This is a genomic window from Flavihumibacter profundi (assembly GCF_020076305.1).
GTDB lineage: Bacteria > Bacteroidota > Bacteroidia > Chitinophagales > Chitinophagaceae > Flavihumibacter > Flavihumibacter profundi.
In genome coordinates, this window is record NZ_JAIQXE010000001.1 from 1844419 (window position 1) to 1902089 (window position 57671).

At 43.9% G+C, this 57671-nt stretch carries 55 protein-coding genes and 1 tRNA gene (2 of these 56 only partly in view); 34 read left to right on the forward strand and 22 right to left on the reverse strand.

Annotated features, from left to right (window positions below; all coding sequences use genetic code 11):
• The 4 genes from LAQ65_RS07945 to LAQ65_RS07960 form a co-directional block, all read left to right on the forward strand.
• Nucleotides 1–192 carry the 3' end of a response regulator transcription factor gene (locus LAQ65_RS07945; protein ID WP_224116414.1) on the forward strand. Its footprint begins 480 nt before the window's first position, so 192 of the gene's 672 nt are visible here — the last part of the coding sequence; the start codon falls outside the window, past its left edge; the stop codon is at nucleotides 190–192.
• 46 nt (nucleotides 193–238) lie between these two features.
• A complete protein-coding gene (locus LAQ65_RS07950) occupies nucleotides 239–1498 on the forward strand; it encodes an NRAMP family divalent metal transporter (protein ID WP_224116415.1) in 1260 nt (419 codons plus the stop codon).
• 167 nt (nucleotides 1499–1665) lie between these two features.
• Nucleotides 1666–2463: a DUF4382 domain-containing protein gene (locus tag LAQ65_RS07955; protein ID WP_224116416.1), complete on the forward strand. Its 798-nt coding sequence runs from the start codon at nucleotides 1666–1668 to the stop codon at nucleotides 2461–2463.
• An 88-nt stretch (nucleotides 2464–2551) separates the two neighbouring features.
• Nucleotides 2552–3163 carry a hypothetical protein gene (locus tag LAQ65_RS07960; RefSeq protein WP_224116417.1) on the forward strand — a complete coding sequence of 204 codons (612 nt, stop codon included), beginning with the start codon at nucleotides 2552–2554 and terminating at the stop codon, nucleotides 3161–3163.
• A gap of 2 nt (nucleotides 3164–3165) precedes the next feature.
• On the opposite strand, the gene LAQ65_RS07965 is transcribed toward LAQ65_RS07960, so the two are convergent.
• The 8 genes from LAQ65_RS07965 to LAQ65_RS08000 all read right to left on the reverse strand — a co-directional run bounded on the left by LAQ65_RS07965 (nucleotide 3166) and on the right by LAQ65_RS08000 (nucleotide 10777).
• Nucleotides 3166–4128 carry a LysM peptidoglycan-binding domain-containing protein gene (locus LAQ65_RS07965; protein WP_224116418.1) on the reverse strand — a complete coding sequence of 321 codons (963 nt, stop codon included), beginning with the start codon at nucleotides 4126–4128 and terminating at the stop codon, nucleotides 3166–3168.
• 66 nt (nucleotides 4129–4194) lie between these two features.
• Entirely contained in the window at nucleotides 4195–5562 is a 1368-nt protein-coding gene (locus tag LAQ65_RS07970) for a methyltransferase RsmF C-terminal domain-like protein (protein WP_224116419.1), read from the reverse strand.
• 30 nt (nucleotides 5563–5592) lie between these two features.
• Entirely contained in the window at nucleotides 5593–7047 is a 1455-nt protein-coding gene (locus LAQ65_RS07975) for an NAD(P)(+) transhydrogenase (Re/Si-specific) subunit beta (RefSeq protein ID WP_224116420.1), read from the reverse strand.
• Nucleotides 7048–7101: 54 nt separating this feature from the next.
• A complete protein-coding gene (locus LAQ65_RS07980) occupies nucleotides 7102–7419 on the reverse strand; it encodes an NAD(P) transhydrogenase subunit alpha (RefSeq protein WP_224116421.1) in 318 nt (105 codons plus the stop codon).
• Nucleotides 7420–7440: 21 nt separating this feature from the next.
• Nucleotides 7441–8559, reverse strand: a complete 1119-nt coding sequence (locus tag LAQ65_RS07985) for a Re/Si-specific NAD(P)(+) transhydrogenase subunit alpha (RefSeq protein ID WP_224116422.1) — start codon at nucleotides 8557–8559, stop codon at nucleotides 7441–7443.
• Nucleotides 8560–8629: 70 nt separating this feature from the next.
• Entirely contained in the window at nucleotides 8630–9439 is an 810-nt protein-coding gene (locus tag LAQ65_RS07990) for an O-methyltransferase (RefSeq protein ID WP_224116423.1), read from the reverse strand.
• Between the two features lie 4 nt (nucleotides 9440–9443).
• Nucleotides 9444–9941: a dihydrofolate reductase gene (locus LAQ65_RS07995; protein WP_224116424.1), complete on the reverse strand. Its 498-nt coding sequence runs from the start codon at nucleotides 9939–9941 to the stop codon at nucleotides 9444–9446.
• 41 nt (nucleotides 9942–9982) lie between these two features.
• Entirely contained in the window at nucleotides 9983–10777 is a 795-nt protein-coding gene (locus LAQ65_RS08000; protein ID WP_224116425.1) for a thymidylate synthase, read from the reverse strand.
• A gap of 216 nt (nucleotides 10778–10993) precedes the next feature.
• On the opposite strand from LAQ65_RS08000, the gene LAQ65_RS08005 reads away from it, so the two are divergent.
• Nucleotides 10994–11464: a GAF domain-containing protein gene (locus LAQ65_RS08005; protein ID WP_224116426.1), complete on the forward strand. Its 471-nt coding sequence runs from the start codon at nucleotides 10994–10996 to the stop codon at nucleotides 11462–11464.
• A gap of 37 nt (nucleotides 11465–11501) precedes the next feature.
• On the opposite strand, the gene LAQ65_RS08010 is transcribed toward LAQ65_RS08005, so the two are convergent.
• Nucleotides 11502–12725, reverse strand: coding sequence for a proline dehydrogenase family protein (locus LAQ65_RS08010; RefSeq protein WP_224116427.1), 1224 nt, complete (start codon nucleotides 12723–12725; stop codon nucleotides 11502–11504).
• A 336-nt stretch (nucleotides 12726–13061) separates the two neighbouring features.
• On the opposite strand from LAQ65_RS08010, the gene LAQ65_RS08015 reads away from it, so the two are divergent.
• Together LAQ65_RS08015 and LAQ65_RS08020 are read left to right on the forward strand one after the other, a co-directional pair.
• A complete protein-coding gene (locus LAQ65_RS08015; RefSeq protein ID WP_224116428.1) occupies nucleotides 13062–14162 on the forward strand; it encodes a mandelate racemase/muconate lactonizing enzyme family protein in 1101 nt (366 codons plus the stop codon).
• 83 nt (nucleotides 14163–14245) lie between these two features.
• A complete protein-coding gene (locus LAQ65_RS08020; RefSeq protein WP_224116429.1) occupies nucleotides 14246–14761 on the forward strand; it encodes an acyl-CoA thioesterase in 516 nt (171 codons plus the stop codon).
• A 13-nt stretch (nucleotides 14762–14774) separates the two neighbouring features.
• On the opposite strand, the gene LAQ65_RS08025 is transcribed toward LAQ65_RS08020, so the two are convergent.
• Nucleotides 14775–15563, reverse strand: coding sequence for a lysophospholipid acyltransferase family protein (locus tag LAQ65_RS08025; RefSeq protein ID WP_224116430.1), 789 nt, complete (start codon nucleotides 15561–15563; stop codon nucleotides 14775–14777).
• Between the two features lie 98 nt (nucleotides 15564–15661).
• Here LAQ65_RS08025 and hxpB point away from each other — a divergent pair, with 98 nt between their 5' ends.
• Nucleotides 15662–16324 carry a hexitol phosphatase HxpB gene (gene hxpB / locus LAQ65_RS08030; RefSeq protein WP_224116431.1) on the forward strand — a complete coding sequence of 221 codons (663 nt, stop codon included), beginning with the start codon at nucleotides 15662–15664 and terminating at the stop codon, nucleotides 16322–16324.
• A 52-nt stretch (nucleotides 16325–16376) separates the two neighbouring features.
• Here hxpB and accC read toward each other — a convergent pair whose 3' ends face one another.
• The 5 genes from accC to LAQ65_RS08055 form a co-directional block, all read right to left on the reverse strand.
• Nucleotides 16377–17714 carry an acetyl-CoA carboxylase biotin carboxylase subunit gene (accC, locus tag LAQ65_RS08035; protein ID WP_224116432.1) on the reverse strand — a complete coding sequence of 446 codons (1338 nt, stop codon included), beginning with the start codon at nucleotides 17712–17714 and terminating at the stop codon, nucleotides 16377–16379.
• A gap of 31 nt (nucleotides 17715–17745) precedes the next feature.
• A complete protein-coding gene (accB, locus tag LAQ65_RS08040) occupies nucleotides 17746–18231 on the reverse strand; it encodes an acetyl-CoA carboxylase biotin carboxyl carrier protein (protein WP_224116433.1) in 486 nt (161 codons plus the stop codon).
• A 143-nt stretch (nucleotides 18232–18374) separates the two neighbouring features.
• Nucleotides 18375–18944 (reverse strand): elongation factor P, encoded by a 570-nt coding sequence (efp, locus tag LAQ65_RS08045; RefSeq protein ID WP_224116434.1) that lies wholly within the window; start codon nucleotides 18942–18944, stop codon nucleotides 18375–18377.
• A 93-nt stretch (nucleotides 18945–19037) separates the two neighbouring features.
• A complete protein-coding gene (locus LAQ65_RS08050; RefSeq protein ID WP_224116435.1) occupies nucleotides 19038–20801 on the reverse strand; it encodes a M56 family metallopeptidase in 1764 nt (587 codons plus the stop codon).
• An 11-nt stretch (nucleotides 20802–20812) separates the two neighbouring features.
• The gene (locus tag LAQ65_RS08055) at nucleotides 20813–21184 is read right to left on the reverse strand and encodes a BlaI/MecI/CopY family transcriptional regulator (protein WP_224116436.1); all 372 of its coding nucleotides are present in this window, start codon (nucleotides 21182–21184) and stop codon (nucleotides 20813–20815) included.
• 108 nt (nucleotides 21185–21292) lie between these two features.
• On the opposite strand from LAQ65_RS08055, the gene LAQ65_RS08060 reads away from it, so the two are divergent.
• From LAQ65_RS08060 to LAQ65_RS08070, 3 genes are all read left to right on the forward strand, one after another.
• Nucleotides 21293–21820: a TlpA family protein disulfide reductase gene (locus tag LAQ65_RS08060; protein WP_224116437.1), complete on the forward strand. Its 528-nt coding sequence runs from the start codon at nucleotides 21293–21295 to the stop codon at nucleotides 21818–21820.
• Nucleotides 21821–21878: 58 nt separating this feature from the next.
• A complete protein-coding gene (gene mdh / locus LAQ65_RS08065; protein WP_224116438.1) occupies nucleotides 21879–22808 on the forward strand; it encodes a malate dehydrogenase in 930 nt (309 codons plus the stop codon).
• A 222-nt stretch (nucleotides 22809–23030) separates the two neighbouring features.
• Nucleotides 23031–23603, forward strand: a complete 573-nt coding sequence (locus LAQ65_RS08070; RefSeq protein WP_224116439.1) for a hypothetical protein — start codon at nucleotides 23031–23033, stop codon at nucleotides 23601–23603.
• Here LAQ65_RS08070 and LAQ65_RS08075 read toward each other — a convergent pair whose 3' ends face one another.
• The 4 genes from LAQ65_RS08075 to LAQ65_RS08090 are packed head-to-tail and all read right to left on the reverse strand — an operon-like array spanning nucleotide 23604 to nucleotide 28085.
• Nucleotides 23604–24611, reverse strand: a complete 1008-nt coding sequence (locus LAQ65_RS08075; protein WP_224116440.1) for a glycosyltransferase family 9 protein — start codon at nucleotides 24609–24611, stop codon at nucleotides 23604–23606.
• Nucleotides 24608–25837, reverse strand: coding sequence for an MFS transporter (locus tag LAQ65_RS08080; protein ID WP_224116441.1), 1230 nt, complete (start codon nucleotides 25835–25837; stop codon nucleotides 24608–24610). The genes LAQ65_RS08075 and LAQ65_RS08080 overlap by 4 nt, the downstream gene beginning before the upstream one ends.
• A 14-nt stretch (nucleotides 25838–25851) precedes the next feature.
• Nucleotides 25852–26835, reverse strand: a complete 984-nt coding sequence (locus LAQ65_RS08085; RefSeq protein WP_224116442.1) for a DedA family protein — start codon at nucleotides 26833–26835, stop codon at nucleotides 25852–25854.
• 14 nt (nucleotides 26836–26849) lie between these two features.
• Nucleotides 26850–28085 (reverse strand): dicarboxylate/amino acid:cation symporter, encoded by a 1236-nt coding sequence (locus LAQ65_RS08090; protein ID WP_224116443.1) that lies wholly within the window; start codon nucleotides 28083–28085, stop codon nucleotides 26850–26852.
• Between the two features lie 168 nt (nucleotides 28086–28253).
• Between LAQ65_RS08090 and LAQ65_RS08095 the strand changes: the two genes are divergently transcribed.
• The 3 genes from LAQ65_RS08095 to LAQ65_RS08105 all read left to right on the forward strand — a co-directional run bounded on the left by LAQ65_RS08095 (nucleotide 28254) and on the right by LAQ65_RS08105 (nucleotide 31726).
• Nucleotides 28254–29795, forward strand: coding sequence for an amino acid permease (locus tag LAQ65_RS08095; RefSeq protein ID WP_224116444.1), 1542 nt, complete (start codon nucleotides 28254–28256; stop codon nucleotides 29793–29795).
• A gap of 158 nt (nucleotides 29796–29953) precedes the next feature.
• Nucleotides 29954–30676: a YebC/PmpR family DNA-binding transcriptional regulator gene (locus tag LAQ65_RS08100; protein ID WP_224116445.1), complete on the forward strand. Its 723-nt coding sequence runs from the start codon at nucleotides 29954–29956 to the stop codon at nucleotides 30674–30676.
• A gap of 183 nt (nucleotides 30677–30859) precedes the next feature.
• Nucleotides 30860–31726 (forward strand): hypothetical protein, encoded by an 867-nt coding sequence (locus tag LAQ65_RS08105; RefSeq protein WP_224116446.1) that lies wholly within the window; start codon nucleotides 30860–30862, stop codon nucleotides 31724–31726.
• Between the two features lie 76 nt (nucleotides 31727–31802).
• Here LAQ65_RS08105 and LAQ65_RS08110 read toward each other — a convergent pair whose 3' ends face one another.
• Nucleotides 31803–34196, reverse strand: coding sequence for a thiamine pyrophosphate-dependent enzyme (locus LAQ65_RS08110; RefSeq protein WP_224116447.1), 2394 nt, complete (start codon nucleotides 34194–34196; stop codon nucleotides 31803–31805).
• 184 nt (nucleotides 34197–34380) lie between these two features.
• On the opposite strand from LAQ65_RS08110, the gene LAQ65_RS08115 reads away from it, so the two are divergent.
• From LAQ65_RS08115 to LAQ65_RS08125, 3 genes are all read left to right on the forward strand, one after another.
• Nucleotides 34381–34818 carry a DUF1573 domain-containing protein gene (locus LAQ65_RS08115; RefSeq protein WP_224116448.1) on the forward strand — a complete coding sequence of 146 codons (438 nt, stop codon included), beginning with the start codon at nucleotides 34381–34383 and terminating at the stop codon, nucleotides 34816–34818.
• A 20-nt stretch (nucleotides 34819–34838) separates the two neighbouring features.
• Nucleotides 34839–35270 (forward strand): DUF1573 domain-containing protein, encoded by a 432-nt coding sequence (locus LAQ65_RS08120; protein ID WP_224116449.1) that lies wholly within the window; start codon nucleotides 34839–34841, stop codon nucleotides 35268–35270.
• An 81-nt stretch (nucleotides 35271–35351) separates the two neighbouring features.
• Nucleotides 35352–36260 carry a polyphosphate kinase 2 family protein gene (locus LAQ65_RS08125; protein ID WP_224116450.1) on the forward strand — a complete coding sequence of 303 codons (909 nt, stop codon included), beginning with the start codon at nucleotides 35352–35354 and terminating at the stop codon, nucleotides 36258–36260.
• Here the strand turns inward: LAQ65_RS08125 and LAQ65_RS08130 are convergent.
• The gene (locus LAQ65_RS08130) at nucleotides 36255–37640 is read right to left on the reverse strand and encodes an anaerobic C4-dicarboxylate transporter family protein (RefSeq protein WP_224116451.1); all 1386 of its coding nucleotides are present in this window, start codon (nucleotides 37638–37640) and stop codon (nucleotides 36255–36257) included. The two genes, LAQ65_RS08125 and LAQ65_RS08130, sit on opposite strands and share 6 nt — an antisense overlap.
• A gap of 22 nt (nucleotides 37641–37662) precedes the next feature.
• On the opposite strand from LAQ65_RS08130, the gene LAQ65_RS08135 reads away from it, so the two are divergent.
• Both LAQ65_RS08135 and LAQ65_RS08140 read left to right on the forward strand, forming a co-directional pair.
• Nucleotides 37663–38853 carry a pyridoxal phosphate-dependent aminotransferase gene (locus LAQ65_RS08135; protein ID WP_224116452.1) on the forward strand — a complete coding sequence of 397 codons (1191 nt, stop codon included), beginning with the start codon at nucleotides 37663–37665 and terminating at the stop codon, nucleotides 38851–38853.
• Between the two features lie 77 nt (nucleotides 38854–38930).
• Nucleotides 38931–39004: transfer RNA gene (locus tag LAQ65_RS08140), tRNA-Met, on the forward strand.
• Nucleotides 39005–39057: 53 nt separating this feature from the next.
• Here LAQ65_RS08140 and LAQ65_RS08145 read toward each other — a convergent pair.
• Nucleotides 39058–39309 carry a hypothetical protein gene (locus LAQ65_RS08145; protein WP_224116453.1) on the reverse strand — a complete coding sequence of 84 codons (252 nt, stop codon included), beginning with the start codon at nucleotides 39307–39309 and terminating at the stop codon, nucleotides 39058–39060.
• Between the two features lie 427 nt (nucleotides 39310–39736).
• Between LAQ65_RS08145 and LAQ65_RS08150 the strand changes: the two genes are divergently transcribed.
• From LAQ65_RS08150 to LAQ65_RS08220, 15 genes are all read left to right on the forward strand, one after another.
• On the forward strand, nucleotides 39737–42109 hold the full coding sequence (locus LAQ65_RS08150) for an ABC transporter permease (protein ID WP_224116454.1): 2373 nt from the start codon (nucleotides 39737–39739) through the stop codon (nucleotides 42107–42109).
• A gap of 82 nt (nucleotides 42110–42191) precedes the next feature.
• Complete coding sequence (locus tag LAQ65_RS08155; protein WP_224116455.1) at nucleotides 42192–44663, forward strand: glycoside hydrolase family 95 protein; 2472 nt, start codon at nucleotides 42192–42194, stop codon at nucleotides 44661–44663.
• Between the two features lie 35 nt (nucleotides 44664–44698).
• Complete coding sequence (locus LAQ65_RS08160; RefSeq protein WP_224116456.1) at nucleotides 44699–46276, forward strand: L-serine ammonia-lyase, iron-sulfur-dependent, subunit alpha; 1578 nt, start codon at nucleotides 44699–44701, stop codon at nucleotides 46274–46276.
• Between the two features lie 157 nt (nucleotides 46277–46433).
• On the forward strand, nucleotides 46434–46946 hold the full coding sequence (locus tag LAQ65_RS08165) for a hypothetical protein (RefSeq protein WP_224116457.1): 513 nt from the start codon (nucleotides 46434–46436) through the stop codon (nucleotides 46944–46946).
• Between the two features lie 102 nt (nucleotides 46947–47048).
• On the forward strand, nucleotides 47049–49472 hold the full coding sequence (locus LAQ65_RS08170; RefSeq protein ID WP_224116458.1) for a TonB-dependent receptor: 2424 nt from the start codon (nucleotides 47049–47051) through the stop codon (nucleotides 49470–49472).
• Nucleotides 49473–49482: 10 nt separating this feature from the next.
• Complete coding sequence (locus tag LAQ65_RS08175; RefSeq protein ID WP_224116459.1) at nucleotides 49483–50376, forward strand: heme/hemin ABC transporter substrate-binding protein; 894 nt, start codon at nucleotides 49483–49485, stop codon at nucleotides 50374–50376.
• Nucleotides 50363–51412, forward strand: coding sequence for a FecCD family ABC transporter permease (locus LAQ65_RS08180; RefSeq protein ID WP_224116460.1), 1050 nt, complete (start codon nucleotides 50363–50365; stop codon nucleotides 51410–51412). The genes LAQ65_RS08175 and LAQ65_RS08180 overlap by 14 nt, the downstream gene beginning before the upstream one ends.
• Nucleotides 51405–52190, forward strand: coding sequence for a heme ABC transporter ATP-binding protein (locus LAQ65_RS08185; protein ID WP_224116461.1), 786 nt, complete (start codon nucleotides 51405–51407; stop codon nucleotides 52188–52190). Before LAQ65_RS08180 ends, LAQ65_RS08185 begins: the two co-directional genes overlap by 8 nt.
• Nucleotides 52191–52287: 97 nt before the next feature.
• Nucleotides 52288–52887 carry a hypothetical protein gene (locus LAQ65_RS08190; RefSeq protein ID WP_224116462.1) on the forward strand — a complete coding sequence of 200 codons (600 nt, stop codon included), beginning with the start codon at nucleotides 52288–52290 and terminating at the stop codon, nucleotides 52885–52887.
• Nucleotides 52888–52894: 7 nt separating this feature from the next.
• A complete protein-coding gene (locus LAQ65_RS08195; RefSeq protein WP_224116463.1) occupies nucleotides 52895–54088 on the forward strand; it encodes a serine hydrolase domain-containing protein in 1194 nt (397 codons plus the stop codon).
• Nucleotides 54089–54092: 4 nt separating this feature from the next.
• Complete coding sequence (locus LAQ65_RS08200) at nucleotides 54093–54857, forward strand: oxygenase MpaB family protein (RefSeq protein WP_224116464.1); 765 nt, start codon at nucleotides 54093–54095, stop codon at nucleotides 54855–54857.
• Between the two features lie 335 nt (nucleotides 54858–55192).
• Nucleotides 55193–55732 carry a hypothetical protein gene (locus LAQ65_RS08205; protein WP_224116465.1) on the forward strand — a complete coding sequence of 180 codons (540 nt, stop codon included), beginning with the start codon at nucleotides 55193–55195 and terminating at the stop codon, nucleotides 55730–55732.
• Between the two features lie 197 nt (nucleotides 55733–55929).
• Nucleotides 55930–56538 carry a methyltransferase domain-containing protein gene (locus tag LAQ65_RS08210; protein ID WP_224116466.1) on the forward strand — a complete coding sequence of 203 codons (609 nt, stop codon included), beginning with the start codon at nucleotides 55930–55932 and terminating at the stop codon, nucleotides 56536–56538.
• A gap of 27 nt (nucleotides 56539–56565) precedes the next feature.
• The gene (locus LAQ65_RS08215) at nucleotides 56566–57330 is read left to right on the forward strand and encodes a YoaK family protein (RefSeq protein ID WP_224116467.1); all 765 of its coding nucleotides are present in this window, start codon (nucleotides 56566–56568) and stop codon (nucleotides 57328–57330) included.
• Between the two features lie 64 nt (nucleotides 57331–57394).
• Nucleotides 57395–57671: the 5' end (the start) of a proton-conducting transporter transmembrane domain-containing protein gene (locus LAQ65_RS08220; RefSeq protein ID WP_224116468.1), read on the forward strand. Its footprint extends 1727 nt past the window's final position; 277 of the gene's 2004 nt are visible here — the first part of the coding sequence; the start codon lies at nucleotides 57395–57397; its stop codon lies beyond the right edge, outside the window.

Here is a 57671-nt window from a genome sequence, read left to right on the forward strand (position 1 = left end):
TCTGAACGGGAAATGGAATTTCTGAAACATGCTGCATCCGAACTGACCTATAAAGAAATCGCCAACACGATGAAACTTAGCGAAAGGACCATAGACGGTTACCGCGAAGCCCTTTTTGAAAAACTTCAGGTAAAAAGCAGGGTTGGACTGGTTCTTTTTGCCATCCGGCTTGGCTGGGTCAGTGCCGGATGATATTTGGGAGACCTTTCGGAAGCCAATCTTTCTTAATTTACAGCACATGAAGAAAGCTGGCAAAAAACGTTCGAAATTCCATAAATTTTTAAAACTATTAGGTCCCGGACTAATTACAGGCGCCAGTGATGATGACCCTTCGGGTATCGCAACATACACCCAGGCAGGTGCTAAATTCGGACATTCACTACTTTGGACCGCAATCCTCTCCTACCCGCTGATGGTAGGCATCCAGGAAATGTGCGCGAGGATCGGACTGGTGACAAAAATGGGACTAACAGGAATTATTAAACGCCATTACCCTAAGGCTCTACTTTATATGGTCATCCTGATCAGCTTTCCCTCAATCATTCTCAATATCGGGGCTGATATTGCAGGCATGGGTGCAGTTGCCAACTTACTGGTTCCAGTCATCCCTCCCTGGACTTTTTCCATATTTTTTACCATGCTGTTGTTGTACAGTATAATCGTGTGGAGCTATAGGAAAATTGCCACTGTTTTAAAATGGCTCTGCATTTCCTTATTTGCCTACCTGTTTATTCCATTCATAACTAAAACAGACTGGTTAGGTGCGCTGAAAAGCTCCTTTATCCCGAAATTCGAAAATGACATTGATTATTTCCTCGCTTTGGTGGGTATCCTGGGAACAACCATCTCGCCTTACTTGTTTTTTTGGCAAACTTCTATGGAAGTGGAAGAGATCACCCAAAAGAATGTTGTAGTAGATAAACGGATGATTTCCGCCATGGAATCTGATGTCCAGGGCGGTATGTTTCTGACCAATATAGTATTCTATTTTATTATCCTTGCAGCAGCCAATGTGCTCTTCAGCGCAGGAATATATAATATCAATTCAGTAGAAGAAGCCGCCATGGCGCTTGAACCACTAGCCGGTAAAAGCGCCTATGCACTTTTTGCCCTTGGCGTTATCGGCACCGGCCTGCTGGCTATACCTGTGCTTGCCGGATCCATAAGCTATATGATTTCAGAAGCATTTGACTGGGAAGAAGGCCTCGATAAAAAATTTCACGAAGCCAAAGGATTCTATGGGACAGTAACCGTTTCTCTTATTCTTGGTTTACTGATCCAGTTCCTGGAGATAAGCCCGGTCAAAGCCCTGCTATACACAGCAGTACTTTATGGAATGATAGCCCCCATCCTGATCGGCATTATCCTCCATATCTGCAATAATAAAAACATCATGGGTATTTATACAAATAGCAGGAAAGCTAATTGGATAGGATGGATAACTTTAATTGTTATGGCAGGCGCTTCCCTTTTCCTGGCTTACCAGGCCTTGCTATAAAGCACAAAACTGATTGATTATAAATCATAAACACTAAAAACATTTCTCTCCCCCATTCACTGATTATAATTTTATAATATATAACTGGAATGAATAAACGTTAAGTTACTAACAATTAGCTGATTTGGTATAGATTTTGACCCTCATTATATACCACAATTATACCAATGAAAACTATTCACCCCAGGCTAACGGCTGTTGCCATTTTTCTTGTTAGTTTACTGACAGCCTGCCAGCGAAACAATGACTCAAAACCCCAAAATGCAAGAATCGAAATCCGGATGACCGATGCCCCAAATACTGCAGTACGGGAAGTTTGGGTAGACATCAAAGATATCCAAATCAACATCGGTGATACTTCTAATTGGATTTCGTTGCCAAACGTTCACCAGGGTATTTATAACCTGATGGAACTGACTGACGGCAGAGATACTTTATTGGTAGATGCCGAAATCCCTGCAGGCCACATGAACCAGATGCGACTTATACTGGGCAATAATAATTATATTATAACTGAAGACGGCCTAAAAGAACCACTAGCCACACCCAGCGCCCAGGAATCCGGATTAAAGCTGATGGTTCACTCAGATATTACTGGTGGCATGCTCTACCGCTTAACACTCGACTTTGATGCCGGAAAATCTATTGTAAAAGCAGGGAATAGTGGCAGGTACAATTTAAAACCTGTAATCAGGGTTTTGTCCCTGGTTCCCTCTGGTGGCATTGTTAAAGGATTTGTAACTCCCGACTCTGTACTGACATCTGTTTTTGCTATCATCGGATCAGATACGATTTATTCGACTTCAACTTTTGATGGAAATTACCAGTTCCGCGACATTCAATCGGGTAATTACCTGCTATCATTTGTACCAGCTTCAGATTCATTTAATGTCGCATCGGCAACAATAGGGGTTCAATTGGGACAAACAACTATTGTTGACACCATTCACCTTCAGCACAAATAAAATATTCAGGCAGTAAATATGGAAAATAGCTTTAATTAGATGCATCTAATTAAAGCTATTTTTTTTATATTGGTTGAAATCCAGGGGCATGGACAATAAACTTAAAATAACAGGCCTGCTATTTTTTTCCCTGGCCTCTTTGTTTGTCTATGCGCAGAATAACAACCCGGCTGATGAAAACAAGTCCGATATCAGTCCATTTATAGGCTCATATCTTAATGAAGTTTCCGGTTCCCCATTTCTGATAGACAAATATTCCAGTGTTACTACAGGGTCTGCTTATTACAAAGATGAATTTTTACCAGCCACCCTATTTTTTGAAGACCAAAAAGCTGCCAGGTCAGATAAGGTTCGCCTGGATCTGCTGGATAATAGCATTCATTTCCTGAATAGCAGGAAAGAGGAATTGATCGTAACTGATAATGTTAGTAAAATCATTTTTGATACACCCGGCAATACGAAAGAAATTTTTATAAAGGGTACAACACTACCAACGGATCACGCAGCCTACAAAAAGAGTTGGTTCCAGGTTCTTCAACATGGTGATATAACAGTTTATATCTTATATACTAAAACAATTTTCGAGTATAAGCCATTCAATTCCGGAGTTCTTGAAAAAAACATTGAAACCAACAGCAAATACTTTATAATTAATAATGGCGTATTGACCGAATCAAAAAAAGCTAAACAAAAAAAATAAACTCAATACCGGATTTCAGCAATAAACTTCCCTTCACCAACACCCAATTCCGCGGCTGCAGAATTACTGATCCGAACCGTTAATCCCGCATTTTCTTTAATATCTGAAAGGTTCCCCAATACTTTTGCATATATAGCCTTATTGGTAAAGGTATTGCTGATAAGCACTATGGTTCCGACAGGAACATTATCCATCAGCGCATAATATTTCCCGTCATTCCAACCACTCGTACTCCGGAAAATAGTTGCTGTACCCCTGGTTGATTTTCCGGCAGATTCATATTGTGCCTTAAAATAACCACCCTTAAAATCGATTGACTTCGGATTAACTGCAGGGGGTGCAGAAGGTAATTCTTCTTTTTTCAGCACCGGTGCCGGTTCAGGTTTTCCAGCAGGTTGTTTTGGATCAACAGGCGACGTAATTGGTTTCACCTCCTTTGGTGGTTCAATTGGTGCTTTAGGGGATAGCGCAACATCTGCAACTGCAGTGCCTGCTAATGCCGACTGGTCTTTTTTAACTTTCAGATAACCTACAACCAGGTTCATCCCTGGCTTAACCTGGTTCCTGTTGATATTATTCCATTTCTCCAATTGTTCAAGGGGAACTTTATTGTGGTTGGTGCTAACCCTGAACATCCATTCCCCTTCCAGAACCTTATAGTAAACCGGAACCAGAACTTCATCACCTGCTTTATTGCCATCCTGGGAAAAATTAATGGCCGTTAAAGGTATTTTCACAGATTGGCCGATAACCAGGCCTTTAGACATATCCGTATTATTAAATGGAGGAATATCCTTCGGATTCAGGTTATACATCCTGCCTACGCTGTACCAGGTTTCTTTCGCCTGCACAGTATGCATAAGGTAAAGAGTTGGCGTAGAACCCAACACCTGTAAATTATTTTGGGCTGTCGACGAAAAAGAGGTCACCATTAAAAGAATCCACAATAACGGTTTTTGTAGCATAAGGAAATGAATTTTTACACCTTGCAAATATGCAGGATTATCGGCAAAATTGAAGCCAAAATGCAGTTAAGCAGGTTTCAGTATACGCCATTCCTTAGGATAATAGTTGTTGGCCCGGTTTCCCAACTGTTTGATCCATCCCAATGAATGTCCCATAAATTGCACCAGGGCCCAACCTTTTGGCATATCCCCAGCATCAATTTCTTCTTTCCGGAGATAATTTAATGCGGTTTCCCGGTCAAGGGACAGCACCGGTATTTCTGATGAAGTCAGGTGGCTCAGGGCAAATGCATGGCCAGGCACCAAATCTTTTCCAGCCCATTTTCCCAGGTTAATACCCGCATTGCGGATATACATGGATGATAGTTGTAAAAGACATTTTTCTGTCGCCGCAGTCAGCGCCAGCAGGTTTTCATTACTGTTGATGACAGTTAAGTTTTCCGTATTCACCCAGGGCCGTAAGGCTTCTTTTATATTCTTTGGAACCGTTTCCCATTTAGGTTTTGATTTGTTTTTCCGGGGCATATCAGCATTAACGTTTTTCCTGAATGCTGCAAGGAAAAATCCTTCTCCTTTAACTTTATCGGGATAAAAACGATAACCTGCGGATTTGTGTACCGGACCGGAGGAACTAACTAAATTCCAGCCTTCATCGATATTTAAAGGAATTGTAGTGGCATCCAGCTGCCCGGCAATCCAATCTGCAATCAGCTCATCTTCTTCCACTGAATACGAACAGGTGGAATAAATGAGTACGCCACCTTCTTTCAGCGCGGGCCAGGCATCGGCCAGTATCCTTTGCTGGCGCTGGCTGCAGAGGTTCACAAGGTCAACACTCCATCCGTGAACAGACTCCGGATCTCTCCTGAACATACCACTTCCACTGCAGGGTGCATCGATTACAATTACATCAAACATACCGCCAAGTGCAGCAAAATCACGCGGATCATTATTGGTCACAATTGAATTCGTATTGCCCCATTTTACCAGGTTTTCCTCCAGGATTGCCGCCCTGGAACGTATAACTTCATTGCTAACCAAAACACTTTCTGCTGAAATCAGGGAAAGCAGATGGGTTGACTTTCCCCCTGGTGCAGCACAAAGGTCAAGGACCGTTAATCCCTTACTCAAATCACAACACTGCCTGATTGCCTGCTCCAGGAACATGCTGCTGGCCTCCTGGACATAAAAGGCGCCTGCATGTAACAATGGTTCAAAAGTAAAAATTGGCCGCTCTGCCAGGTAATAACCCTGCAAAGCCCATGGCACCGATGCACCAAGATTAAAAGATAATGCTGCCACATCATTAAACTTCGTGGGATTCAATCGTATCGAAACCACCTGCCCCCCTTCTTCATGCACACGACAAAAAGCAGTTTGGTCAAAACCTGGTGCATTGATAAAAGCCTGGAGTATATGTTCGGGAAGGGTCAATAGGTATTATTCAGCTGCAAATTTACTGCTTTACAGGTTTTTTATTTCTGCCGCCAGGTCCTGCAATACTTTTTTTGCATCACCAAACAGCATGGATGTTTTTGGCCTGAAGAACAACTCATTTTCAATACCTGCATACCCTGGTTTCATACTGCGTTTGTTCACAATACAGGTACGCGCAAGCTCAACATCCAGGATCGGCATACCATAAATCGGGGAAGCGGTATCTGATTTCGCGGCCGGGTTTACCACATCATTGGCACCCAATACAAGTACAACATCGGTATGGGGGAATTCTTCATTTGCCTGTTCCATCTCGAGCAACAATTCATAATCTACATCTGCTTCTGCGAGCAATACATTCATATGCCCGGGCATCCTTCCGGCTACCGGATGGATGGCATATTTTACCTCAACACCTCTGGCAGTCAGCAATTTCTCCAGTTCATGGCAGGCATGCTGGGCCTGTGCAACCGCCAACCCATAACCGGGAACAATCATCACCTTATTAGCATAACTTAATACAACAGCCGCATCCGATAAACTGATCTCCTTGTAGTTCCCCTGTTCCTGCTTCGTTGCTGCCTGTTCAGCAGATACACCAAATGACCCGATCAATACATTTATTAACGACCGGTTCATGGCGCGGCACATTAAAATGGTTAACAAAGTTCCAGCCGCACCGACCAAAATTCCACCTGTAAGCATCGCTTTATTATTGTAGAGGAAACCTCCGCAAGCTGCTGCTACCCCGGTAAAGGAATTCAATAAGGATATCACTACCGGCATATCAGCGCCACCTATGGGCAACACAAAAAATACACCGTATAATAAACTCATGAAAAAAATCGTGTAGAAGACCAGTGAATTCGCATTTTCAAAAACGCCGATCATCCAGCCGGCCATTACTACAATAATCAGCAGTAATACGAAATTAAAAAGATGGTGGCCCCTGAATGCCAGGTCATGGATTTTTCCATTTAGTTTACCCCAGGCAATAATGCTACCGGCAAATGAAACCGCACCTATTATTAATCCCGCTAAAATGATCAGCATTTCGCCTGTCCAGTTACCATATGCTGTACTGGATGGAAAAATATCCTGCAGGCTGATTGTTTTACTGGCATGCACCTTATTGGCCAGGTGGTTGAATTCAACAATTGAAATCAATGCAGCACAGGCCCCACCCATACCATTAAACAGACTCACCATTTCTGGCATGGCAGTCATTTTAACCCGCTTTGCTGCAAGTGTTCCAATGGTTGCCCCTATCAGCAACCCCCCGAAAATCCAGCCATAGTTGCCCAGTGCCTTTCCTTCATCATCGCGATACAGGAAAATTGTTGCAGCGATAGCTAAAACCATTCCTGTGGCTGCTATTGCATTCCCCTTCCTGGCTGAAGCGGGATTGGATAACATTTTTAATCCAAGGATAAATGTTACTGAAGCGATCAGGTAAATGATGGTTAAAAAGGAAAACGACATGCGTGAAATTGAAAAGTTTGTTGGCTAAATAAGTTTATCTCAAAAGAATGGTTATCATTCCGGCGTTTTTTTATGCCTGAACATTTCCAGCATCCGGTCGGTCACTACAAATCCGCCCACCACATTAACAGTACCTAATATCACAGCCAGGAATCCAAGGGCCAGTGCCAGATAATTTCCCTCACCTGCTTTGCCCATAACGATGATAGCGCCAATGATAACAACCCCATGAATTGCATTTGCACCACTCATCAGCGGGGTATGCAATACACTGGGGACCCTTCCAATGACTTCAATGCCGAGGAAAACCATCAGTACAACGATATAAATATAGTCCTGGTGTGCTGCGATCTTTTCCAATATACTTTCCATATAACACTATTTAAAGGGGAATTATGAAATCATTGCCTTCACCCTTTCATGAATAATTTTTTTATCAGTGAGTATACAACATCCTTTTACCAGGTCATCATCCCAGTTCAGGAACAGCTGTGCTTCTTTCCCGGTAAGCAATTGCAGGAAGCTGACCAGGTTTTTTCCATAGAGTTTGCTGGCATCAGACGGCATAGTGGCGGGAAGATTGGAATTGCCAACAATAGTTACTCCCTGGTGCAAGACGGTCGCATCATTTTTGGTAAGTGTGGTATTGCCGCCTGTAGCTGCTGCCAGGTCAATAATTACTGATCCTGTCCGCATCGACTCTATCATGGCCGCACTTACTAAAACCGGTGCTGGTAAACCCGGGATCTGGGCGGTTGTGATGACGATATCGGCTTTTGCGATACTGTCGGCTATGCGTTGCTGTTGCCTTTGTTTAAACACATCGTCCTGCTCAACAGCATATCCTCCAGCCTTACTGGCATCTGCTGCGCCTTCCACTTCCACAAATTTGGCCCCAAGGCTCATAACCTCTTCTTTAACAGCAGGCCTGGTGTCAAACACTTCCACTACAGCCCCCAGCCTTCTGGCAGTAGCTATAGCCTGTAAACCTGCCACCCCTGCGCCCAATATGAGCACCCTGGCAGGAGCGATACTACCAGCTGCAGTCATAAACATGGGGAAATAACGGGAATAAGTAAACGCTGCAAGCAATACTGCTTTATACCCCGAAATATTAGCCTGCGAACTCAGCACATCCATACTTTGTGCACGTGTAGTGCGTGGAAGCATATCTAAACTGAAACAGGTTATCCCTGCATTGGCCCATTCCTGCATCATGACTGAACGGTACAGGGGCTGAAAAACACCAATCAGTATTGAGCCTGGTCTCATGGCTTCTATAGCATCCGTAGGTGGATGAATGGAGAGTATTGCATCCGCTGCGAAAACCTCTTCACGGGAAACGACTCCTGCACCAGCGGTGCGATAATGCTCATCTGTAGCGAAAGCTGCTTCTCCTGCACCTTTCTCCACCAGCAATTGATGGCCTTTTTTTATCAGAACGGTAACCGCTTCCGGCAACAGGGAAACCCTTGTTTCAAACGGGGGTTCTTTCAACACACCAATAATCATGCTGTACGGTATTGATTACTATCCAATTTAAGTGTTATTGCGCACAGTAGGAAGTATGAAAAAAGAATTATCAGTAGCGGATGGTGAAATGCCGGGGCACTTTGAATTCGGGGCGTAAAAAAACATATCCCAGGAAAAAAAGGTCAATGGTACAGGTTACCGCGGGATGTGACTGGATGGACTTCCATGCTGCTTCCATTTCCTCACTCCAATGGATATCGTCGAATATGATAACTGTATCCGGATGGGCAAACAACAGCAATTGCTCAAAATACCGCAGGGTGGGCCCGAAGCGGTGGTTACCGTCAATGAATACCAGGTCGGGCCTACCTATGTTTTCCAATAAAGGCAACAAGGCATCGTCAAAATTACCAGTATACACAACCGCATTGGTGAACTTGTTTCCTGCCAGGTTCTTTCGGGCCAGTTCAGCCAATTGGACATCGCCTTCCAGGCTGTATACCATCCCATTTGCATTTCCGGCTGCCAGGTAGGCTGTAGTTATGCCTAGTGATGTGCCCAGTTCAAGAATTGTTGCAGGTTGAAAATATTTCACAGTGCGAAATAGCAATTGACCCAACCGGGCAGGTTTAGCTGCTGTCCGGGCAATTTGGGCAACCGTTTTCTGCCGCTGATTTCCGGCGCCGGACCCTGCACCAAAATCCGTGATTTGCACTTTCGTCAGGTCGTTTAAAAGCCTTTTGCGCATTGCTTCTGTTTCACCATAGGAAAAATATTCCTTACGGTCCATCAACAGGTTGCGTATAAATGAAAATACAAATGGAGAATGAATGCCATGGCCCTTTCCGCTTTGTGCAAGGAAATAATACTTTAGGTACCGCAACCCTAATTGAATAATGGTATAAGGACGGGATTGCATGTATCTACGGGGCTTTTTTATCCCAAACTTCAAAACTATAGGGGTATGCATGCTTTTCGTCGGCCGGAAAATCAAGCCTGGAATGAAGGGCCCATTCATCGGTGGATAAGACTGGAAAAAATGTATCGCCATCAATGACCTTATGCACCCTGGTCAGATACACGCGATGGCAAATCGGCAAAGACTGCCGGTATATTTCGCCCCCACCAATAATGTATGCTTCAAGTGCATCTGTTGCCTCTGCGGCTTTCAACGCGGCCTGCAGGCTATTCACTACAATAACCCCTGGAGCATGCCAATCAGCATTTGCTGTCACAACAATATTGGTCCTTCCGGTTAAGGCTTTGCCCAAACTCTCAAAAGTCTTGCGCCCCATTATTACAGGCATTCCCCAGGTAGTGTTCTTGAAAAATTTCATATCATTGGGCAGGTGCCACAACAGTTGGTTATCTTTTCCGATAACCTGGTTTTCGCTAACGGCTACAACAATATTGATAGTCAAAACTTTTTCATTAGTGGTGAGGAACTATAACCGCTACCTGCTCAAACAGCCACAGGTGCTTTAATTGCCGGATGCGACTCATATTGCAGCAATTCAAAGTCTTCATACCTGAAACCAAAAATATCTTTCACCTCAGGGTTCAGTTTCATAACAGGCAATGCATATGGGCTTCTGGTTAATTGCAGCTTTACCTGTTCAAGGTGGTTACTGTAAATATGCACATCGCCAAATGTATGGATGAACTCACCCGGTTGCAACCCGCAAACCTGCGCCATCATAAGGGTAAGCAGGGCGTAAGAGGCAATATTAAATGGAACACCCAGGAAAACATCAGCTGAACGCTGGTACAACTGACAACTGAGGCGGCCATTAGCTACATAAAACTGGAACAACGAATGACAGGGCATCAGGTGCATTTCTTTTAGTTCAGCAACATTCCATGCACTAACAATCATCCTGCGGCTATCGGGATTTGTTTTCAGCTGGTTGATAACATCAGCAATCTGGTCTATCACAATCCCGTCTTTCCCCTCCCAACTTCGCCATTGTTTTCCGTAAACCGGACCAAGGTCACCATTTTCATCAGCCCATTCATCCCAAATCTTAACCCCATGTTCTTTCAGGTAGGCGATATTGGTAGAACCTTGCAGGAACCAAAGCAATTCATAAATAATACTTTTCAGGTGTACTTTTTTAGTAGTCACCAATGGAAAGCCCCTGGCCAGGTCAAACCTCATCTGGTATCCAAAACAACTGATCGTGCCAGTACCGGTACGGTCAGATTTCTCTACCCCATTGTCGAGGATATGTTGCAATAACTGCAGGTATTGTTGCATAGGCGCAAGTTAAGCAATAGGCGGGAAACGTGAATAGAGAATGGTAAGCGGTGAGCGGTTGTACCCGGCAGGTGAAGCATTATGCTATCCCATGATTTAAAAGTAATGTGGCCTAAATGACCCATAAATAAATATTTTCAAAATTCAGGTACCCCCCGATTCACCATTCACGAATTACCGCTCACCGCTTATCCCTCACCTCCCTATCTTTGTGCCATGGCTGAAGACCTTATAATCAAATCAGGAACCCGGGAAGAACAATACCTTTCCCTCTTACCCCAAATTAAAGGGCTACTGGAAGGCGAAACCAACCTGGTGGCTAACCTGGCCAATATAGCTGCTGCTATAAAAGAGCAATTTGGCTGGTTGTGGGTGGGTTTCTACCTTGTTAATGAGGGAGAACTGGTATTGGGACCTTTCCAGGGACCAGTTGCCTGTACCCGTATCCGCAAGGGACGCGGTGTTTGCGGTACCAGCTGGGCGCAGGAAAAAACGCTTATCGTTCCTGATGTAGAAAAATTTCCCGGTCATATTTCCTGCAGCAGCCTCTCCCGCTCCGAAATAGTTGTCCCACTGGTAAAAGCCGGGCAGATTTATGGTGTACTGGATATCGATAGTGAACTACCCGACCAATTTTCTGAAACAGACAAGGCATACCTCGAGCAAATTGTTTCCATAATCCCATAGGGATAATACTTTAAGCAGGAGGCTTTAATTTTTCCCATCAGGTGTTTTTCCTTCGCTCCAGTTCTTTTTTAATTAACCCTAGTTCCCGTCCGGTTTGTCCTGATACTGAACTATTCTCCTGCGCCCTGCGCATAAGGTAGGGAACTACATCATTAATTGGGCCGAATGGAAGGTACTTGCTAACAGGGCAGCCGGCCTTAGCCAGGTTAAATGTGATGTTATCACTCATACCAAACAACTGCGAAAAATGTATATGGTCGTGGTGTAATGGAAGGTTTTTTTGCTGCAGTAATTTTGTTGCCAGCAAATTACTGTTTTCATTATGGGATGCAACAATCGTGGCAATTCTTTCAATATGTTCTATGCAGAACGCAACAGCATGATTATAATCCCTGTCCGTGGCCTCTTTATTGGGCTGGATGGGTGAGCGGTAATTCATTTCTTCCGCCCTTTTCCGCTCCTTCTCCATATATGCACCCCGTACTAGTTTTGCACCCAGTACAAACCCCTTGTTCTCTGCTGCCTGGTAACTGTCTTTAAGGAATTGCAGGCGGTCGTGCCGGTATAATTGAAGCGTATTATACACAACTGCTTTCTCTGTATTATAACAGGCCATCATTTCCATGCATAGCGCATCAACAGGGTCCTGAATCCAGGTCTCTTCCGCATCTATCAAAACACCTACTTTTTTATCGGCAGCAATTGAACAGATTTTGTGCATCCTGCCAATCACACGATCCCATTCTATAATTTCTGAAGCCGTCAGGACTTCAGTATGTACCCTTCCTTCAAAACCACTTTTTGCCATGGCAGCTGCATCCAGTTTTTCAAGTAACCCGGTTCTTGCAAGTCCGGTTACCTTAACGCTCATGAAAGGAATATTTGGTTGTGTAGCAGCATATTCTATTACCCTTATGAATTCATCACAGGCATGATCCAATCCTTCTTCCCCATAATCGCCGCCTTCAACACCATAATCAAGAATCACCTGTACATGGAACTTGCCCAGGACTTTAGCAACTGAAGCCGTTTCTTCCAGTGTTTCACCTCCCACGAATTGTTCAAAAATGGTATTCCTAATTAACCCCTTAATGGGTAAACCTGATTTAATTGCCCAGGGGGTAATTCGCGTTCCCAACTTCACCAGGATACCATAACCCATACTGGAAAACAAGAACCGCGCTTTCCGTAATGATTTATCAGTTTTGTAGGCAAAGGCATTTTCAGTATTGTCGAATGAAATAACGGGTTGGGGATTCATGCAAGAAATTTATGCAGGTAAAATTACGGAGAATTGTTTGGGAGCAACCTAAGTAAAGTTGGCTTTTTACTTTATCGCCTGGTGATTAACCGGAAGATTTTTTATTGAAGGCTTGCCATGTCGGCCGGATTACTGATATCGGCAACCATTACCTGCTGTGCCAGGATTTTACAGGATGCGGCTCCGGCTACTTAAACAGTTTTTCCTTTTAAGGATTCCATACTTAATATTAAATTGTAACAATGACCTTCAGTATTTACTGGATAACCCATCAAATCCATTAAAATCATTCTTCTAAAAGGCCTTTGTTTTAATTTCGGCAATCATTTTACCAGCATGCTCATTACCCATATTGATATTTATAGTTTCAGCATTCCAATGCACCCATTTACGATTGCCACCGGAACTATGCACTACGCACAGAATATTTTCATACGTGTGCAAACTGATGAAGGGTTTTACGGGGTTGGTGAATGTTCCGCTTTCCCAATGATCGTAGGCGAATCGCAATCTACCTGTTATGTAATGGCCCGGGATTTTGCGGCTCTCTGGAAGGGAAAGGATCCTTTGGAAATTGATGCCCGCATGCAGGAACTGCATTTGTTTACTGCCGGTAACAGTACTATCAAAAGTGCTTTTGATATGGCCCTGTATGATATAGCCGCAAAAGCCGCCGGCATGCCCTTATTCCAATTCCTTGGGGGGAAAAACCAAAAAAAGCTGGAAACGGATTTAACCATTGGTATTGGCTCGCCTGCAGACATGGCTGATAAAGCCATTGAGTTTGTGAAAAACGGGGTTCGTATCATAAAGATAAAACTGGGCCGGTCTCCTGAAGAAGACATTGAAAGGGTTCGCCTGATCAGGGAGGCAGCCGGCAAGGAAATTATTTTGCGCATTGATGCCAACCAGGGCTGGGATCGCCCAGGTGCTGAAAAAGCCCTTGTAGCCATGGGTGATTTAAATATCCAGTTTTGTGAACAGCCGATGCGAACCTTTAACGACCATTTGCTGCCCGGGCTAAAGAAAATTTCACCAGTTCCTGTCATGGCTGACGAATCGGTTTATAACCACCATGATGCAGAAAGGTTAATAAGGACAGATAGCTGTAGTTATGTAAATATCAAACTGGCAAAAACCGGGGGCATCCTGGAAGCGATTTCAGTGAATCGAGTATGCGAAAAAGCCGGCATTCCCTGTATGATGGGCGGCATGCTCGAAAGCAGGGTAGCATTAACCGCATTTGCACACTTTGCAACAGCTTTCGGCAATGTACTGTTTTATGATATGGACACCTGCCTCCTTGGCCATAAAGAAGATCCGGTAACCGGGGGTGTGCGCTATAATGGGTATTTCGTTGAATTACCGGATAGCATTGGTATTGGTGCCGATGTTAATGAAGACTACCTTTCCAGCCTTGACCAAATCCGGGTCTAAATACTCCCGATTCCCGCTTCCTGATTCACGATTAATGATTCACCTTCCCAAATTCCTTAGCTTGCAACTTCAAAACTGAACAAATGCAACCACGCAAGGCTTCTGAAAGTTCAATAATTATGACCGAACTGGTGTTGCCCAATGATACCAATTTGTACGGTAACCTTATGGGAGGCCGGCTGATGTACTGGATGGATATCGCCGCGGCCCTTGCTGCCAGCAAACATTGCAATGCGCCGGTCGTTACAGCTTCCGTGGATAATATTTCCTTTGAGGCACCAATTAAGCTGGGCAATGTGGTACATATCGAAGCAAAAGTTACCCGATCTTTCAATACTTCTATGGAGATCCACATGAATGTATGGGGAGAAGATTTCACACACCAGTATAAGTACAAGAGCAATGAAGCCTATTATACTTTTGTTGCCCTTGATCCCAACCACAAACCACGTGCTGTTCCGGCTGTTATCGCCGAATCGGAAGATGAAAAAAAATTATTTGAATCCGCTTTGAGAAGAAGGCAATTGCGCCTTATTCTTGGTGGAAAAATGAAGCCTCATGATGCAACAGAACTAAAAGCACTGTTCCAGGCTACCTGAGTTTATAACCAGGCTATGATTTATTTGAGGCAGACTTTTCCTTGAATGTTTCTGCAAGGTGGGGCACTTTCATCATGTATTTCCTGCTCTGTTCTATGGAATCCATGATCTGTTCAAGAATCATCTCGTTAGGTGCATCAAAATCTATTACCAGCGGCTCTTTAAACTTTACGGTTAACAGGGAACCCTTTTTCTTAAAGGTCAATCCCTTCTTCCCGAAAGCACGCCAGAAACCATTAATGACAACCGGTATAACAATGGGCCTGTTTTTTTTGATGATCAGGGCTGTGCCTTTCCTGCCCGGGGCAAATGGCTTTGTCGTACCCTGGGGAAAAGTAATAACCCAGCTATTGCTTAATGCGCGTTCAATTTTTCTGGTATCTGACACTTCAAGTCCTTTCCTTACTTCAGTGGCCCCGGTCCGCCAGGTACGTTTCACTGTTAATCCACCCGCAAGCATAAAAAACTTGCTGATCCAACTGCCTTTCATGGTTTCTTCTGCGGCAACATAGTAAACATTGGTAAACGGATTCAACAAATAATAAGGCAGGCCAAGTTTGTTTTTCTTGCCCCATTTCACTGCACAGAAAATATGCAGGAATGTTATTACATCAGCAAAATAGGTTTGGTGGTTACTGACAAACAATACATTTTTCCGGGGAAGGTTTTCAATATTTTCAGTGCCGGAAATTTTTATCCTATTCACTATGGCAAGTCCGGGGTAGGATATAACTCCCACCACCGCATAAACCAGTTTCCTTACCAGTCGGATTTGCTTCAATCGATCAATCAGTTCACTCATGAAGGGGTCGTTGTTGGAACAAATAATCAGAGCCGCAATATACTGATTTGCGCATATATAGGGGTGTTTAATGAAAGGGCTGATTTGTATATTTGCGCATGATACAAAAAGCCGTCATTTTCGATATGGATGGCCTGCTGATTGATTCCGAGCCTTACTGGCAGGAAGCAGGCGTTGAAACCCTTTCCCTTTTTGGTGTACAGCTTACCCCGGAACAATACCACTCCAGCACCGGGTTAAGAACCATAGAATGGATAGACCATTGGTTCAGGTATTTTGGTATCGACCTGTCTAAAGCCCCGGATGCAATTCGGCAAATTGAAGAATCTGCCGTTGAAAAAATCAGGCTTTCCGCAACTCCGATGGACGGGGTTGAGCATATTATCAATTTTTTCCTGAAAAAGAATTACAAAATCGGATTGGCCTCTTCCTCGCCCATGAAGATGATTGATGTGGTTGTGAATAAGTTAGGCATAGGGCCTTTTCTAAACAGTATCAGTTCAGCAGGTGAACTGGATTATGGCAAACCCCATCCGCAGGTTTTTATAAATTGTGCTGAAGCACTGGAAACCTCACCCTTCCATTGCGTTTGCTTTGAAGATTCTTTTAATGGCATGATCGCGGCAAAAGCAGCAAAAATGAAATGCGTGGTTGTGCCTGCACCAGATCAATATTCACATAACAAATGGGGGTCTGCCGACCTGAAACTGAGATCCCTGGCTAATTTCAATGAATTATTACTGGAAGCCGTCTGGAACTGAGGAATTTCAAAATGAAAGAAGCCAGCGAACAATTCACTGGCTTCTTCTCAGATTATTTCATCGTAAATGATTCCAAAAACTTCGTGGTAAAATTACCGCTCCTGAAATCATCATTCTGCATCAGCTGCAAATGAAAAGGTATCGTTGTCTTCACACCTTCTATAACGTACTCACTTAATGCTCGGTACATCGTATCGATGGCTTCGTCACGGGTACGTGCAATCGTAATCAGTTTCCCGATCATGGAGTCGTAGTAGGGTGGAATCGTATAGCCTGCATAAACATGGCTGTCTACCCGAACGCCATGCCCTCCGGGCGTATGTAATACGGTGATCTTACCCGGACTGGGCCTGAAATCATTATATGGGTCTTCAGCATTGATCCGGCATTCGATGGCATGCATTTGTGGTTCATAATCGCGGCCGCTGATCGGTTCGCCCATGGCGATTTTGATTTGCTCCTTTATCAGGTCGAAATTGATTACTTCCTCGGTAACGCAGTGTTCCACCTGGATCCGCGTATTCATTTCCATGAAATAAAAATTGCGGTGCTTATCTACCAGGAATTCAATGGTTCCCACCCCTTCATATTGAATAGCCCCTGCAGCTTTTTTAGCCGCTTCGCCCATGGCATACCTTAACTCAGGGGTCATGAATGGAGACGGTGATTCCTCAACCAGTTTCTGGTGACGGCGCTGGATGGAACAATCGCGCTCACTCAGGTGGCAAACTTTTCCATACCGGTCACCGGCAATCTGGATTTCTATATGCCGGGGCTCTTCCACGAATTTCTCCATGTAGATGCCGTCATTTTTAAATGAGGCCTGGGCTTCTGCTTTTGCCTGGTCATAGGCCTTTTCCATTTCGGTATCCGACCAAACAACGCGCATTCCCTTTCCACCCCCACCGGCGGTGGCTTTGATGATAACAGGGTAACCCATTTCATGGGCTACGGTATACGCCTGGTCAAGACTGGCGAGTAATCCATCACTTCCCGGAATCACCGGCACACCGGCACGGATCATCGTTTCCTTGGCAGTGATCTTATCGCCCATCGCCCTGATCTGGTCGGGAGTTGGTCCTATAAATTTGATATTGTGCTCGCCACATATTTCCGCGAAACGGGCGTTCTCCGCCAGGAATCCATATCCCGGGTGGATTGCATCGGCATTGGTAATTTCAGCCGCTGCCATAAGGTGCGGAATATTCAGGTAAGAATCTGCACTTTGCGGACGGCCTATACAAACCGCCTCATCGGCAAATTTCACATGCAGGCTATCTTTATCGGCGGTAGAATAAACAGCAATCGTTTTGATGCCCATCTCGCGACAGGTCCTGATTATACGCAACGCAATCTCACCGCGGTTGGCGATCAATACTTTTTTAAACATCTTCCTTAAAGGTTTTAAAGTTCAGGGCCTGCTACGCAGGTTCAACCAGGAATAATGGTTGGTCGTATTCAACAGGGGAAGCATCTTCAACCAGGACTTTTACAATTTTCCCTTTTACTTCACTTTCAATTTCATTGAAGAGTTTCATGGCTTCAATAATGCAAACTACTTTTCCCGGGGTAACTTCTTCACCTACCTCAATGAAAAGTGGTTTATCGGGTGAGGAACGACGGTAGAAAGTACCGATCATCGGGCTCTTTATGGTAACCAGATTAGCATTTGCAGATTCAGTTGCTTTCGCCTTTTCGGCTGCCGGGGCTGCGGGTGCCTGTGAAGGCGCTGGCGCAGCCATTGGCGCTGCTGGAGCATGCGCATAAACAGGAGCTGCCATTACTTGCTGAATGTTGTCTTGCTTTTGCTTAATCGTAACCTTAAACCCTTTCTCCTCAATCGTCAGTTCACCGATGTTCGATTTGTTGATCAGTCGGATCAACTCCTGAATTTGTTTAAAATCCATTGTACTGAATTTACAGTTGGTGATCAATTTAGGCGGCTAAGATAGGAAAGATTGCCAATTTAAGATTTTAGATTTGAGAATCGATCCCCGGTAATAAAATTGCCCCTCGCCAGGAGGGGCAATATATTCATTTGCCAAAATAATTATTGTTCCTTCACACGCTCAACATAATCGCCCGTTTTCGTATTTATACGAATCAATTCACCTTCATTTACAAAAAGCGGAACCATAACTGTAGCGCCGGTTTCAACTTTTGCAGGCTTCAGGGTGCGGGTTGCCGTATCGCCTTTCATGCCGGGCTCACTATAGGTAACCTGTAATACAATTTTATCGGGCAACTCAATACTCATTGGCGTATCTGTATCGGTATTGATCAAAACCGATACTTCCTGGCCGTCTTTCAGGAACTGTGGCGCATCTACCAAAGTTTCCGCCGCAACAATCTGTTCAAATGTTTCATTGTCCATGAAATTATAGCCACTGTCATCCTTATAAAGGAATTGGTAGTTCTTTCTTTCTACACGTATCGGGTAAATAGTATCGCCACTGTTCCAGGTTTGTTCAATAGAACGGTTATTGTCCACACCTTTCAGCTTTGCCCATACTTTGGCGGCTGCACGGGCAGTTTTGTTTTCTCCGAATTCCACGATTTTGTACAAGCTGCCTTCTAACTTAATAATGAGGCCACGGCTGATGTCCGATGTATTTGCCATAACGAATTACAATTTTTTCAATTCAAATTTTTCTCGAGGGTGCAAAGCTACTGTAATTCGGTTACAAGGCAAGTGGGCGGTCTTAAATGCCCCTTAACATTTGTCTTTCCCAACTGATAAAATGGCTAAGGGATTGAAAAGAGTGACTTTTTTTGATTTTTTGAGGGAAATGTTAATAACGCCGTTCTTCCCTTTTTCACCATATTTCTCAATGGCCATTTTCCCCTTATAAATGGTCATTTCGGCTATATCCTCCGGAGCTAATGCTTTGATATCCTTTTTGGTGGCTTCTTTCCCTTCTATGAAGTAAAGTGGTTGATTTTCAGGGTCTATTTCGGTCTCATCATTTTTTTCTACTATGGTAATGCTTGTGGCTTTGATCGAAATAGATTCTTCTTCAGGTTTAACGGCTGGGGTTGGTGTGGCTTTTGGGCCAACAGCCGGAACAGGGGTTATATGAACAGATGGTGCCCGACTTACCACTGGTGCCGGAACTTCCGGCAATTCGCCGTATTTTTTCTCAAAGGCTGCCTTTTCTGTTGGATCAGCAAGGTTATAGGTCTCGGTCTTACCATTTTTCAGCCTGACCTTTGCCGCTTTATTATCGACTTGTATGCTACGAACATTTTCTGGCAATTTGGGTGCTGGCGGAGGTGGTGGTGGCGCCAATGCTGGCGGAGGCGGCGGGGGAGCCAGGCTAACTTCCACTAATCCAGGCATAGCAGGAGCTGCAGGTGCAGCAGGCGGCCGCGGAGCGATTAGTTTACCGTATAACGCCTCAAACCTATCCTTGTCCTTATTCCAATCGGTCAGTAATATGGCTTTTACCAGTGCCTGGGATTTGTCTTTCACAATCACAATACATTCCCCTGAATTATCTGCTACTGTAAGGTAATACCCCTTCTCGTTGATGGCAACCTTTCCCCCTGCCGGTGCAAGCTGCGGCAAGGTATCCATGGCCGTTACAGCCTTATCCGGCGTTGTTCTTTGCGGCTCCTGGTCCTGCCTGAAGGCCAGCAATAAAACTGCAATTATAGGAAGTGCAAAAAGAAACTTAATAAGGTGCACCTTCGCTGATTTGATCTTGTTCATCATGGTGATTCTTGTTTTAAGTGCTGAAAAATTTAAATGACTGGCAATGCTGAATTGCTGTTGCCCGATTACTTTTAATAATAAATGCTGGTACTGCCGCCGGTCCAATCCATGTTCCAATACCTGCCTGTCTGCAATAAATTCCAGGTTTTGCCTTATGGCCTGCCTTAACAACCAGGCAAATGGATTAAACCAGTTTAGCGCGACCAAAATCTCAGAAAAAATGATATCTGCCGTATGGTGCTCCCGCACGTGCACCATTTCATGCCGGATGATATCTTTCAATTCTGCCTCACTGTGCTGTGCAGGATGGATAAAGACCGACATCCCGAATGAAAATGGAATAATGGGATGGCTTACTTCATACAATTTAATGCCTTCATCCGTCAGCAAACGGGCCCGTTTGTGCATCCGGTAAAGTGAAAAAAATTGTACCGCAATCCTGGCCAGCATTACTACAACCCCTGCCGCAAATACCAGCAAAAATGCATCAAATACTGTCCAGCGATTTTCCTGAAACAACGCTGCATTGGCCGTCCGGCTATGCATCGCCGGAACTAACCGAAACAATTGTCCGGTGGGATGGCTTTCCATCCAACTATAAATATTCATCAGGGGCAAAAAGAAACAAACGAAAGCATAACCTGAAAGATACCAGCGGTTCCACTGGTAAAATGTTAGCCTGCCAAGCAATAGTTTGTAAAACAAATACACAGCCGCTAAACTGATCGAAACTTTCAATACATACCATAAAATATCTGGCATAACCCCGGTTTTTACTGATCTTTTTGTTGTTTACCTTCTATCATGCCCAGTATTTCTTCCAGTTCTTTTTTACTGAGCTGCTTTTGCTCCACAAAAAAATTAACCATGGCTTTGTAGGAGTTATCAAAATAATCCCTGATAAAATTCCCCATGAACCCCTTCTTATATTCCGCTTCGGTTATTGTTGGACGGTAGATGTATGTATTCCCGATTAACCGGCTCTGGAGGTAGCCTTTCTTCTCCAGGTTTTTCACAGTAGACGCAAGGGTAGTATAAGGTGGCACCGGAGGCTCCATACTCTCCAGGATAGCTTTTACATTTCCCTCCCCCGTTTTCCAGGCAGCCTGCATGGCCTGCTCTTCCTGTGTCGTTAACTTTTCCATTTCTACGATGTTTTCGTAAACCTACGACATAATCGTAGCAATTCGGCATAAAATTGTTAAAATATTTGTTAAGCTCTTTAAGTGCGGTTTTGCGCCTAATTTTATTGCATGAAAACATTACGCCGAACTTTTTATACGGTGTTACTGGCTATTCTGGCATTTTCTGCCAAACCAGTTTCTGCCCAGAACACAGATCCATCCGTCGTTGCCCCATTTCTGCGCTACCCCACCATTCCACCATTCGAAATAAAAACCCTCGACGGCAAAACCATTCATCGCGAGGACCTGGCAAAAAGACAAGGCACCCTGATTATGTTTTTCAGTCCCGATTGCCACCATTGCACCGAACAGGTAGAGTCAATAAAAGCCATTATCAATGATTTCCAGAAGTATAACCTGGTATTAGCCACCTACCAGCCAATGAACGACCTCCAGCTTTTCTATGACAGGTATAAGTTGTCGGAATGGAAGAACCTGTATTTAGGCAGGGATGAAAAGTTTTTTTTCCCCCCCTACTATAAAATTGCCAACCTGCCGTTCATAGCTTTATACGACCGTAAAGGCAACCTGCTAACATCATTCCAGGGAACAACCCCGGCAGATAAAGTTTTAAATGGATTTGCGAAAAAGAATTGATCGCCCTTCCATTATCTTTGCCCCGCAAATCAATCTCTCACGCATTAAATATTCATACATGAAAGTAACTGTAGTTGGTGCCGGCGCCGTAGGTGCTACATGCGCTGACAATATTGCCCGTAAAGAACTTTGCCAGGAACTGGTGTTGCTGGATATCAAGGAAGGCCTTGCAGAAGGTAAAGCCCAGGACATGATGCAAACAGCAGCCCTGCTTGGTTTTGATACCAAAATTACCGGGTCTACCAATGATTACAGCAAAACTGCCGGCAGTAGCGTGGTGGTAATTACTTCTGGAATTCCCCGTAAACCGGGAATGACCCGTGAAGAACTGATCGGCACAAACGCAGGTATCGTAAAAAATGTCTGTGAAAATATCCTGAAATATTCTCCTGATGCAATCATCATTGTCATTAGTAACCCAATGGATACCATGACCCAATTGGCGCTGACTGCAACCGGTCTGCCTAAAAACCGGATCATCGGCATGGGTGGCACATTGGATAGCGCCAGGTTCAAGTACCAGCTGAGCCAACGCCTGAACTGCTCTCCTTCCGACCTGAATGCCCTGGTAATCGGCGGTCACGGAGACACCACAATGATTCCCCTGATCCGGTTTGCTACCTGGAATTCCATCCCTGTAACAAAGTACCTCAGTGCGGCTGAACAAGAGCAAATCGTTGCTGATACAATGGTTGGCGGTGCAACACTCACCAAACTTATCGGCACTTCTGCCTGGTATGCACCAGGAGCAGCAGGAGCAGCAATGGTGGAAACTATTGTACGTGATGAAAAGAAATTATTTAGCTGCTGCGTTCAACTGAACGGGGAATACGGCCAGACCGATATTTGCCTTGGTGTTCCAGTGGTAATCGGAAAGAATGGCTGGGAAAAAATCGTTGATTTTGACCTTAATGACGAAGAAAAAGCACTTTTCAAAAAAAGTGCAGATGCTGTCAGGACAATGAATGACGTACTTAAAACACTGTAATTCAGTATATTGAATAATTTAAAAACCGGCAAGCGCCGGTTTTTTTTATGCATCTTAAAAAAATATTTCCCCAACTATTTTGAAGCCGATACTATTCTATTAGTTTTGTATTACGTTTACATTCTCTCCAACACCTATCTAAAGCTTTCTGGGTGAATAAACCCGCTTTAATCCTTGCTGTAAAAAGCAAGTTATTCTGAAACCTATTCAAACAAAAAGTGTATGATCAAGCCTTTACTCACCGTAGTATTGTCTTTGCTGGGGTTGTTGTCAAACGCACAAGATGCTGAACTTCCTGCTCAAAGAAACCCGCTCCTCAATTCGGTTATCAGCCCGTATTCCAACCCGCGAATCAATCCGGGGAAGAACATGCGTATTAACCCGAAACAAAACTGGAATATCAATCCATCTATGAATGATGGGATTAATCCGGACAAGAACAAGCTTATCAATCCTAAATTCAACAAGGATTTTAGTCCGCAAAGCAACCACAGTATCAATCCCATGTATACATTCAGCCTGCACCCGCTGAGTAATGATACCTGGAAAGGATATTATGTGTTCGATAAGGACAGCAAAATGGCGGGCTATATGGTAATTGCCAACCAGTTTGTAGTGCTGGATTTTGACGAAAAAGGAACCTGGAAAGGATACCTCGTTAAAACCAGTTCAAACACGTACAATTATTTTAACCTGCAGGATGAATGGACCAGGACTTTTTTCTGTGAGGATTCAATGGTTGGCTTCAACCAGTTTGATGGTACTGGCGAATGGACAGGTATTTACGCCAAATAATCAGCGCACTGCCAGTATTTGCCGGGCCAGTTCCCTGATCTGCTGCAAAGGAATTTCCTGCATACATTTGAAATGTCCTTTAGGGCATTTTTCATAACCTATTTTGGTGCAGGGTCTGCAGTGCAGGCCCTGCACTTCCACTATTTCATACGACTTATTTGCCGAATAGGGATTTTGGTTGCCATAATAAGGATACATTCCAAATGCAGGCACCGTATTTCCCCAAACAGAGATTATTGGCTTCCTGAAAGCAGCAGCAATATGCATTAAGCCGGTATCATGTGTTATGACTAATTTGGCCTGCCTTACCAGGTCGGCGGATTCATTCAGGCTAAACTTACCACAGGCGTTATAAATTTTTACAGGGTCAATCGCTGCCAGCGCTTCACCATTAACCTTGTCTTCCGGACCCCCTAAAACAATGATAGGATGGTCTATACTGGCAACCAGTTCCTTAAGTCGCTCCAGGGGCAATCGCTTGGTGGCATGTGCTGCTCCAATTACCAGACCAATATAACCCAACTGGTGTGGGGCAGGGATATCTGATTGTTGTATGCTATCCTCTGCAGGTATAAAATAATCAAGTCCCTTCCCGTCATTTACAACCCCCAGTCCCTCTGCCGTTTTCAGGTATCGGTCCACGATATGTATGTTGGGCATCAGGTTTATTTTCAGGTTCGTGTACAACCATTTTTGGATATTGAGTTTATGGAAACTCTTCGCCTTACACTGCAAGGCATTCTTAATGCGCAAAGACCTGAGATTATTATGCAGGTCAACCACAAAATCAAAATGCTCTCCCTGAAGTTCTTCTATCGTCTCATTGATATCGTCCTCCAGGAAATGCATCCGGTCGATATACGGGTTAGATTTTAATACGGCCGAGAATGATTTCTTGGTAAGGTAATGCAATTCAATGCCGTCAACCTGCTTTTTCAAACAGCGTATAACCGGTGTTGTTAGTACAATATCGCCGATAGAAGAAAACCTTATGATGAGTACTTTCATACTTCCACAAAATTCAGGTCTTTCCCAAATGTTTCCTGTGTAAATATTGCCGCAATGGTAGAGATAACCATGATTACTACAGCTGTAATTATGCCGCTGTGTATAAAACCATAGCTGGCCTGGAGCCCGGTAAATAACAAGGTGATCAGGTTCAGCGAGCCCCTCACCATATTTGGCACCGTGGTGGCTGCGGTAGCACGCAGGTTAGTTCCAAACTGCTCTGCTGCCATTGTAACGAAAATAGCCCAGAACCCAGTTCCAAAACCCAACAATGCACAAGCCCAGTAGAGATCCTGAGCAGTTGCCCCTTCCAGGTTAAAAAACCAGGCCATACCAATAATGGTTATGCCATAGAAAAGGAACAAGGCTTTTTTACGGCTCTTTAACAGCTGGCTTACCAGCCCGATGATGATATCACCAAGGGAAATTGCCGCATAGGCATACATGACAGATTTCCCCGGGTCAATTTCGCCACTCACATTCATTTGCTTGCCAAACTCTTTGGAAAAACTTACCAAAATACCAATCACATACCATGTAGGAAAACCAATCAGGATACTTAGCATATATCGCCTGAAACGGTTGGCATTGGTAAAAAACATCAGGAAATTCCCTTTGCTCACCTGGCTTTGCTTTACCTGGTGGAACATGCCCGATTCAGCCACTTTAATCCGGAGGAAAAGCAATATAAACCCTAGCGTCCCGCCAATAAAATAGCAGGTCCGCCATTCAAAATGCTGCTTCATGAAATAGGCCAGCACAGCACCGGATAACCCGATACCGGCCACCAATGAAGTCCCCACCCCACGGCGGTCTTTTGGCAACAATTCACTGACCAGCGTAATGCCCGCGCCTAATTCACCTGCAAGGCCTATCCCTGAAATAAAGCGTACCAATGCATATTGGTTTACAGTCTGCACAAACCCGTTGGCAATATTTCCAAGTGAATACAAAATAATAGAAGCAAATAAAACACTAAGGCGTCCCTTTTTGTCTGCCAGCACACCCCACAAAATGCCGCCTACCAAAAGGCCAAGCATTTGTATATTAATAATAAACAATCCGTCATTCTTGATTTGTTCATCACTTAATCCGAACGATTGTAAGCTGGGTATCCTGATGATACTGAATAATAAGAGGTCGTAGATATCAACGAAATAACCAAGTGCGGCTACAATAACAGCAATATTAAAAACGGAAGCCCTGGGTGAAATGGTTTGGTTCATAGTTTCGGAAGTTATTATCCCTGCGGATATGATCTGGATTTTGCTTTTCCTGTAATTAGTTTGAAAATGACCGGGGCGGTAGTAACCAGTATAATTCCTATTACAATTATCTCCAGGTGTTCTTTCAGTTCAAAGCCGAATTGGTTTTTCACCCATTTCTGCAAAAAATGACCGGCAAATATCATACTGATTACCCATGAGATACAGCCCACAATATTAAAAAATGCAAACTTCTTTTTATCCATCCCCACAATGCCTGCAATGATTGGCGCAAAGGTCCTTACGATTGGCAGGAAGCGGGCGAATACAACTGCACCGCCGCCATGTTTGTCATAAAAATCATGTGCTTCATCGAGGTACCTTTTCTTGAAAAAGAAATTGTCTTTCCATCGGAACATAGTCGGACCAATTTTACGCCCAAACCAGAAACCCATTGTATTCCCTATTATACCTGCAAACGAAACCAACCCTACAAGGATAAACAGGTCAATCCATTCATTTTCCAATCCGCCTAAAGCAAATATTTTCAGGAATTCATGCGCCAGGTTGGTGCTGTATATGCCTGCCACAAACAGCAAACTGTCACCCGGTAAAAAGAACCCGGCAAATAGCCCGGTTTCTGCAAAGACAATCAATAACAACAACCACAATCCGCCATAAGCAATATAAAACATAGGGTTCAGCATGTCTTTCCAGTGGAAAAACTTGTGCACTACCACTACTTTTTCCGGGGTCAGTTGCTGGTAAACAAATTCAATTGTGTCGTGGGCTTCTGCCAGCAGCCGGACTTTTTCATCAGGCACCAGCTGCACCGTTGCATAGCCTTCCTTATTTGCTGAATAAGATTGTTCCCCTGTTTTTGTCTGGAGGCTGAATGAAGCCACAGGAGACTCATACTGGTCTATTACCCTAAGCTTAACTTCCTGCTGGGCATTAGCCTGCAAAACGAATAGAATCGTTACAATCAGTATCCAGGTGCTTTTACATTTTTTTTTCATAACTATTTCAGGGTTTAGCCCTCCAGTTCTCCTTCCCATTTACTTACAACAGTTGTTGCGAGAGCATTCCCCAGTACATTAGTCATACTCCGGAACATGTCGCAGAAATGATCGATCGGCAAAATTAAGGCAATACCCTCAGGTGGAATTTTAAACATGCCACAAGTGGCTGCCACTACAACCAGCGAGGCCCGCGGAACACCTGCAATCCCTTTGCTGGTAAGCATCAGTACTATTAACATCGTGAGCTGCGTTCCCAGGTCAAGGTGTATACCATAAGCCTGGGCAATGGCCAGGCTTGCAAATGTCATGTACATCATACTGCCATCGAGGTTAAAACTATAACCCAGCGGCAAGATAAAGGATACAATTTTATCGCGGCAACCAAATCGTTCAAGCTCTTCCGTTAGTTTTGGAAAAACAGCTTCGCTGGATGTTGTACTGAATGCAATCAGGAGCGGTTGCGCAATGGATTTCAACAATTTGGGAAGCCTTTTACCCAGCAGTAAAAAACCAACCAGCAATAAAATCGACCATAATACCAAAATGCCAATCAGGAAATACAAAAGGTATAACCCGTAAAACTTAAACACTTCAAGCCCCTTTACAGCAATAACAGCGGAGATGGCGCCAAATACACCCAGGGGAGCAAAAGCCATCACATAATTCACCATTTTCAAAATAATATGGGATATACCCTCCAGTGCTTTAATGACGGGTTTTGCATATGCGCCGATTGATGTTGCGGCGATACCAAAAAAGATACTGAACACCACCAGCTGCAGTATTTCATTGGTGGCCATGGCTTCTATTACGCTTTTCGGAAATACGTGTTCCACGAAATTGGTCAGGGTGAAGGCTTTTGTTTTCCCGACCAGGTCCTGCGCTCCGGTGCTGTCTGCATTACTCAGGTCAATAGCGGTTCCCGGCTGGAAAAAATTTACCAGTACCATGCCGATCAATAAACTAACCAGGGATGCAGTGATGAACCAAAGCATAGCTTTCCCTCCTACCCTGCCAACAGCAGTGAGGTCTCCCAACTTGGCAATACCTACCACAAGCGTGGAAAATACCAGGGGTGCTATAATCATTTGCACCATCCGCAAAAAGATGGTGGTCAGCAGTTTAATGTTTGCAGCGAAACCGGAAATCCACTCTGGTGTTGCAGCCTGGTGAACTACATACCCGACCAGGACACCCAATACCATTGCTATTAATATATATACCGTTAACCTGTTTTTTTTAACCATTGTGAGGTGTTGTACTTGACGTTAGGAAGGCCGAAAATTCAAAAAAATCCTGATGCTACCAAAATAATCGGCTGAAATCAGCGACCAATCAAAGTTTACTGGCCACTAATGGAATTATTATTTATTTTACGGGCTTCAAAACTGCATCAAAAAACAATTAACGCTTATATGAGTTTATTCAGAAAAAAATCACTTTCTCAATTACTGGCCACGGCTGCTGATTCTGAAAAGGGATTGAAAAGAACCCTCGGCGCCGTTAACCTCGTTGCACTGGGTATTGGCGCCATTATCGGTGCCGGATTATTTGTACGTACTGCTGCAGCTGCCGGCCAGGCTGCCGGACCTGCAGTAACAATATCCTTTATCGTTGCTGCTGTAGGGTGTGCATTTGCCGGACTTTGCTATGCTGAGTTTGCATCTATGATTCCAATTGCAGGCAGCGCATACGCCTATTCTTATGTAACCATGGGTGAACTGATAGCCTGGATCATAGGCTGGGCCCTCATAATGGAATATGCCCTGGGGGCAGCTACTGTTTCTATAGCCTGGAGTGAATACCTGAATAAGCTACTGGGGGGCAGCATTCCTTATGAATGGTGCCATTCACCCTTTGAAAGTTTCACAGACTCTGCCGGGATAGCCCACAAGGGATTAATCAACGCACCCGCCCTGCTGATTTTGTTATTATTAACCCTCTTACTGATCAAAGGCACCCAGGAAAGTGCTTTTGTAAACGCTATTATCGTTTTTATTAAAGTGGCGATCGTGCTGATCTTCATTTTCGTAGGCTGGAAATTCATCAAACCCGAAAACTATGTCCCCTACTTGATTCCCGAACATACGCCGCCAGTGCTTGATTCTGCCGGTAAGGAAATCGTGAACTATAGTGGCGTTTTCAAACATGGCTGGGGTGGTGTTTTAGGCGGCGCAGCAATAGTTTTCTTTGCCTTTATTGGTTTCGATGCCGTATCTACTGCCGCCCAGGAAGCCAAAAACCCCAAACGTGATATGCCTATTGGTATTTTAGGCTCACTGGTGGTTTGTACCATATTGTATATCTTATTCGGGCATGTATTGACCGGTGTTGCCCACTGGCAGGATTTTGTTGACCCGGAAAAGGGTCGTGAAGCCTCAGTTGCCTATGCCATTACGGCCTATATGCCCGGGTATGGCTGGCTTGCAACGGCTGTAACCGTAGCCATCCTCGCTGGTTTCTCCTCTGTTATCCTGGTCATGTTAATGGGCCAAAGCCGTATTTTCTATACTATGAGTAATGATGGGTTAATCCCGAAAGCTTTTGGTGTATTGCACCCAAAATTCAAGACACCTTATAAAGCAAATATTATTTTATTTGTTTTTGTAGGCCTCTTTGCTGCATTTGTTCCCGGCCATGTTGCCGGCGACCTCACCAGCTTCGGAACCCTGTTTGCTTTTGTTTTGGTAAGCATTGGTGTTTGGATCATGCGGATAAAAAACCCGGAAATCCCGCGGTCTTTTAAAACCCCACTGGTTCCCCTGGTGCCAATCCTGGGTGCACTCATCTGTACAGGCATGATTGCTGCCATTGACCTTACCACACTTAAAGTGGCAATTGGCTGGATGGCCGTAGGTCTTATAGTGTATTTTACCTATAGCCGAAAAAACAGTATGTTGAACGAACCCGGTCACTCGCCCGCAGAAATCCTGCCGAACGCAAAGGATTTTAATTAAACCCATTTTGATATATTAAAAACCCGCTATCTGAAAGGTTTGCTTACCCGGCAGATCTCCAGTAAGCGGGTTTCTTTATTTTTTTAGGGTTGATTTTTTACCTTTGCGCTCCGATTGACAGGCAATAACAATATAAATTAGTAAAACCTACAAATATTATGGGTCGCATATTTGAAGTACGGAAAGCCACCATGTTTGCCCGCTGGGACAGGATGGCCAAACAATTCACAAGGATTGGTAAGGAAATAGCCATTGCCGTTAAAGCAGGTGGCCCGGATCCGAATACCAATCCGGCCCTTCGCCGTTGCTTCCAGAATGCCAAGGCAGTGAACATGCCAAAAGACAGGGTGGAAGCTGCTATCAAAAGATCGCAGGGCAAAGACATGGAGAATTACGAAGAAATTCTTTATGAAGGCTACGGTCCGCATGGTGTGGCCATCTTAGTGGAAACAGCAACAGATAACCATGTCCGTACGGTTGCCAATGTTAAATCAATTTTCAACAAAGGTGGTGGCGCTTTGGGCAATAGCGGAAGCGTTAGTTTCCAGTTCAAGAAAATGGGTGCTTTCCGGTTAAAGCCGGAAGGCCTGAATGCCGAGGATATGGAACTTGAACTGATTGATTACGGATTGGAGGAACTGGGGGAAGGAACCGGTGAGAATGGCGAAGATGTACTGGTGGTGCGCTGCGGATTCACCGATTTCGGGAATATGCAAAAAGCATTGGAAGATAAAGGGATTACACCAATAAGCGCTGAAGTGGAATGGATCCCGCTTAACACAGTTGAACTGTCTGAAGAGCAGGCCCAGGATGTATTGAAACTGGTCGATAAAATTGAACAGGATGAAGATGTGCAAAAAGTCTTCCATAACCTGGCCTGACCTTAAAATTAATCTGTAAAAAAGCCTGTTTTATAAAACAGGCTTTTTTATGCATTTAAGAAAACAATAACTTAACTTGTATACACACACAGGATTAGTGCTGTCATTTCCGTCCCCCCTCCGCCCCTCATAAGTACTCCTACACCCCTGCAACCAAAGATACCTAACACTCAATCTTTGTATATGCGTAAAAAACACCACCAGTTTCTTTGCTATTTATCAAATGGCAGGAAACAAATCATGCGATTGTTTTTATTGCTTCTTGCCATTTCCGTTTCCTGTCAGCAAATCCTTGCCCAGTCTGCTAAATTGCCAGTTTATGCCGCCATCAATTACTACAAGCTGAAACCCGGCAAGGAGGAAACATATACCAGCCTTGTAAAATCAACAACGCACAAAGTCCTGGAGTACCAGTTTAAGCAAAAGTCAATCATCGGATGGTATTTTTATGAAGTACTAATCCCGGACGGTGAACAGACCCCGTACAATTTTGTATCGGTAATTATATCCAACAATTTCAGCGACCTGGTCGATAACCCTGTAATTCCAAAAGACATGTACGCGAAAGCCGTAAGCGGACCAACCAGCTACCAGCAATTCATGACACAGCTGCTGGATTGCCGGACGCTGGCAAAAAGGGAAATTTACCTTCACCGGGCAGGGATAGACGCTAAGAAAGCAATTTCACCCTATGTTGAAATTGACTATATGAAACCCAATCCGGGCCGGACAGCAGATTATGTAAAAATGGAAACAGAAGTTTACTACCCTATACACCAGGAAAGAATGAAACTGGGTGCCCTGAATGACTGGGGATTGTATGAAAAGTTATTGCCTTATGAATTCAACGCAGAAAGCGATTTTTTTACAGCCAACTTCTTCGATAACCCAAGGTCCATTATAGATTCCAAATATGAAGAGGCCTTCAACAGTATGCCAAACAATATAGATTTTATAAGGCTCAGCGGGCAGGCAGATCAAACCCGGAAAATGGTCCGGAGTGATCTTTGGAAATTAGTAGATTACATAGACCAGAATAACACAAAATAAAATTAAGGCAGGGAACAGCGGATAATGTTTTAAACCCTGTTCCCTGCCTTAGTAAAGAATTATACCCTTAACAGAATTATTCTGCCATCATCTGCTGGATTACGTCAATAATATCTTCGACATTCGGCTTGCTGAAATAATCACCGTCACTGGCATAAGCTGCACGGTGTTGTTTGGAACTTAAAGTCCTTGGCGCCACATCAAGCCAGCGGTAACCGCCCTGCTCTTCCATTACTTTATTATACATATACGCTGTAGCACCGCCAGGAACATCCTCATCCACAAAAAGAATCCTGTTGGTCTTTTTCAGTGAAGCCAGGATCTGGTGATGGATATCAAATGGCAATAGGGTTTGTACATCAAGCACTTCACAATCGATATTATTTTTTGCCAAATAATCTGCAGCTTCCAGGGCTATGCGAAGCGTTGAACCATAAGATACCACGGTAATATCTGCACCCGGCCTAACGATTTCTGGTATCCCTAAAGGAACAGTAAAACCGGTAAGATTTTCAGGTAATTTTTCTTTGAGCCGGTAACCGTTCAGGCATTCGATCATAATGGCCGGGTCGTTACCCTGCAGCAGGGTATTGTATAAGCCTACTGCCTGAACCATATTCCTTGGAACACAAACAAACATGCCCCGCAGTGAGTTGATGACCATGCCCATCGGAGACCCGCTATGCCATATACCTTCAAGCCGATGTCCACGGGTCCTGACAATAAGCGGGCAGCTCTGTTTTCCAAAAGTGCGGTAATGGGTAGTGGACACATCATCGCTTAAAGGCTGGAGGCCATATAATAAATAATCGAGGTACTGTATTTCCGCAATCGGACGCAATCCCCTGAAAGCAGCACCGATCCCCTGCCCCATGATGGTGAGCTCACGTATACCGGTATCTGAAATCCTGTATTCGCCATGCTTGGCCTGTAACCCGGCAAAGCCCTGGTTCACATCCCCAATATATCCTACATCTTCCCCAAAGGCCAATACCTTAGGGTTGGTCGTAAACAGCTGGTCAAAATAACGGTTTAAGATTTCATATCCGTTCAGTATCGGGGCATCTGCAGCGTACTGCACTTTATTCTCTGCAACTTTTAGTGCGCTCTTCGGCCCTTCGTTATAGAGGTGCGTATTGTATAATGTTGCATTAAGGCTTTTCAATTCTTTATAATAATCCTTTAACCAGAAAGCGCTGTCGTGATTTCCAGCCAGGCTTATTACCTGGTGCAGGGTGTGCATCACATCCCGGCGCAAAGGTTCTTTCTCTGCCTGCAATTTTCTTATGGGTATATTTATTGCTTCAGCCTTTTCCGGTATCTGTTGCATAACACTTTGTGCAAGTTCCACTACCCTGTCCACTTGTTCCTTGATAGGCCTCAGGTATGCATTCCAGGCTTTATTCTTACTGTCGCGTACTGTCTCCTTCGCCTTCAGTTCAATATCAGATAACTCCTCTTCACTACTAAGTGCATTTTCAAGTATCCATTCCTTGAATTTTTTTATGCAATCAAATTCACGTTCCCATTCCAGCCTTTCTGGCGTCTTATAGCGTTCATGGCTACCCGAAGTTGAATGTCCCTGGGGCTGGGTCATTTCTTCTATATGAAATACCGCTGGTATATGGGTGTCCCTTATCTTTTTAATAGCGGGTTCCATCAGCTCCACCATACCTGCATAATCCCAGCCTTTCAGCCTGTAGATATCAATTCCGTTGGTGCCCTCCTTTTGCTGGAATCCTTTCAGCACTTCGGAAATAGATCCCTTGGTTGTCTGGTATTTCTTGGGTACTGAAATACCGTATCCGTCATCCCATATAAAAATGGCCAGGGGCACCTGCATAACCCCGGCAGCATTGATGGTTTCCCAAAAATGGCCCTCTGATGTAGCAGAATCTCCAATGGTGCAGAAACAAACTTCATTTCCATTGTTGGATAAATCAGTAAACTCTTTAAGCCGGTCTACCTTCCTGAATACCTTGCTGGTAAATGCAAGTCCCAGTGCGCGGGGCATCTGCCCGGCTGTGGGCGCCATGTCGCTGGTTACATTTTTCTGGTGGGCTAAAGGCATCCAGTTGCCTTCCGCATCCACATTAGGCGTAGCGAAATGGGAATTCATCTGGCGGCCAGCGCTGAATGGATCTTCGCTGATATCGGGATTAGCATACAGCTGTGAAAAAAATTGCTCCAGCGTGGCGAGTTTGCTGGCAAAAATAAAGGTTTGGTCACGGTAATACCCTGCCCGGAAATCGCCTGGCCTGAAGAATTTTGCCGCTGCAATCTGCGCCAGCTCCTTTCCGTCTCCAAAGATGCCGAATTTGGCTTTTCCGGTAAGGACTTCCTTCCGTCCTATCAGGCTGGCCTCGCGGCTTATACAGGCCAACTGATAATCACGGAGAACTTCATCGCAAAAGCGATCGAAACTCAGCTTTTCAGAAGCCAATAAGTCGTTTTCCAAGAGATTTTCCATGCAACAAATCTAAAGGAAAAAGACCGAAGCGAACAACTGTTAGCCCTACCCGCCGGGTAATTCCCGGCGGGAATTACCCGGCGGGTGAAAAAAGCCGCATTAACTCATTAATAACAAATGTCTTACCCCGGATTTTAGCAAAATCCACCACAATAGCTACATTTGTTATGCGTTCTATATTTATATGAAAAAAATCATACTCCTGCTCACTTTGGCTTTGGGAACATTTTCCCTGATGGCACAATCGGGAAATGCTGCCGGTTCTGAGGACCTGGTAAGTATCGCGCCGTCCCATGATTTCGGGACCATAAGGCAGGGAAGGCCTGTTACATATGATTTTACACTGACCAATACCGGTAAAGAAGTAGTAAAAATTGATAACGTAGCCGCCAGTTGTGGCTGCACTACCCCAAAATGGTCTGGCGACGCTATTGCACCAGGGCAATCAACCCTGATTACAGTTGGGTATAATGCGGCCGCTGAAGGACTTTTTGAAAAATCTGTTACCATATCATACAACGGAATCCATACGAAAACAATCTATATAAAAGGTCAGGTGGCTAAATCAATGCCATCAGCTCCTCCAAATAGCTCTGTAACTTTACTGAAACAAGTCAATTAAACAACGTTAAATCAATAATTATGAAATCACTTGCGCTTACCTTATTCGCAGTTGTACTAAGTGCTTCTATCTTTGCCCAGGGGAAGAAAGCTGATGAATTCGCGAAATTTTCTGAACAGAAATTCAACTTCGGTAAAATCAAACAAGGTGTACCTGTAAACCACGTTTTCGAATTCACCAATATTTCTGACCAGCCACTGGTTATAGAAAGTGCCACAGCAAGTTGTGGTTGCACTACCCCGACATGGCCACAGCAGCCAACCGCAAAGGGCAAGAGCAATAAAATCACTGCTGGTTTTAATGCCGCCTCAGCTGGCCCGTTTGAAAAAACAATTTTTGTAAAAGTGGCAGGTGCAGACCAGCCCCTTGAATTGCGCATCAGTGGTGAAGTTTTAAACGCTGAACAATATGCGAAATTCGAAAGTGAAAAAGACAAGAAATCAGGAAAATAAGCATCCCTGTAAAATAATACAGCCTGGTACAGCATTGTACCAGGCTTTTTTTTTCTTATATTAGGGAAAATTGCACTCTATATGAACCTCAAACCATTTATCGAGTACCTCGAAACGCTATATGTTCAGCCTGGTAAAAAAATTTCTTTGAAGAAGGATTTCCATACAGACTATGACCAAAAAATGATGACGAAAGAGGATGGGGCGAATTTATTGGAGTATGGTATTGAAAATCTCGCCAAGATGCAGGACAAACTGTATGCACATAACCGGAACAGTATGCTCATTGTGATTCAGGCAATGGATGCCGCCGGAAAAGACAGCGCTATAAAACATGTTATGTCAGGGCTAAATCCCCAGGGTGTCCAGGTGACAAGTTTTAAAACCCCCTCCAAAGAAGAACTGGATCACGATTACCTCTGGCGACACACTAAAGCCCTGCCTGCACGCGGGGATATCGGCATTTTCAATCGCTCACATTATGAAAATGTTTTGGCAACAAGGGTTCATCCTGAATATATACTCAATGAAAATCTTCCAGGCATTGAAAAAGTAAAAGATATTACAGAAGATTTCTGGTTACAAAGGTTCAAACAAATTAACCGTTTTGAAAAAAACCTGGTACAGACCGGCACAGTCGTATTGAAATTTTTCCTGCATGTGTCAAAAAAAGAACAGAAAAAGCGCCAGCTGGAAAGAATTGATGACCCCACAAAAAACTGGAAATTCGCTGCAGGTGATATCGCAGAAAGGGGCTATTGGAATGAATATATGGCAGCTTATGAAGAAATGCTTAGCGCTACATCTAAAGAATATGCTCCATGGTATGTGTTACCCGCAGATGACAAATGGTTTACCCGGGTTTGTATGGCTGCTGTCATAATTCATGAATTCAACAAAATAGACCCTACTTATCCCAAAATCAGTGACGCGCAGAAAAAAGAATTGATGGCCATCAGGGAAAAATTAATGGCTGAAAAAGACTCATAGGAAAAAACTGCCCAATAAAAAACTGGTAGCTACTGCTACTGAAATAGCCACCATTCCGGGCCGGATAAAACTATGATTAAAAATATATTTCCCAATTTGCGTTGATCCTGTGCGATCCACATTTATAGCTGCCAGTAAAGTTGGATACCCTGGTAAAACAAAATCACTGTTCACGGCCGGGAATACTCCAATTAAGGCACCATGGGATAAGCCAAGCGTTAGTCCCAGTGGCATCATCGCACGGGTCGTTGCAGCCTGGCTGAACATTAGTATCCCCATCATAAATACAGCTATCGCAAATGTCCAGGGATACAGGTTAATAATACTGCCCATAGCCGATTTTATAGCTGTTTCATTATGCGCCATAAAAGTGGCGCTCATCCATACAACACCAAAAACCGAAACGACAGCCGCAGCCATTGCAGTAAATAACGTTGCCTTCATTACTTCTGCCGATTTTGTTTTTGTGATTCCCATCATTACTGCCGATGCAGACAAAGTTACCAGAACAATTATGGCTGCCATTTTAAGGGTACCATCGGCCTTGACAGCGAAATTCTCCTTACCCTCGCCCAGGTTTGGCAACAATGCGGGGAACGCCCCGAATACCACCACAAATAGAATTGCCGCCCCGAATACCAGCACCGATTTTTTGGCGCCGGGCTTTAGGTCGCGCTTTGTTTGCTGTATACCTGAATTGATCCAGCTGCTGAATTCCGCATCTTTCATTTTCTCAAGAAAAACCGGATCGGCTTCTAATTCCTTCCCCATTTTTATTGCCGTAAAACAACCGGCAAGGACACCCAGCAAACAGGCAGGTATACAAACCATCATGATATGGATGGTTGCACCATTGTAGGCCAGGATGGTGGCCAGTGCCGCTGTTGCTGCACTCATAGGACTTCCGGTTAATGCCAGGTGGGCTGCTACAACGGAAATGCTGAGTGGCCGCTCAGGACGGATCCTTTTCTTGGCAGACACTTCTGCAATGATGGGCAACAGGGAATAAACCACGTGCGAGGTGCCGGCAAAAAGGCAAAGGAAAAACACCGTAAACGGGGCAATGAATACAATCCTCGACGGATTACTCCGGATAATTTTTTCTGCCACACCCACCAGGTAATCGAGTCCTCCCGCAGCCTGTAAAGTAGCCGCAGTGGTGACAATAGCTAAAATAATCAGCATCACATCCAGCGGGGGTTCCGCGGGCCGCATCCCAAATCCCAGGACAAATACCAGCATGCCCAGCATCCCCATCACACCTAACCCAATTCCCTTCATCCGGGAACCGATCAATATCATCGCGATTAAAATAATAAACTGGATCCAGATCATACCGTATTCTCCAACATTTACAGGAAGATAAAAAGATCGGATCATATACAGCAACTATCTTTGGGGCATGTTACAAATAAGTCAGCGCGGCAGGGATATGCCGCCTTCACCTATCCGCAAACTGGTTCCGTTTGCTGAAGCCGCAAAGAAAAAAGGCGTGAAAGTGTACCATCTGAATATCGGCCAACCTGATATCGAAACGCCAAAAGCGATGGTGGATGCCGTGCGCAACCACGATTTTAAAGTCCTGGAATACAGCCACAGCGCAGGCAATGAAAGCTACCGCCGCAAACTCGTGGAATATTATAAAAAAGTGGGCATTACGGTTAACTATAACCAGATCATTGTTACCACAGGCGGTTCAGAAGCGATCCTGTTTGGGTTTATGGCATGCCTGGACCCGGGTGATGAAGTAATTATTCCGGAACCCTTTTATGCTAATTATAACGGGTTTGCTGTAGCTGCCGGAGTTGTTGTTAAACCGATCACTTCTTATATAGAAAATGGTTTTGCACTTCCCCCAATTTCTGAATTTGAAAAAGCCATTACTCCCCGTACCAAAGCCATCGTTATCTGCAATCCCAATAATCCAACCGGGTACCTGTATAGCCGCGAGGAACTGGAAGTCCTGAAACAAATTATTCTCAAGCACCAGTTGTTCCTGTTTGCGGATGAAGCATACCGCGAATTTTGTTATTCGGGGGAACATTTCAGCGCCATGCGACTGGAAGGGGTTGATGATCATATTGTATTGATGGATACCATATCCAAACGTTACAGCGCATGCGGTGCAAGGATCGGTGCTTTTGTAACCCGCAACCAGTCATTGCTCGATACAGTAATGAAGTTTGCACAGGCCAGGCTGAGCCCGCCGGGTTTTGCCCAGGTTGCTGCCGAAGCTGCGGTTGACCTGCCCGACAATTATTTTGACGGATCAAAAACTGAATACCTGAGAAGGCGGGATGCCCTTGTAAGCCGGCTCAATGCTATGCCCGGGGTATTCTGCCCAAACCCCGGCGGGGCTTTTTATGCCATTGCCCGCCTGCCTATTGATGATGCCGATAAATTTTGCCAATGGTTGCTGGAAAGCTTTTCTTACAAAGACCAAACGGTTATGCTGGCCCCGGCAACCGGGTTCTATGGAACTCCCGGTCTCGGGAAAAATGAGGTACGCCTGGCTTACGTATTAAATGTACCCTCCATACATGCGGCTATGGATTGCCTTGAAAAAGCGCTTGAAGTCTATAACAAACGATAAAAAACGGTTGTATTCCGGCAGAAAATTGTCGATTCATTTCGCAAATTAATCCTGATGCTATATTTTTGCGTCCCGCTGGCGAGGTAGCTCAGGTGGTTAGAGCGTTGGATTCATAACCCAAAGGTCTCGGGTTCAACTCCCGATCTCGCTACAAAAGCAATTTTAAGCAACCCATTTACGCAGTAGTAAATGGGTTTTTTCATTTTATCCCCATAAATACTGGTGAAAAGTTTTCAAATCCAGGGGTTTCAACTTATCCATCCGGCTAATGCTGTTTTTGTCCGGTAAATCTTCCAACTCCCTGCTGTATACATTCTGCATGGATCTTAAGGGAGCTGCATAGCCTGCTACCATTGCGGGGTCATTGATAGTGAATTTTTCATAACGGGCGGCCAGCAGGAATTTTTCCTGGTTTTTGCCTGGGCCGCTGTGGTAGTAACCACTCGCGGAATACAAGTTTTTTCCCGAAGGAGCCTTTTAATTTTCCGGTAATGACAGAATTGTTAGCATGTGCCATGATGAAATTGGATTTAAATAAAAAATTGGGCTTAAGATCTTCCGGTCCCAAAAATCAAACCACAACCACTATTTTTCTTCAATTATGTGACGGTCTACACCCATTCCTGTGACGGGCTACACTCATTCCTGGGATGAATGTCCATTTTACCTCGAAAACACCTCTTTGCCTCCTCTTTGCCTCCTCTTTGGGTCCTCGGAAAGACCTCCGGGGCCGAGGACCCAAAGAGGACCCAAAGAGGTAGTATCGGGGAGCCAAAGAGGTCTAATAGTACTCCCTAACCAGGCTGATTACTGCAAGTCCACATTTCCTGGTAACTAATTACGGCCCCCGCCCGTCTAACTATCAGACTACCAAAGCCAGCCCATGCTAAAAAATTATTTAAAAACCGCTTTCCGGAATATTATCCGCCATAAAGCGTATTCCTTCATTAATATTTCCGGACTGGCTATTGGTATGGCCTGCAGCATCCTTATCTTTTTGTGGGTGGAAAACGAGTTGAGTTATGACCGGTTCCACGCAAACGCCGGCCAGGTTTACCGGATCACCTGCAACGCCGGGGATTTTAAGGCAGCAGTAAACCCGGCTGGAATGCCCGCCGGCCTGAAAGCAGAAATGCCCGTAATAAAGAACTTTGTCCGCCTTAGCCATATTTCCACTAACCTGTTTGAAGCAGACAACCGAAAATTTGAAGAAAAGCGGGTGTTCTATGCTGATTCTACTTTTCTCCAAATCTTCTCTTTCCCGTTGATTAGTGGTAATGCGAAAACAGCGCTTGACCGTCCCGATGGCGTATTGATCACAGAAGACATGGCCACCAAATATTTCGGGAAGGAAAATGCCCTGGGCAAGACCATAAGAAAAGATAATGGTGACAATATTACTGTAACCGGTGTGCTGGCAAATATCCCTCCTGACTCACACCTACAATTTGATTTCATCCTGCCCATGTCTTCAATTGCCAAAACAAACTTTGACCTTAAGACAAACGTGTGGGATAATTTCAATTTTTACTCCTATGTGCAACTGGATAAAAACTTCGTCCCTGCAACAGCCTCTTTAAAAAGTCTGGAAAAACAGATCAATGAGATTTATAAGAAACATGTAAATGTGGCAGAACTGAAAGTAGATTTTCAATTGCAACCGTTAACCAGTATTCACCTGCATTCCAACTTACAGGTAGATCTGACCGGTCATGGAAATGCACAATATGTAAAGATCTTTTTTATTGTCGCCATATTTATTCTTGCAGTGGCTTCCATCAATTTCATGAATCTCGCCACAGCACGCTCTGCCAGGAGATCAAAAGAAGTTGGTTTACGAAAAGTAGTTGGCGCTGGCCGTAAACAGCTGATTACCCAATTCCTGGGTGAGTCTTTGCTGATAGCATTACTTGCACTGCTCTTAGCCTTTGGGATTGTCCTGGTATTTCTTCCACTTTTCAATACTATCTCTGAAAAATCATTGTCCAGCCATTTCCTGGATGGAAAATTTATGCTTCAGCTGCTGGGTATAGCGGTGGCTACAGGGTTGGTTTCCGGCTGTTACCCCGCATTATTCCTATCCGGATTTAACCCGGTAAAAGTGCTGAAAGGAAACATGAAATCAATGGGCGGAAATTTATTATTCCGGAACGGGCTGGTAATTACCCAGTTTATTGTATCGATAGTGCTGCTTGCCGGTACTGTAGTGGTATACAAACAACTTCAATTTATAAAAAGCAGGAACCTCGGCTTTGAAAAAGAAAACCTGTTGTATATGGAAATGACCGGCGAAATGTGGAACAAACAACAGGCACTCAGAACCGAGCTACAAGGGAATCCACTTACTGCTGATTTTGCCATTGTTTCCGAATTACCAACAAATCTTACCAGTGGTACAGTAAGTATTTTATGGGAAGGGAAAGACCCTAATGCACAAACAGTCTTTCCTTCAATGGATGTGAGTGAAGATTTCATTGATGTTTTCCAGATGAAAATATTAAGCGGCCGAAGTTTTTCAAAGGAATTCAAAGCCGACTCAACCAATTTCATCATCAATGAAAAAGCCATGCAGGTAATGGGGATGAATATAAAAAACGCAGCAGGCAAACCACTGACTTTTCAAAATGAGAAAGGAATAATTATCGGTGTAGTTAAAGATTTTAATTTCAAACCGATCCAGCAGGCTATAGAACCATTGATCCTTCGGTTGAACAAATATGGCGGTAATGTGGTCATAAAAACAAAACCGGGCAATACCGAGGCGACCATCAAAGCATTGGAAAAAATCAGCAGGCAACTCAACCCGGCCTATCCTTTCAAATATAATTTCCTCGACAAAGACCTCGCCAACCTGTACAAAGGCGAACAGAAGCTGGGCAAACTTTTCAACATATTCGCCATCCTTGCAATTTTCATTTCCTGTTTGGGCTTATACGGATTATCTGCTTACATGGCCGAACAAAGAACCAGGGAAATCGGGGTTCGTAAGGTTTTGGGAGCTTCTATTTTTAATATTGTATACCTTTTATCGACCGGATTTACACGGCTCATCCTTATTGCCACAGCAATTGCTATCCCGGTTTCCTGGTTTGCTATCAACAGCTGGCTGAAAGGGTTCGCTTATCGCATAGATATCAGCTGGATCATTTTTGCTGTTGCATCCATTACAGCTTTATTGATCGCCTGGCTCACTGTCAGCTATGAATCTGTCAGGGCAGCCATTGCCAATCCGATAAAGAGTTTAAGGGCAGAATGATATAGAAATTTTCTGCCAAGCGCGCTTAATGAATTATATTTCAGCAATGGTAATCCTACCAACTTTTAGCAATATAATTTACATGGGTACAAAGATGAAAAACGCAGCATTGCTATTCCTTACTTTCTTATCGTTCTCAGCCACCTTACTACGGGCTCAACACAGCGACTTCCCAAACCGGATAAATTCAAAGGCATTCAATCCATCTACCGTGCTATGGTACCCTGAACCTGCAAAAAAATGGGAAGATGCAATCCCTGTTGGCAACGGCCGGTTAGGCGCCATGGTATTCGGCAAAAACGGTGAAGAACGTATCCAGCTTAATGAAGAAACCTATTGGACCGGCGGGCCATATTCAACCGTCGTAAAAGGTGGCTACACCGCCTTACCGGAAATCCAGAAACTTGTATTCGAAGAAAAATATTTAGCGGCGCATAATTTATTCGGGCGAAAGCTGATGGGATACCCCGTTGAACAACAAAAATACCAGTCACTTGCTAACCTGCACCTGTTTTTCAGGAACCAGGATTCTGTCAGTAACTACAAGCGCTGGCTCGACCTGGAGACCGGCCTAACAGGTGTTTCTTACCAATCTAACGGCATCACTTACCTGCGCCAGGTATTTGCTTCTGCACCCGACCAGGTTATAGTAGTCAGGGTCACTGCAGATAAACCCGGCAGTATTTCTTTCACCGCAAACCTGCGCGGCGTAAGAAACCAGGCGCACTCCAATTATGCAACCGATTATTTCAAAATGGACCCCTATGGTAATGACGGATTAGTGCTGACTGGTAAATCAGCCGACTACATGGGTATTGAAGGGAAATTAAAATATGAAGCCCGCATAAAAGCTGTTCCTGAAGGTGGTACTATAAAAACAGATGGCGTTGATTTAATCATTGAAAATGCCGACGCGGTTACCTTGTATTTTGCTGCTGCAACAAATTTCATCAACTATAAAGATGTAAGTGCAAACCAGCACCAACGGGTAGATAACTACTTTAATGGCATAGAAAACAAAACCTGGCAAAGTATTCTTGAATCAGCCGTCGCCGATTATAAAAAATACTACGACAGGGTCTCGCTAAAATTACCCATCACCCAAAACTCTTTTCTCCCGATACCGGAACGCATACAAAAAATACAATCAGGTCCAGACCCGTCACTGTCTGCCCTCAGTTATAATTTCGGGAGGTACCTGATGATTAGTTCATCCCGGCCTGGCACCGAACCAGCCAACCTGCAAGGCATCTGGAATGATGATATGAACCCGGCATGGGATTCGAAATACACCACAAATATTAATACCGAAATGAATTACTGGCCGGTAGAAACCGGTAACCTGTCCGAATGTGCAGAGCCACTGGTCCGCATGGTGAAAGAACTAACAGACCAGGGTACACAGGTTGCCAGGGAACACTATGGTGCCAGCGGATGGGTCTTCCACCAGAATACGGATATATGGCGTGTCGCTGCGCCTATGGATGGACCAACCTGGGGCACTTTCACTGTTGGTGGCGCCTGGTTGTGCACACATTTATGGGAGCATTACCAATACACCATGGATAAAAATTTCCTGCAGGAGACTTATCCATTGATAAAAGGTTCGGTACAATTCTTTATGGATTTTTTAGTGACCCACCCCAACGGAAAATGGCTGGTAACCAATCCATCCACTTCCCCCGAAAACTTTCCGGATGGCGGCGGCAACAAACCTTATTTTGACGAAGTAACCGCGGGGTTCAGGGAAGGCACCACAATTTGCGCAGGCTCTTCCATTGATATGCAGATACTCTACGACCTGTTTGGTTATTTCATAAAAGCATCCGCCATCCTTGGCGAGAATGATGGATTCATCCAGCAGGTAAAAACAGCCCGTGAAAAATTAGTGCCGCCACAAATTGGCAGGGATGGTTCACTGCAGGAATGGGCCGATGACTGGAAATCACTGGAAAAAAACCACCGCCATTTTTCACATATGTATGGCCTGTATCCCGGCAAGATATTGTATGAGAAAAGAACGCCCGCATTGATAGCCGCGTATAAAAAAGTTCTGGAAGAAAGGGGCGATGCATCCACAGGCTGGTCAAGGGCCTGGAAGATGGCGCTTTGGGCCCGGCTGAACGATGGCAACAGGGCTAATAAAATTTATAAAGGATATATTAAAGAGCAGAGCTGCTTATCACTTTTCGCACTGTGCGGACGGGCACCGCAGGTGGATGGGACCTTTGGTGTGACTGCCGCAATCACGGAAATGTTGTTGCAATCACAGGAAGGATACATAAAATTATTGCCTGCCCTTCCTGATGAATGGAGTTCGGGCGAATTCAGCGGCGTATGCGCAAGAGGCGCTTTCGAATTAAGTTATGCCTGGGAAAATAAAAAAATCACCCGACTTAAAATAGTATCCAAAGCAGGCGAAAATTGCAGGATTGAATCCGGTGCGATAAAGAAGATAAAAAGCAATGGACACAGCGTGCCATTTAAAAAACTGGCAGATAATATTGTTGAATTCAAAACAATAAAGGGTGGCGTATATTTTATAGAAAAATAAATAATAACTTTTAAGGAGATTATAAATCAGGCTAAATGGCTACTTATCCAAGTATATTCAATGATGTAATCGGACCTGTAATGCGTGGGCCTTCCAGTTCCCATTGTGCCGCCTCTTTACGCATTGCCCGATTGTGCAGGGACCTGATGGATGAAAACATCAAGGATATCATTATTGAATTTGACCCTAATGGTTCATTGGCAACAACACACAAGAGCCAGGGTTCTGACATGGGTTTATTCGGTGGATTCATGGGTTGGGAAGCCTATGATGAACGGTTGCCACTATCTGACAAACACCTGGCTACTTCAGGAATAAATGTAACCATCAATATATGTGATATAGGCGCTGGTCACCCGAATACTTATAAGTTTACGCTAAGCAATAATAAAGAAACAAGAAACCTGACAGCCATTTCTACGGGTGGGGGCATGATTGAAGTGATTGAAATAGATGGCAATACTATTTCGATGGCTGGCGACTATTTTGAAACACTGATATACTGTAAAGAAGCGGAAAAGATAATCAAGTACCTAAAAGCATCCATTGCATTTGATGATATACAATTCCATAAAGGCGAGAGAAGTTTTATAGAAATCAAATCACAAACATTTCCTGATCCCTCTATTTGCAATGAATTGCTCAGCATGGAGGAAGTTACAGTTATAAAATACCTGAAACCGGTACTGCCTGTAATGGCAAGAAATAATTTACAGGTACCATTTATTACCTGTAATGAAATGCTTGAGTATAACAGGAATAAAAATAAATCCCTTTGGCAACTAGCCCTGGATTATGAAGCTAAAAGGGGAAATATTTCCGAGTCGGAAGTATTTGAAAAAATGCGCGACATTATCCATATAATGGACAAGGCAATTCAACTGGGTTTAAAAGGAACGCATTATGAAGACCGGATCTTAGGCAGTCAATCGGTACTCTTTAAAGAAAAACTCAATGCCAACCAATTAATTGGTGGCGAAACCAATAACAGGATCATCATGTATGTTTCTGCCATGATGGAAGTAAAAAGCTCGATGGGCGTAATTGTAGCTGCTCCAACTGCAGGTTCCTGCGGAGCCTTGCCAGGTGCAATTTTCGGGACAGGCCATTCCCTGCAATTGCACGAAGATGAGATAGTCAAAGCTATGTTATCCGCAGGATTAATAGGGGTGTTCATTGCGGCGCACGCTACTTTTGCAGCGGAAGTGGGCGGCTGCATGGCGGAAACCGGATCAGGCGGTGGAATGGCTGCCGCAGCAATTACTGAAATGAACGGTGGAACGCTGAAGCAGTCTTTAGCCGCAGCCTCGTTAGCGCTACAAAATTCCCTGGGGATAATTTGTGATCCAATCGGCAACCGCGTGGAGGCCCCCTGTTTAGGAAGGAATGTAATGGCAGCCACAAATGCTGTTTCCTGTGCCAATATGGCTTTATCCAATTATGAGCAACTTATACCCCTCGATGAAGTAATAGAAACAATGAAAGCAGTTGGTGATCAAATTCACCATACCCTAAGATGCACCAACCTTGGTGGCCTCTCCATAACGAATGCCGCAAAAAAAATTGAAGCCTTGCTGGAAGTACAACCTGATAAATTTTATAAAAGTTGCTGATACATCTATGAGCCATTATGATAAAAGTAACATCCAATACCCAAGGTTTGCCTACTACTTAAACCCTATTGGAAAAAGTATATACCCTGGTTGTGTTTACCTGATTAAATAAATTACTGGCAATTATCTTTACCTTGCGGCCTGGTCAACCAACCGGGTGAAAAAAACAATCGCCATATCATTCCTTTTCATCATACTGCTTTTTCAGTATGGCCACCTCATTGTGTTTGTTATCGGGGAGATCAGCATAGAGCGGGACTTCGAAGCCCAAATCCTCCAAAATATTCCTGATGCCTCGCTCGACAGGATCGAGGACAACAATGAACTTTCCTGGGAGGAAGAAGGCAGGGAATTTACATACCAGGACAAATTATACGATGTAGTAAGAACCAAAACCGAACAGGGGAAGAAAGTATATTATGCACTTAATGACCGAAAAGAAAAAAAACTGGTCGACCAGTTCTCCGGGAACATGAAAACAGGGCATGAAAATGCTGATGGTACAAAAAGCGGAAAATATAGTATAAAATTCCAGGCTGCTTTATTTACAGTGCCTGAACAAGCCAATGAACAATGGGTTACCTGTGAAGCGGAAAAAAAATATTTCAACAGGGATTCCAGGATCATTTCCAACCCCCAAGAAATAATACCCACACCACCCTGGGCTTAGTGACTGTCCCCTTTATTTTATTGTAAATACACACGACCCTGGCTGCACATGGCTGTTGCCCTGGGGCAATTCTACCTGTTGATTATTAAAATCATTTAAATAATGAGATCAAAAATTTTATTTACCCTGGCCTGTATGGCCATGGTTTCAATATCGTTTGCACAAAAAATGCTTACCGGGAAAATCCTTGATGCCGGTTCCAATACACCACTTTCCGGCGCTACCATTACATTTCCGGGCGGGGCCACAACTTCAGCCAGGGACGGTTCATTCAGCATCAACTGCCCGGCGGGAAATTCTATCACTGTTTCCTATGTTGGTTTCGTTGCACAAAAGATTACTGTTAAAGACTGCGATGCCATTCTTACAATTTCACTCACAAGCAATAACCGCACCCTTGATGTTGTGGAGATCACTGCCACTTCCAATTTCAATAAAGCGCTGCTTTACCAACCCGCATCAATTGCAAAACTTACCCTTGCTGAACTTAAACGCGGCACAGGGTTGTACCTCGATGACGCAATTTTAACCAATGTACCGGGTGTTACAATGAACCGCAGGAGTGTTGCAGGCGGACAGCAATTTAATATTCGCGGTTATGGCAACGGGACCAGGGGTACACGGGGTATTAGCAGCAATTTCGATGGGCAGGGCTCAAAAGTTTACCTCAATGGTATCCCGATTACCGATGCAGAAGGCATAACAACTATGGATGATATTGATTTTGGATCTATAGGTAATGTAGAAGTGATCAAGGGTCCGGCCGGAACCCTTTATGGACTTGCTGCTGCCGGTGCGGTAAACCTTAAAACCACCAGGCCGGAAAAAGGAAAAACATCCCTCGGCCAGGAAGTTATGGTCGGTAATTACGGCCTGCGCAGGTATACCACAACTTTTCAAACCGCCGGCGAACGTTCTTCCATCCTCCTGAATTATGGCCACCAAAATTCAGATGGTTTCAGCATCCACAATGCTTCCAAAAAAGACTTTGTAAATTTTGTTGGTGAATTCACTCCAAATGAGAAACAAACTGTCACTACCTATGCTGGTTACAGTAATTCCTATGATGAAAGGCTTGGGGAGCTGACCATCGACCAATGGAATAATAATGATTATTCCGGTAATCCGGATTATATCAAGCGAAATGCGCACAGCAATGTGATCAGTTTCCGTGCAGGCGTTGGACATACTTATGCCTTCAACAAGCATCTTTCCAATACCACTACTGTATTCGGTACCGGCTTTACCAGCAATGCAAGTTCAGCCGCGGGATGGACCGATAAAAACACCATTAATTATGGCTTACGGTCAACCTTTGACACAAAATTCGAGCTGGGCAGTAATGCAACATTGAGCGGCAATACCGGGATAGAAACACAGAGGCAGGACGGACAAACAATCGGCTACAACATGAAACAGCACCCTGCGGATACCGATACCACATGGACCCTTGGTGAAAATCCATATTGGGTGATCAATGCCAATACTTCGAATACAGCAACAGTGTCAAAAACAACTTCTTTATTTACACAATGGACCCTTGGCCTGGCAAAAGACCTGTCCATTACCGCTGGAGTCGGGGTCAGCAATATGAAACTAACGCTTAATGACCGCTTCAACCCGGAACTAGCAACCCGTCCGGCTACTTACAATAAAGATTACCGCGGCATGGTTTCCCCGCATCTCGCCATCAATAAGGTATTCAGTAAGCAATTCTCATTGTATGCATCTTACAGTGTGGGCTACAAAGCGCCGGTAAGTTCTTATTTCTATATCACTACGCCCGCAGTAACCAATCCGGCTACGCCAGCCACAGGCAGGGTAAATGAAGACCTAAAAGCCGAGACCGGCAGGCAATTTGAAATAGGTTCAAAAGGCAACCTGTTTAACAGCAGGCTCAGCTATGAACTGGCCTGGTTCCATGCAACATTCTCGGATAAAATGACAAGTGTTGCTGTTTCCTCTCCTGCTTCACCCAATACCACCCTTTATTCCTATGTGGTGAATGGAGGTACGCAAATTGACAACGGACTGGAAGCGCAGGTAAGGTTCACGGCTTACAGTGCTACAAATGGATTTGTTACCCTGGTAAGGCCATTCGCCAATTTCACTTATTCTGATTTTAAATATGGCGATGATTTCAGGTACCAGAAATCCGCAACAGTAACCGAAGATTACAGTAGTAAAAAAGTAGCAGCTGTTTCCCCGAAAGTATTTAACCTTGGTGTTGACCTTGGAATGGCAGCCGGCCTCTATGCCAACTTCACTTATACCTACAGGGATGGGATGCCCATTACTTCACTGAATGATGTATATGCAGGCAGCTATAACCTGTTGAACGGTAAACTAGGTATTCGCCAGGCTCTCGGAAAACATTTCGACATTGATGCATACCTGGGTGCTATAAACCTGACAAATACCAAATATTACCTGATGGTATTTGCCAACCAGCTGCCCGATGCCTACCTGCCGGCAGCTCCGAATGCCAATATTTTCGCGGGGATAAACCTGAAATATAATTTCTAAATTACAAGTGATGATGAAAAAAATTATCCTGGCAGTTTCCCTTCCGCTGTTGCTGGCGTCCTGCGGCAGGTTCAAAAACAAAGAAACCACATATAATAGCGGGCAACGCATCGTCTGTTTGTCAAAGCACCTTACAGAAATAGTTTTCGCGCTAGGCAAAGGACACAATATTGTTGCTGTAGACCTGAGCAGTACATACCCTGACAGTGCGAAACTGCTGAAAACAGTTGGCTATCACCGGGCTTTGAATGCTGAAGGCATCATTGCCATGGACCCTGACCTGGTGATTCACAGTAATGATATCGGTCCGGAAAATGTGTTACCGCAAATCACAAAAGCAGGACTAAATATCAAAGCATTTGGCGGAGCGAATACTATTGACAGCGCTAAATTACTGATCACTGAAATGGGGAAATTTTTCAGCGAGGAAAAGAAAGCTGATTCCCTGAACAGGAAAATAGATAAGGATTTAGATATAGCTAGAAAAGCCTTACTGGAAATGCATTTAAAGGATACGCCGACTGTAATGGTGATCCATTTTGGCAGGGCTAATAATGTCTATTTTGTGATGAGTGGCCGTGGCGGCCCTGCAGATAAATACATTGAGCTAGCTGGTGGCAAGACAGCCCATTATGATGCAAAAGGTGCGAGGCAAATCAGTGCGGAAGCAGTCGCAACTGCAAATCCTGATATAATTATTGCTACAGATTTCGGTTATGACCAAATGGGCAGTATGGAAAAATTCATTAGCGGTGTACCCGGTGTGGCACTGACCAATGCGGGGAAAAACAAACGGATCGTCCGGTTCGAAGAACACGACCTGGTTTATTTTGGTCCGAGGTCCGGTGAGAATATAATGGCATTAATGAAACTGATCCATCCGCAGGCAGATGTTCAGAAATAACAAATACTTCCTGCCAGTACTAATTGCATTACTGGTTATTGTATTACTCTGTGCCATTGGATTTGGGGCAGTGCCAATAACACTAACAGATATCATAAGCGCTGTGCAGCATTATATCAGCGGGCAGCCTGCCGCCAATATCCACGAAGCTGTGTTCTGGGAACTTCGGCTTCCCCGTGTTTTATTATGCGCCATAACAGGAGCAATACTGGCAGTTTCAGGAGTACTGATGCAGGGATTATTCCGCAACCCCATTGTTGAACCTGGCCTTGTGGGAACCAGTGCAGGTGCAGCTTTTGGTGCATCAATAGTATTTGTGATGGGCACCGGTATTGGCGTTGCATTTAAGTCCGCTACCGGCCCGTTTCTTGTGCCGGTTTTTGCATTTGCCGGCGGAATGCTGGCCACTTATGCAGTTTATGCATTGGCGAAAAATGCGAAAAGGGTATCCACGCTTTCCTTATTGCTTATTGGCATTGCGATCAACGCCATTGGCCTGAGTGGCACAGGTTTCATGAGTTACCTGGCAAGGGATCCGCAAGCCCGCAGTATTACATTCTGGAGCCTTGGCACTTTTTCAGGAGCTTCCTGGTCACAGGTCTTTATCGTAGGCAGCATTGCTGCAATTATATTTGCAATTGCACTCAGCTATGCGAAACAACTGAATGCCTTACTCCTTGGCGAAGAGGAAGCGACTTATTTAGGCGTTGACCCCAAACGCCTGCAGCAGAAAATACTGGTCATCAACACTGCTATGGTTTCAGTAGCCACTGCATTTGTGGGCGTGATTAGTTTTATGGGACTAATTGTCCCCCATATTTTGCGTTTACTGATTGGCAGTGATAACAAGAAATTATTACCTGCTTCTATGATTTCAGGGGCCATGCTTTTAACTCTTGCCGATATGATGGCAAGACTTTTATTAGCCCCGGCAGAAATACCAATCGGCATTATTACATCACTGGTTGGGGCACCAATATTTATTATCCTGCTGAAAAAATTCAATAGTATACAACAAGGAGGTAACAGTGCTTAGGACAGAAAACATTACCTATAGTATTGGCCGGAAGAAAATATTAAAGGGCATAACAGCTGAATTCGAATCAGGCAAGCTGCATATGATCCTTGGCCCTAACGGATCTGGCAAGTCTACTTTCCTAAAAATCTTCAGTGGAGAATTAAAAGGATATACCGGAAAAGTAACTTACCAGCAACAGGATATAAAGGAATTGAACATCGAAGCGCTGGCCAAAAGAAGGTCAGTGATGAGTCAGCAAACCGAACTTGGTTTTCCTTTAACCGTTGAGGAGGTTGTGATGATGGGAAGATACCCGCATTTTGTGTTTAATCCCACTAAAAAAGATGTAGAAATATGCCGGCAGGTGATTGACCTCCTATCGCTGTCTTCCTTCACTTCAAGGAATTACCTGACCCTGAGCGGAGGTGAAAAACAGCGGGTACAATTTGCAAGGGTGCTGGCGCAAATCTGGGTGCAAAACAATAATGAAACCCGTTTCCTCTTCCTGGATGAACCATTGAACAGCCTTGATATAAATTACCAGCAGGAGTTTCTCCAGGTCCTCAGGAAATTTGGAAAGGATGATGTTACAATGATTGCGGTTATACATGATATAAACCTGGCTACACAATATGCCGACAACCTGCTTTTCTTTAAAGAAGGAAGCCTGGTAAAACAAGGAGCACCTAAGGAAATTATTTCTTCCGGATTATTATCAGATGTTTTCCAGGTTCAGTCAACCATTATTGATAATCCGGTTACAAAACAACCACTTGTTATCTTCAGCAGCCAATGAACAGTTGGGTAACTGATTTAAATCATACCGGCCACATATATTTTTATTTAATTTAACTTCCCTAAGCATCTTGTATTAATTAACATTAATAGGAACAATGAAAAAAATAATCGGCGGCTTGTTATTGCTGCTTACACTTACAGCCTCTGCCCAAAAAAGACAATACGTTTCCGCTGCATTCACCGACAATGCCAGCGCCTATCCTTTTGGGAAATTCGCAGGTTTTTTCAATGAGCCTGTGCATGCCGGATTTGAATTTGGCTGGGGCCATGTGAAAGAGAAAAATAAGCACGATTGGTATTGGGAATTGAAAGCTGGTTATTTCTACCACCAGTTTGTACAAAACGGCATCCCGATTTACGTGACCGGCGGCTATAGATACAGGATAGTGAAACATTTTAGCGCAGATGTAAGTCTTGGCCTGGGTTATTTTCATTCAATTGCTACCACAGCCGTATTAAAGCAAAACAGTTCGGGCGAGTATGTAAATGCCAAGGGAATAGGCAGGCCGCAAGTGATGGTTCCATTTACCCTCGGCGCCAATTACGATTTCAACTGGAACAATACCCGGCAATGCAGGATTTTCATAGAATACCAGCAGCGAATACAGGCACCATTTGTTAACAGTTACGTACCCATATTACCCTATAACCAACTGGCCATCGGTTTTGCCTTTTACCTGCCCGGAAAAAAATAAAAAATCCATGAAAAAGATATACACCCTGGCTATTTTTGCATACCTGCTGTTGACAGCCTGCCAGAAAGCACAGATAGCACATACACTCGATCAGTCTAGGGATGTACCCTGGGCAGACTCCAGCAATAACCACCCCAAAAATGCAGCATTCCGCGACCTGCTTGAAAAATACAAGACAAAGGGACTACCCGGAATTTCATTGCTCGTCAACGACAAAAACGGTACCTGGGTTGGTTCAACCGGTTATGCGGATATAGAAAAGAAAATCCCGTTCAGGGTTGGACAGGTTGCCAAAATAGCCAGTATCACCAAATTATTTATGGGCACCCTTGTATTTAAAATGATTGAAGATTCAGTCAATACAGGCATTGGCTATAACTCCCTGTATGACCCCATAACAAAATGGTTGCCTTCCCGTATTACTGATAAGCTGCCGAATGGAAAATTGATTACGCTGGGCCAATGCATGAAACACGAAACAGGCATTCCAGATGTTATAGATGAAGACAAATTTTACCTCGCTGTATTAAACAACCCGGTAAAAAAATGGGAACAGGAAGAACTGCTGGAAATTATATATGGCAAAGCCCCCGTCTTTGCTCCCGGCGATACGGCAATTTACTCTAATACGAATACGATTATAGTATCCCTTATACTGGAAGCAGCAACTGGAAAAAAACATGAAGACCTCTTAAAAGAATACCTGCTCCATCCGCTGGCATTAAGCCAAACCTTTTACCAGCCATACGACCAGTTACCAGCCAACACCGCCCAGGGATATTTCGATTTATACAATAACAACACCATTGTAAATGTTTCGAACCTTGTTACGGGTAGTGGTAACGGTTATGGCGGATTGTATTCAGATGTTTTTGATTTGTACTCATTCATTGACAGGCTTTTAATCAAAAAGACAATCCTAACCCAGAAATCATTGACCACAATGGAAACCTATGGCAAACCTGATTTCCCCAACCAATATGGCTATGGAATTATGAAAAAATTCATTGACCGTGGTGAAGATGCCGGGGTTGGGCACTCCGGCCGGGACCTGGGATATTCCGCGAACTTATTTTATTTCCAGAATAAAGGGGTAACCCATGCCTTCCTGGTGAATTATGGAACAGCCGGGGATAGCAACTTAAAAAAAGTGTTCGAGGAATTTCAGGATGAATTACTGGACCTTACATTGAAACCCTGATAAAGTGAACAGTATTAAATACTTCGCTGCGGAAGACCATATTATCCGCAAAATCTGGGGAAAGGCTGATACCATCCTGCTGATCTTCGCCGGATCGGCCGCAGAATTTGCATTGAATAAGGCGGTGGACTGGCTATACTTCACCGGAAAAATTCCCAAAGACCCGATTGGCCGGCTTTTCTCAACAGTTTCTTATGCCCGGAAAATCATTTTCGCTACCGAAGAAGACGCTTTCGCCACCATCGATTCCATAAACGACATACACGGCCATGTTGAAAAAGCAAGGGGAGCGAAAATCCCAGAATGGGCCTTCCGCGATGTACTGTACATGCTGATCCATTATTCCATTGCTTCCTTTGAAATACTGGAAAGAAGTTTAACAAATGCTGAAAAAGAAGCCGTATACGACAACTTCCTGAAACTGGGGAATCGAATGCAGATCCCCCGATTGCCATCAGACTATACTTCCTGGCAACTCAGCTACGATGCACACCTGCAACAGGACCTGGAAAAATCGGCATTAAGCATCGATTTATTCAAACAATACAAAAAACACCTGGGCACCATCCGGTACAGGATCCTGCTGGAATCACAGAAGCTGGTGGTGCCGCCTCAAACGGCAACGTTACTGGGATTTACAAAGGGCTCCGCCCTGAAACCATTGATGCCATTTTATAAAACACTCAGGGCTGCCAAAGCAGACTGGCTGCTGAAATCCATTTTATTGCCAGCAGCTTACCATGAGCAGATCAGGCAATTGGATGCCTGAAACCAAATTAATTGACTGCTGCAAATATTTCATTTTGCACCTGCAGTCCGCCTGGGAAACGTCCCAAACAGGCAGGTGCCAAATTGATTCCCCTTCTATTATCAAAAGAAAAGTCAATGGTTTAAACTACCTGTAAACAATTTATTTGTTATACCGATCTATTTACCGGCCCGCGATAACCGACAAACAACCATATTTCCCGACAAACTGCATTAATCGGAAACAATTGCTTTAAATCTCCTGGTTGCACCATATGTCGATTTTTGCTACACAAGAAAATATTTCATTCTAACTTATTGAAAGAAATAAAATCTCAACCTTTAAATATTCACCAAATGAAAAATAAAGCCAATAATAAAAAAACATTTTTTTACTCCTTCGGCCTTCTAATGCTATATTTTGTCCTGGCAACCTGTTCCTGCAAAAAGGAAACAAAACCAACAGAAGTAATCATACCCACACCAAGGACAACACATCAGATACAATCATTTGTACTGGATACAATACTAAAAGCACCAGATGAATCGGGCTTTGAATGGGAGCCATGGGACGATTATGTAATAAAAAATGGCGAAGATTCATTGTTTTTTACTTCCTTGCCCAAATTGGATTCCAGCTATCATTACACTATTGAAAATTTTACAGATGTGTCCCTGATAATGAAGAATGGAGATACAATTAAAAACATACCAGCGCAAACATCCCAGCTCAATATACCTTCCCCATTTTCCTATTATTGCAGCTGTGAATTAAATTTAAAGGATCGTGTTAATTCCCCAAATTACATAGGTATCAACTGGATTCAAACTGCACCACTTACAAGGCCTGATATTAATGCAGTGCATATTTTGTTTAGCTATTGGAGTTGGAAATAAAATTTACAAAAAGACGCGGATTATTATAAACATCCCCGGCATAGAGACCTGCCTGCTGTTTGAAAGCAAGGTTCCCAATCAGAAACCATACCTGAAGTATATGAAGCCCTGTTGCGGATGTACCTAAAGGCAAAAACCCGCCATAATAGGTGATAATTATCAATCCAACTGTTTACGCGGTTTTGTAAATTTGCATAATGGATCAGCCATTTTCACAGGAATCTGCAATCGATGCCTGGTTTGGTAGCGAGGCGCAGTTTAATTCCCTGTATCCTGAAGACATCAGGTTAATGTCCCGCCGGCAGTGGACGCCATTATTGGTGGCCAAAAAAGCCGCAGCCTTCCTGAGGACTGGTCCAGGGATAAAAATTCTGGATATCGGCAGTGGCGTGGGGAAATTTTGCCTGGCTGCAGCCTATTACAATCCCGATGTAGCGTTTATTGGCATCGAACAACGCAGTTACTTAACAGACCATGCCAATTGCGCATTGGAAAAACTCGCACTGAAAAATGTTTCCTTTATCAACGGCAATTTTACCGAACTGAATTTTAAGGATTACCAGCATTTTTATTTCTATAATTCCTTTTACGAAAACATTGCTGAAAAAGAACAGATTGACCAGGACATCCCCTGCTCAACCGCGCTATTTGAACATTATAGCCACTGTCTCTACAAACAATTAAAAGAAGCAAAAAAAGGAACCCGGCTGGTCACCTACCATAGCGTTGAAACTGAGATACCCGAAGAATACCATATTGTACAATCCGAGATTAACGATTACCTCAAATTTTGGATTAAAGTGTAAACAATCCATAATTTAATTGCACCTGATATGCTGAAACATACCGGAGTCCGCCGTACCCATATTCATAATGTTCGTTTAGCCACTCTGTTAAGCTTAACAGCAGGTTTAGTTAACGGGGAAGGATTCCTGGGTTTTTCAGTATTAACAACAAATGTTACAGGTCACGCTGCTTTATTTGCAGAAAGTATTTCCATAAAAGACTGGACGGCTTCATGGGTGATTGCACTATGGATGCTGTTATTCCTTGGCGGTGCATTCATTTCCAGTTTTATCCTTGATATAATAGGAAAAAATCAGCGATACTCGTATTTGATCCCCATTTCCATTGAATTTTTAATACTACTTGCAAATGGCCTATTTGGTGGGGATTTTGAAAATATTTTTTTCGGCAAACAAATATTTGCAGGCAGTTTACTATTTGCCATGGGGCTTCAGAATGCGCTCGTCTCCATGATTTCAAAATCTGTGGTGCGTACAACACATTTAACCGGAACATTCACGGACCTTGGAATTGAACTTGCGCAATTAAAATTCGTCCGTAAAGAAAAGAAAGCCGAAATGAAAGCCAGGATCAGGCTGAAGATATATATCATTATATTTTTTATTGCCGGCGCCTTATTCGGCGCTTATGCTTTCAGGAGCTTGAAATTTTATTCCTTTTTCATACCTGCTGCAATTTTAATATTCACTTTACTCTATGATGTCTTCAGGGTAAACGCAAAACTTTATTACCGGAAAATTGAGAAAAAAATAAAAACCGTAAAACCGGTTATCGTAACTACCAAAACATAAGAACTGGCTATTAAAAGCGTATATTCAGGAAGTGGATTTTTTTAGTTTCTAATTATACCTGATAATGGAAGCATTTGAATTGACTATTGGCTCATTAACCCTTGTATTATTAAGCCTGATAGCAATACCGTTGTTGCCCATAAAACATAAAGCAACCGGTGGCCTTATACTTGTCGTATTAATTGCCATTCTTTCTACGATCCCCGCTTCAAAAGCACTTTTCCAAAACAGCACCTATCAATTCAGGTATGAAACCGGTTACTCACCAGGCAATATTTCAATACGCATCGATTCACTTTCTGCCTGGTTCATACTTATAATCAATATCATTTGCATAAGCG

Coding starts and splice junctions, on each gene's coding strand:
- LAQ65_RS08000 (WP_224116425.1), bottom strand. CDS start 10,777: ATGCAACAATACCTGCAGTTATTGCAACATATCCTCGACAATGGGGTA.
- LAQ65_RS08155 (WP_224116455.1), top strand. CDS start 42,192: ATGGGTACAAAGATGAAAAACGCAGCATTGCTATTCCTTACTTTCTTA.
- mdh (WP_224116438.1), top strand. CDS start 21,879: ATGAAAGTAACTGTAGTTGGTGCCGGCGCCGTAGGTGCTACATGCGCT.
- LAQ65_RS08010 (WP_224116427.1), bottom strand. CDS start 12,725: ATGAATCCCCAACCCGTTATTTCATTCGACAATACTGAAAATGCCTTT.
- LAQ65_RS08005 (WP_224116426.1), top strand. CDS start 10,994: ATGGCTGAAGACCTTATAATCAAATCAGGAACCCGGGAAGAACAATAC.
- LAQ65_RS08210 (WP_224116466.1), top strand. CDS start 55,930: ATGGATCAGCCATTTTCACAGGAATCTGCAATCGATGCCTGGTTTGGT.
- LAQ65_RS08115 (WP_224116448.1), top strand. CDS start 34,381: ATGAAAAAAATCATACTCCTGCTCACTTTGGCTTTGGGAACATTTTCC.
- LAQ65_RS08170 (WP_224116458.1), top strand. CDS start 47,049: ATGAGATCAAAAATTTTATTTACCCTGGCCTGTATGGCCATGGTTTCA.
- LAQ65_RS08120 (WP_224116449.1), top strand. CDS start 34,839: ATGAAATCACTTGCGCTTACCTTATTCGCAGTTGTACTAAGTGCTTCT.
- LAQ65_RS08125 (WP_224116450.1), top strand. CDS start 35,352: ATGAACCTCAAACCATTTATCGAGTACCTCGAAACGCTATATGTTCAG.
- LAQ65_RS07975 (WP_224116420.1), bottom strand. CDS start 7,047: ATGTCGTTTTCCTTTTTAACCATCATTTACCTGATCGCTTCAGTAACA.
- LAQ65_RS08190 (WP_224116462.1), top strand. CDS start 52,288: ATGAAAAAAATAATCGGCGGCTTGTTATTGCTGCTTACACTTACAGCC.
- LAQ65_RS07985 (WP_224116422.1), bottom strand. CDS start 8,559: ATGATTATTGGTGTGTTGAAAGAACCCCCGTTTGAAACAAGGGTTTCC.
- LAQ65_RS08215 (WP_224116467.1), top strand. CDS start 56,566: ATGCTGAAACATACCGGAGTCCGCCGTACCCATATTCATAATGTTCGT.
- LAQ65_RS08130 (WP_224116451.1), bottom strand. CDS start 37,640: ATGATCCGATCTTTTTATCTTCCTGTAAATGTTGGAGAATACGGTATG.
- LAQ65_RS08025 (WP_224116430.1), bottom strand. CDS start 15,563: ATGAGTGAACTGATTGATCGATTGAAGCAAATCCGACTGGTAAGGAAA.
- LAQ65_RS07990 (WP_224116423.1), bottom strand. CDS start 9,439: ATGCAATCCCGTCCTTATACCATTATTCAATTAGGGTTGCGGTACCTA.
- LAQ65_RS07950 (WP_224116415.1), top strand. CDS start 239: ATGAAGAAAGCTGGCAAAAAACGTTCGAAATTCCATAAATTTTTAAAA.
- LAQ65_RS08175 (WP_224116459.1), top strand. CDS start 49,483: ATGATGAAAAAAATTATCCTGGCAGTTTCCCTTCCGCTGTTGCTGGCG.
- LAQ65_RS08195 (WP_224116463.1), top strand. CDS start 52,895: ATGAAAAAGATATACACCCTGGCTATTTTTGCATACCTGCTGTTGACA.
- LAQ65_RS08085 (WP_224116442.1), bottom strand. CDS start 26,835: ATGAAAAAAAAATGTAAAAGCACCTGGATACTGATTGTAACGATTCTA.
- LAQ65_RS08095 (WP_224116444.1), top strand. CDS start 28,254: ATGAGTTTATTCAGAAAAAAATCACTTTCTCAATTACTGGCCACGGCT.
- efp (WP_224116434.1), bottom strand. CDS start 18,944: ATGGCAAATACATCGGACATCAGCCGTGGCCTCATTATTAAGTTAGAA.
- LAQ65_RS08070 (WP_224116439.1), top strand. CDS start 23,031: ATGATCAAGCCTTTACTCACCGTAGTATTGTCTTTGCTGGGGTTGTTG.
- LAQ65_RS07980 (WP_224116421.1), bottom strand. CDS start 7,419: ATGGAAAGTATATTGGAAAAGATCGCAGCACACCAGGACTATATTTAT.
- LAQ65_RS08050 (WP_224116435.1), bottom strand. CDS start 20,801: ATGCCAGATATTTTATGGTATGTATTGAAAGTTTCGATCAGTTTAGCG.
- LAQ65_RS07955 (WP_224116416.1), top strand. CDS start 1,666: ATGAAAACTATTCACCCCAGGCTAACGGCTGTTGCCATTTTTCTTGTT.
- LAQ65_RS08105 (WP_224116446.1), top strand. CDS start 30,860: ATGCGTAAAAAACACCACCAGTTTCTTTGCTATTTATCAAATGGCAGG.
- hxpB (WP_224116431.1), top strand. CDS start 15,662: ATGATACAAAAAGCCGTCATTTTCGATATGGATGGCCTGCTGATTGAT.
- LAQ65_RS08015 (WP_224116428.1), top strand. CDS start 13,062: ATGCTCATTACCCATATTGATATTTATAGTTTCAGCATTCCAATGCAC.
- LAQ65_RS08090 (WP_224116443.1), bottom strand. CDS start 28,085: ATGGTTAAAAAAAACAGGTTAACGGTATATATATTAATAGCAATGGTA.
- LAQ65_RS08110 (WP_224116447.1), bottom strand. CDS start 34,196: ATGGAAAATCTCTTGGAAAACGACTTATTGGCTTCTGAAAAGCTGAGT.
- LAQ65_RS08060 (WP_224116437.1), top strand. CDS start 21,293: ATGAAAACATTACGCCGAACTTTTTATACGGTGTTACTGGCTATTCTG.
- accB (WP_224116433.1), bottom strand. CDS start 18,231: ATGGATTTTAAACAAATTCAGGAGTTGATCCGACTGATCAACAAATCG.
- accC (WP_224116432.1), bottom strand. CDS start 17,714: ATGTTTAAAAAAGTATTGATCGCCAACCGCGGTGAGATTGCGTTGCGT.
- LAQ65_RS08100 (WP_224116445.1), top strand. CDS start 29,954: ATGGGTCGCATATTTGAAGTACGGAAAGCCACCATGTTTGCCCGCTGG.
- LAQ65_RS08150 (WP_224116454.1), top strand. CDS start 39,737: ATGCTAAAAAATTATTTAAAAACCGCTTTCCGGAATATTATCCGCCAT.
- LAQ65_RS08180 (WP_224116460.1), top strand. CDS start 50,363: ATGTTCAGAAATAACAAATACTTCCTGCCAGTACTAATTGCATTACTG.
- LAQ65_RS08205 (WP_224116465.1), top strand. CDS start 55,193: ATGAAAAATAAAGCCAATAATAAAAAAACATTTTTTTACTCCTTCGGC.
- LAQ65_RS08075 (WP_224116440.1), bottom strand. CDS start 24,611: ATGAAAGTACTCATCATAAGGTTTTCTTCTATCGGCGATATTGTACTA.
- LAQ65_RS08160 (WP_224116456.1), top strand. CDS start 44,699: ATGGCTACTTATCCAAGTATATTCAATGATGTAATCGGACCTGTAATG.
- LAQ65_RS08020 (WP_224116429.1), top strand. CDS start 14,246: ATGCAACCACGCAAGGCTTCTGAAAGTTCAATAATTATGACCGAACTG.
- LAQ65_RS08055 (WP_224116436.1), bottom strand. CDS start 21,184: ATGGAAAAGTTAACGACACAGGAAGAGCAGGCCATGCAGGCTGCCTGG.
- LAQ65_RS08135 (WP_224116452.1), top strand. CDS start 37,663: ATGTTACAAATAAGTCAGCGCGGCAGGGATATGCCGCCTTCACCTATC.
- LAQ65_RS08080 (WP_224116441.1), bottom strand. CDS start 25,837: ATGAACCAAACCATTTCACCCAGGGCTTCCGTTTTTAATATTGCTGTT.
- LAQ65_RS07960 (WP_224116417.1), top strand. CDS start 2,552: ATGGACAATAAACTTAAAATAACAGGCCTGCTATTTTTTTCCCTGGCC.
- LAQ65_RS07965 (WP_224116418.1), bottom strand. CDS start 4,128: ATGCTACAAAAACCGTTATTGTGGATTCTTTTAATGGTGACCTCTTTT.